Genomic DNA, 56,709 nt, shown 5'->3' with positions numbered 1-56,709 from the left:
CGCTCACCATCACTTACATCATCAATGATGGTGTTTGGACGCAAGAGAAACAAGAAGAAAGCATGATGGATTCCGAGTTTGACCGGCTCGAGCTGCTGCGTGGCCCTATCGTAGAGGGTACCACCTGGAGCCAAGAACAAGTAGATCAGGAGGGGCGACGGCGTGTACTCGACAGTTTAATAGAGGACATTCGCCTAGAACCGCGGCGTGTGGTTGTAGTTGTCTATCGTGAACGCGGCACACCCTACTTCGAGCGGCGCGAATTTACGGAGGGTGTAGGCGTCACTCTGTTTGAAAAGTTGTGGATGAGTCCGCTCGGCAATTTCGAGATCGGGTATACCTTGTTTCAAGGTTTCTAGCATAGGGCGACACTTGTTCCATAAAAAGACTTGTGTAGTTTTAGTTGCTATGTTATAGTACCTAAGTGTGGTGACTCGCCTCGCATTCGGTGTGAATTGCCGCCTCCGGTACTGCGCAAAGTAGTGTTGGAGGCTTTTTGTTGAGTCTGAGAGAAGGTCTTACAGTTGGGCATGCTGAGTCGGGCGTGCTTGCGAAAGCCCTTCGCCCGCGGGATGCACCATAAAGAAATAAACAGGAGAGATGTAAAGTTGTCCAATTTTGTTAATTTATCACTAGGAGCACAGGTTCTGCAGTCCATCGCCGAGATGGGTTTTGAGGAAATGACGCCTATCCAAGCTCAGGTGATTCCTCTTGCCCTAGAGGGCAAGGACGTCATCGGTCAGGCACAAACCGGCACCGGCAAGACCGCTGCTTTCGGCATTCCCTTGGTGGAGCGTCTGCAAACTAATGTCAACTATGTGCAGGCCTTAGTGCTCGCCCCCACGCGAGAATTGGCTATGCAAGTAGCAGAGGAGCTTAACCGTATCGGTCAGGTTAAGGGAATTCGTAGCTTGCCCATTTATGGCGGGCAGGAAATCGATCGGCAGATGCGCGCCATGCGGGCGTATCCCCAAATCATTGTAGCAACCCCAGGGCGACTTCTAGATCACATACGTCGGCGCACCATTAGGCTGCAAAGTGTTAATTTTGTCGTGCTCGATGAGGCGGATGAGATGCTAAACATGGGCTTCATCGAAGATATCGAAAAGATATTAGAGCAAACCCCCGCAGAGCGCCAGACGATGCTGTTCTCTGCCACCATGCCCGAAGCCATCAGAAATTTGGCCACACGCTTTATGAGGAATGCGATGCAGGTTGCGGCTCCCGTGAAGGAGCTAACAGTATCGACCATCGAGCAGTTCTATACTGAGGCTAGAGAGGGACAGAAGTTTGACATTCTCTGCCGTTTGCTCGACACCTCTACCCCAGGTTCATCAATTGTCTTCGGCAGGACTAAACGTCGTGTCGATGAGGTCTCTGAGGCCCTCATTAAGCGCGGGTATGCGGCGATGGGCATTCATGGTGATCTCACGCAATCGAAGCGTGACCTCGTCATGCGTAGGTTTAGAGAGGGCACCATTGATATCTTAGTGGCGACAGATGTTGCCGCTAGGGGACTAGACATTGAAGGCGTGTCGCATATTTACAATTTCGACATTCCCCAAGACCCAGAGAGCTATGTGCACCGTGTGGGACGCACTGGCCGCGCCGGAAGGGCAGGCCAGGCTACCACTTTCGTCACCCCGCGTGAACTTGACTTGCTACGCGTTATTGAGCGCATCATTAATCGCAAGATTAAGCGTCGCCCCAGCCCGAGCTTTAGTGAGGCTCTTGAAGGACAACGCAGATTAAGCATGGAAAAGTTGCTGCAGATTGTTGAGGAGGGCACCATTGAGCACTACACCTCAGCGGCTGAGGTGCTCTTAGAGAGAGCGGACTCAGTGGCCCTAGTCGCCGCAGCGCTAAAGATGATAACCAAGGAGCCGGATGAAACACCGGTAGCCATTACGGAAGAGGCTCCCTTGCGTAGCACGCGTCGCCCTCGCCCGCCACACAACGCACCGCCGCACTCGCGTCCGCGGCAACATCGTGACAACAGAGGTCGTAGAGAACCTTCTTACAGATAGGCTGTCTAGAAAAAGACTACCCTTTAGCGGGTAGTCTTTTTTCTCTCACGAATAACACAGTGTATTTCCTAGCTATGATATAATCGGTGCGGTGATGTAGATGAGAGTTGTTTCTTTGGCCAGTTCAAGCGTGCATGGCAACGCCTACTTGGTCGGTTGGGGAAGCACAAATGTGCTAGTTGACTGTGGCCTGCCCATCCGCCGGCTCGAAAAGAGCTTGCAGGCCCTAAACATTGACCCTCACACGCTAAATGGAATATTTGTCTCCCACGAACATGGGGATCATGTTCGTGCTCTGCAACTTAGAACGCCGTTCCCCACCAAGTACCATGTGCCCAGTTACAGTTCTCACTTGCTGTGGTCGGGGCAGAGCAGTTTTGGGCCTGTGCCTCATGCTCTGTGCCGAGCTATGGAGCATGGAGAGAGCGTCCACGCGGGTGCTTTGACGGTTGCCGCGTTTAAGAAATCCCATGACGCTATCGCGCCCCTAGGTTTTCGCTTAACAGCGCCCGATGGCACCAGTGTAGCTGTAGTCACAGACCTTGGCGAGGTCACGGACGAGGTTGTGCGAGGCGCTTTGGGCTGTGACTACCTCATTTTTGAAAGCAACCATGATCGCGATATGGAGCAGAGCTCCGGACGCCCGTGGTCTCTCATTAGGCGCGTTATGGGCCGGTACGGCCACTTGTCAAATGACGAGGCGGGCGAAGCCTTGACGGCACTTATTACAGAGCGGACTAAGGGCATTATGCTGGCGCATCTCAGTCTAGACTGCAATACACCTGCACGAGCGCTGCAAACAGTCTCCTCGCATTTACGCCGACTGCGGTATGATGGCGTGCTCACTGTGGCCAGCGCCTGGGAAACAACTGTTTTAGTGGATACAATGACAGAGAGCGCAGGTCTAGACTGAGAGCGAGTAATGCTCTACGGCTTCGGCCGGTTTAACTTAGCTAGGCTCGCTGCCATAATGGCCATGCCGGCGCTAATCTGGCTTTCTGAAGTAGCGGCAATGCTAAGCCGCAGATAGTTTTTGTAGTCATAGGGCGCCAGGCTAAATTGTGCGCCGGGAGTAAACGACACTCCCTGGGGGGCGGTTAGCTCTAGTAGGGCGTTAGACTGCGTTGCGGGCGACAACTCCACCCAGCAATTCATACCGCCCTTGAGCGGGCTAAAGTGCGCTTCACCCTGCAGATGCTTTTTTAAAGTTGCATAGAGAGCGACTGCTCTCTCACCATAGATGCGGCGCAGAGATTCCTGGTGCTGTTGCCATTTGCCGCTCTCTAAGTAAAATTGGAGGGCGCGTTGCGTTATCCCCGAACTTCCTAGGTCGACCGCTTGCCTGGCCTTGTTTAGCGCCGCGCTGAGCGCATGAGGCACGACGAGAAAACCAAGGCGTAGCCCAGGCATAAAAAGCTTCGAAAAACTTTTCACGTACAGCACCCTGTCAGGCGCGTCCTGCCACAGTGGGCGCGGGCGAGAAGCAGTGTAGTAAAGCTCAGAGATATGGTCATCTTCGATGATGTAGTAATCGTTCTGTCGTGCAAAGGCAATGAGTGCTTGTCGAGATTCATGACCGTAACTAATTCCGGTCGGATTATGGAAGTTAGGAATGGTATAGATCAGCCTCGGGTTCTGTTTTTGTGCCTGAGCAAGCTCCTTGACGCGCAGGCCTTGATACCCTAAAGGAACACCGATGACACGCGCATTACAGGCCGCGAACACTTGCAGTGCTCCTCCATAACTCGGACATTCCATGAGAACGGTATCCCTCGGGGAGAGCAGTACTTGGGCCAAGAGAAAAATCGCCTGTTGCGCACCCGAGGTAATGTGTACTTGGTCCGGATCAACGTCCATGCCCTGACTTGCTAGGTAGCCGGCGATGGACAGTCGCAGCTTGGGGTAGCCCTGTGCTTCTGGATAGGCAAAGGCCTGACCGCCGTCGCGTTCAAGCACTGCCTGGAAAGCAATTTTGAAGTCGTCGACCGGAAAGTACTCGGGCGAAGGGGTGCCCGAAGTGAAGTCTACTGCGAACTGTTGTGCTGCTCTGGGAAGGGGGCGCTCGGTAGCCTGTGGCGCCCGATAGGTGCCGCTGCCTTTGCGGCTGTACACCATAGCCTCGTCCTCTAAGAGCTTAAGTGCGGACACAACGGTGGAAGGATTAACTTTGTAGACCTCGGCGAGGCTACGCACAGAGGGCAGCTTGCTATGTGGAGGCAGGTTGTGGAACTTATTGCGCAGATGTTCGGCCAGTTTGACATAAAGTGGCTTTAAGATGCTCTGTGGAGGCCTCTTCATGCTTTCTCTCCCCCTTGACAAGCTTTCTACAGTAGTTATAATTGCCTTGACAGTGTGGGCCATACAGTTAGAACTGTATCGGTACACTGAACAATTGTCAAGGAGTGGATTTCGTAATGCGTACCGATTTGAACAAGGGCCTAGCCGAAATGCTTAAAGGCGGCGTGATCATGGATGTAGTAAACGCCGAACAGGCTAGAATTGCCGAGGCAGCTGGTGCCTGTGCCGTTATGGCGCTCGAGCGCGTTCCATCTGATATACGCCGCGATGGCGGAGTAGCTCGCATGAGCGACCCCGAGCTTATTTTAGAGATTAAGCAAGCCGTAACCATCCCCGTCATGGCGAAAGTGCGTATCGGCCACTTCGTCGAGGCACAAATTCTCGAAGCCCTGCGCATTGATTTTATCGATGAGAGCGAAGTGCTTACTCCGGCTGACGATCAGTACCATATTGATAAGCACCGCTTTGAAATCCCCTTTGTGTGCGGCGCACGTAACCTAGGCGAGGCTTTGCGGCGCATAGGCGAAGGCGCAGTGATGATTCGCACTAAGGGCGAGGCAGGCACGGGCAATGTGGTCGAAGCGGTTCGTCATATGCGTACCATGATGTCGGAAATACGCCGCGTGCTGCTCGCTCCTGACGAAGAGCTTATGACTCTCGCCAAAGAGTTTGGCGCCCCCTTTGCCTTGCTGCAAGAAGTTAAGCGCCTAGGCAAGCTCCCTGTCGTTAATTTTGCCGCCGGTGGCCTAGCCACTCCTGCCGACGCTGCACTGATGATGCAGCTAGGTTGCGACGGTGTTTTTGTGGGCTCGGGCATTTTTAAGTCGTCTAATCCCGCTCGTCGCGCTGCCGCCATTGTCGAGGCGACCACACATTTTGCCGACAAAGAAAGGCTGGCGCACATCTCGCGCGGGCTTGGCACGGCGATGAGTGGTCTTGAGATACAGAGTCTAGCGACAACATTTGCGGAGCGCGGCTCTTAATGCGCGTAGGTGTACTAGCCTTGCAGGGTGCTTTTCGCGAGCACCTGAAGGCAGTCCAAACATTAGGACATCAGGCGCGTGAGGTTAGAACAAGTGCAGATCTCAAAGACATCGACGCCCTTATTTTGCCGGGTGGGGAGAGCACAGCCATGGGCAGGATCATCGCCCGCAATGACTTGCTCGAACCGCTGAGGGAGTTTGCCTCACACAAGCCCACGCTCGGGACTTGCGCTGGTGCTATTCTTTTGGCGAAAACCATTGTGAATGAGGGCACGCCTTATCTTGGTCTTCTGGATATCTCCATACAAAGAAATGCCTACGGCTCACAGCTCGACAGTTTCATCGGGCGAGGCGACGTGGGCGAAATCCGCGATTTTCCGCTGGTCTTTATTCGTGCGCCCCTGATCACGGCGTTAGATCCCGCGGTAGAAATTATCGCCGCTATCGGGGATGACATTGTGGGGGTGCGTCACAAGCACCTGTGGGCCTTAACATTTCACCCCGAAATGACGAGTGACACTCGGCTGCATGCTTGGTTCTTGCAGGGAGTATAGACCCCAGAAAACCATATAGTACTGTAAGAGCTAGCCAGTTGATGGGCTGGCTCTTTGTTTTGGTTGGGGTAGTTTGTATAGGTATGCCGAGCCGCTAGTGGGATTCACCATGTATGCGATTATAACGGAATAGAGTAGAGGGGCGATGGGCAACATTATTAAGCCGAAACTATTTTAGGGGGCGCGATATGACTGGTAATGTGGCAGTATTTATTGACTACGAAAATGTCTACTGGAGCACTAAGAATGCCTATGGATTCACCCCAGAAACCGAGAGGTTAGTCGATGGTCTTCGCCAACATGCTATGAGATACGGAGAGGTAGTACTTATGTTGGCCTACGCAGACTTTGACCACGTCGAGTTTAAGGGCCTGCAGACCGAGCTACAACGCCGCTCCGTGGAACCAAGACATGTCTACTCGGTATCCTCAGAGGAAGGAAGACGCAAGAACGCAGCCGACATTGAACTTTCACTAGATGCGCTTGAGATGGTCTACACACGTGGGGATATCGATCTGTACTACATTGTCTGCGGTGATAGGGATATGATTCAAGTAATTAAAAAACTTCGTACCCGGCGCAAAAGAGTGCACATAGTAGGTGTCGAGCGGACCACAAGTCGAGACCTCAAGCAGTTCGCTGATGAATATTGCACCGTCGAGGACATACTGAATATCGAAAAAAGTCGTACCGTGGAGTCGGGGATTATTACCCCAGACGTAGCCTACCTCATTCGCAAAATTGACGGGCTGGAGCGTTCCTGTATGCTCTTTGTGGGGCTAAAGCTTTTGACCAATCGTGTACTAGGCCATTTGGCTGACCCGCAGAGAGTGGTATCGAGGGCTATCGGTGACGGCATCCTTGAAACCTACAAGGTGCCTAACCCCAGCAATGCCGACTTTCCCACCACAGCTTGTCGCCTCAACCGCGAGCACCCCTTCGTTCAGGAGATTTTGCGCGTCGCCGCCAGCTGAATCGCTAGGGACGGTTCTTCCCGCTTCAGGCGGCATCCTGAGGCCTAGCAAGTAACGGCTAGGCCTTTTAGTGTGCTAAAATGTAAGGGAATAAACAAGTAAACGACGGCAAAGGCGTTGAGGAAGAAGTAATGAAAGAAGTAGTAATTTACACGGACGGCGCCTGCTCTGGCAATCCTGGTCCAGGCGGATGGGGCACAGTGCTCCTATATGGCGAGACACGCAAAGAACTTAACGGGGCAGAAGTGCTCACGACTAATCAGCGCATGGAGCTAAAAGCTGCCGTTATGGCTCTGGCCGCTCTAAAGATGCCCTGTGCAGTCACCTTGTACAGCGACAGCGCGTACCTAATTAATGCCTTTGTGCAAAACTGGTTTGCCAAGTGGGAAGTGAACGGTTGGCTTAACAGCAAGAAACAGCCAGTAGAAAACGCGGACTTGTGGCGTGAACTGCGAAGTCTCGCCAAGGAACACCGCGTGACTTGGGTTAAAGTTAAAGGTCATGCGGGAGTGCCGGAGAACGAGCGTTGCGACCAGCTCGCCCGTGCTGCCATAGCAGGTCTGCGTGCCTCTAGCGCCACATAGAGAGAGGAGGACTTCACGTGCTGACCAAGATCGCGCAGAACCTCTATCGGTTGCCAAGGAGCGGCGCTATGCTGGTAGAAGGCCGCGTCTATTTAAGCGATGCCTTGCGTGAGCAACTAGGTGAGGATGATTCTCTGCAGCAATTACGAGACGTAGCCTGTCTGCCTGGGGCTTTTAAGCATGTTGTGGGTCTGCCCGATATGCACAGTGGGTTTGGCATGCCCATTGGCGGCGTATTAGCAACCGATGCCGAGTCTGGGGTGGTGTCAGCCGGAGCTGTCGGCATGGACATTAACTGCGGTGTTAGATTGCTGGCTACTGATATCGAGGCAGCGGAGCTCAGTGCTAAAACTCTGCGGCAGTTGATGCTATCGCTAGAAACACGCATCCCCACTGGCATTGGCAAAAAAAGTCCCCAGGGCGAGCTCCGCGGCAATTTAGCCCGCGAAGTCCTAACCCTAGGTGCGAAGGCAGTAGTTATGCAGGGTTACGGAAACGCTAACGACCTGGCCTTGACAGAGGAAAACGGAACGTTACCTGGGGCCGACCCAAGTTCCCTTACCAAAGCCGCCCAAGAGCGCGTCGGGCAGTTATCAACCCTAGGTGGGGGAAATCATTTTCTCGAGTTCTGTGTCGTGCAAAAAGTGCTAGACAGTGAGGTGGCCAGCAGTTTTTCGCTGCGGCAAGGCACCCTCGCTGTACTAATTCATAGCGGTAGCAGAGGGCTAGGGCACCAAACTTGCACAGATTTTTCTAAGCTTATGCTGCTTGCCGCCCCGCGCTATGGTATTAACTTGCCGAGCAAGGGGCTTGCTGCCGTTCCCATTCAGTCTAGCGAGGGGCAATGCTACCTCAGTGCGATGGCCTGTGCCGTTAATTACGCCTTTGCCAACCGCCAGCTTATGGCTCATGCGGTGCGCGAGGTGCTGCGCGAGGTGCTTAATGTGCCCCCACACGAGGTCCGGCAGGTGTATGACGTCGCCCACAATATCGCCAAATTTGAAGAGCATTTTGGGCAAAAAGTACTCGTTCATCGCAAAGGCGCCACGCGGGCGCTTCCTCCTCAGCATGCGCAGAATCCAGAGCCATACAAACAAAGTGGCCATCCCGCCCTCTTGCCGGGGAGCATGGCCACTGGCTCCTATGTCGTAGTTGGTACACCCCTATTAAGCGAAACATTCTTCTCGGTCAATCATGGGGCGGGTCGGAGTATGTCGCGTAGTCTCGCCCGCAAAAGTATCAGCGAAAGCGAACTATATGGAAGCTTGGGCTCCACACTCGTCAGTGCACGAAACATGCGTAGTATTATCGATGAGGCGCCTGCGGCGTACAAGGACATCGATGCTGTCAGTGCAGTGCTCGCAGATATCGGCATGACCCGGCTAGTAGCACGCCTCAAACCGTTGGCCGTAATTAAAGGTGAAGACGAGGCCTAGCGTGGCTTTCTATCGAGAAAAGAGGCCGCACTAAGACCGGCGACTGCCCCCTCACCTACTGCTTTAGCGAGCTGAAAGGGGCGTCCGGTACAGTCACCGGCGGCGAAAACGCCAGGAATATTCGTGGCCATCTGTCGGTCGACGTCAATAGCTCCTTGCGAGAGGGCTAAGTCAGTGAGTAGTTGCTCCACCGGTGTTACCTCGCGGAAAATAAACACGCCATCTACTTGTAGTTCTCTGTCGCGTAGCGCCAGCTTGGTTAGGTGGTCTTCGCCTAGTATGCCGATAGGCTTGCCGGGCACCACTTCTATGTCGTCATGAATATCCGCAAAAGGTATGTTCTGCGGAATGAAGTAGACCTTGGCCGCAATCGTAGCGAGAAAATTGGCTTCCTCTACTGCCTCACTGGTGTAGCCCACCACCGCAACTACCTTGCCTTTGTAGAGAGGACCATCGCATGTTCCGCAGTAACTTACGCCAAGACCCACAAAGTCGCGTTCTCCAGGTAGGTAGCTTGTTTGTGAGATGCCCGTGGCGAGAATTAAGCTGCGGGCCTCATAGATTTCGCCCTTGGCTGCCAACATAAAACCGGTCCCTGTTGAGACAATGGTATCTACTCTATGGCGGTGGATAGTCAGCCCCATGTCGGTAAAATGTTTTAAGTAGCGTTGCCCTAATTCAGACCCCGAGAGGGGGAGGCCAAGGTAGTTTTCTACCCAAGGCGCGCTCTCAAGTTTTGGGCTACAGACCTCTGCCCCGAAAACTTGCACTTTCTTGCCGCGTATCTTGGCATTTATCGCTGCCGACAGCCCCGCTGGTCCACACCCAATAATGGCAATATCAAAACTCTCCATCTCGAAAAAACCTCGGCTTTCGCAATTTATTACAAAGTGATATCATGAACGCAAGGCTTAACCACATCTAAGATAGAGGATATATTATACCCACAGGGGTAGTCAACAACAAATTTACTGCTACAAAGCATTTTTGGAGGTGTTCATCATGGTGTCCACGACCAACGCCGAAATTCTGGAGAAAGCCATGCCCGACTTGCAAATGCGCTTGCGGCGCATTGAAGGCCAAGCGAGGGGCCTCCAGCGCATGCTAGAGGAACGCAGAAGCTGTGAGGATGTCGTCACCCAAGTGGCCGCTCTTAAGGCCGCTGTAGAACAGGTAGGGCTGACAATGGTGGCCTGTCTCTTGGAAAGTGCCGTGAGACAAGCGGTAGAGCAGGGCGTCAGCACCGATGAGGCAGTGAGCTACGCCAAAAAATACTTAAACCAGTTGTAGTTAGGAACGCGAAGCGGTCTCTATAGCGACATGGTCTTAATAGGGCGCGAGTTTAGGGGCAAGCAAGGATGTTTAAAAGGAGACGGGACCTGTCCGAAAGGACTTAGTCCGTCTCCTTCTTGTTCAATGGGTAAGGGTAAAGTCGTTATGGCAGCAAGCGACCAAAGAGAGCGCGATACTTAATACGGTAGATATCGGTGTTGTCGATAGTTCCACTCACCATGTCAGAGTGTAGGCCAAAGGCGCGCGTTACTATGCTGCCAGAGTGGTCCCAGCGCGATGACCATGCTATGGCAAAAGGAAAGCGGCGGCCATTGCGATCGGGTGCGGACATAAAGGGCGGTGTACCAGTGCCGTCTCTGCCATCAAGCAGTTCGGTGAAGTATATTTCACCGGCGCGGTTACGTAACACTTGTGTAGGTACCACATTGCCTGCGGCGTCAAGAACGGGGTTCCCCAAAATGGAGAGGCCGCTCGCCTCGCTATCAGCTGCAGTGATGACGAGTGTGTTGAGATGACTCTTGGCGAACTCTAAAGCCACGCCAATACCGTCGTCAGCACGCTTGGTCGCTTCTATGGTGCCACGGGCATTAAGAGCGCCATTAGCCAAGTTATCGGTGCCTTCTTCTTCGGCAACCAGGTAGAAGCCCTTGTCTTGATTGCGTGACAGGATTTGAATCGCTGCCGTCATCATCTGGGCAAAGGTAGGAGCATTGGGGTCGAAGTCTGGTAGGCCCTCAGCGCGAAGCTGCTCCTCGGTATATATGTAACGTGGTGAGGCCTCTTCGTTATTGTCGTTGTAAGTATCATGGGCGGCAAAAAGTCCAAGCACGCGCGTGGTATTGACAGGTAGATTTAGCAATTCTTCGCGCGTGTAGATGACGCGGTAGCCTCTGGCGATAGCTTCATTGATGAGGTTCACGCCGTCTGTCCTCCGTCCGCGCACACCATGCCGGCCAGTAACAGTGTTAGGCAGGAACCATACTTCGCCACCACCAAAGATAACATCAATTTGTTGGCCGTCAGGGCGAATGATAAGCTCGCGAGCGATGCCAAGATGGTCGCCGCGGTTGACAACGCTGGCACCCCACACGCCTGAACCAGGTTCAGTTATCGTGCCGGTGTTAATCATGCCCACCGAGAAGCCAGCAATCTTTGCTTCTTCCAAAATGGTGTGGGGTTGACCGGAGCGCGAAATAATCTGCACGTTCTGCTGATCCATACCGAAGGAGCCATCCCACACTTTGACGCCATAAGCATGTGTTACAGCACCGCCATTTGAGGTGCCTACTAACTCGTTCAGCATGTGCCCTTTGTACACCGCCGTAGCCGGAAGCCGGTCCCAGTTTAGCTCGCCATCGGGCCCGGAGTGTAGCATTCTGGCCGCGGCAAAGAAGGACGGCGAGGCGCCATCGGGATGGATGAAAATAACATTGCGGGGGCCATGGTCGGTAAAGATGGAAACAGTGCGAGAGGCGCTGTCCCACCTAGTGCGTAAGCCTAAGCTGCTGAGAAAGCTAAGCGGCACGACTGTGCGGCCGTTCTCTATCCGCGGTGGTGCATCTAGTGCTACAGCGCGATCGTTCACCTGCGCAGTACGATCGTTAATGCGCAGCATGACGTGCACATTGTGGCCGTGGGCCAGAATGGTACTTGTGGCCGACATCCACTCAAGCTTTAATCCCATAGCATCACTGACTGGGCGCCAAGGCACCATGATAATGTCGTTGACAGTAACAAGAGGTGTAGCAGTGACAATGGCTCGTCCATCAAGGACGATGCTCATGGTCGCACCGGGAGTGAGTGCTGCTGTTAGGGGTGAGGTGAGTAAGAGAATGAGCGCGACGACGGTAGCAGTGAGTCCCATTAGAGTTTTACCGATTTTCAATGTGGAATCCCTCCTTGTATAATACTGGGCGGTCGAGAACTGCAAAATAATGATATCACAATTTGCTTAATTATGGCTAATCGAAGTTTTGTGGGCATTAAGCAGACGTTAGGGTTGCGTAATACTAGGCTCGGGCCTTGCTGTCTAGTTTGCCTTTGATGCCTAGCATGACGCGGTAAGGGCCGGGTGTTCCCGGGGGGATAAGCGCTACTCTATCGCCTGCGCAGATAAATTTTTCAGAATTCTCCACCTTGCCATTAACCATTACCGCCTCAACCTCTTGCGCATCTATGCCAAGGTGATGCAGTAGTTCTCTGACGGTTAAGCCTTGGCCTACCTCCAGATACGTAGGAAAAGCGAAGCCCTTTTCATGCATAATATCTTGTAGCGTTGAAAAAAACCTTAGTTCGATGGTTCCCACTTGCAAAACCTCCCCTGCCACAGTGTAGCAAGTATTCTACAAAGAATTGGTAATACCTCCTTAGCCACGCAAATAGACTGACAGTGGGCCAGAGAGCAAAATAATTTGTGCGAAATTTGCGCTATCTGAAGGAAAATATTGCCCGATGTAGAATGTATTTTGGTGACAGAAGCGAGAAATATGGAGGAGGTTAGGTTTAATGCCAAGATTGCTGCGTATTAACATGTCGACGTGTGAGGCTAAATTTGAGGAAGTACCTGAGAAGTATTTGCCGCTAGGAGGGCGTGCGCTGACATCGCAAATGGTCTGCGACGAAGTGCCCCCAGAATGTCATCCCCTGCGCGAGTTTAACAAGCTTGTCATCGCCCCGGGGCTGCTGTCAGGCACCACGGCTCCCTCATCTGGCCGTCTCTCCTTCGGCGGAAAAAGCCCCTTGACAGGGGGCATCAAGGAGGCGAATGCGGGTGGCATCTGTTCGCAGAAAATAGCCAGCCTGGACATTAAGGCTATCGTTGTCGAGGGCATGCCTAAAGGACAGGGCACTTGGCTTGCCAAGGTGTCTCCTGCGGGAGCCGAAATTATCTCGGCCGATGAGTTGGCGGGCAAAGGAACATACGAGCTGACGGCCATACTGCGCGAACGCTACGGCAGCAAGGTCGGCGTCATCTGCAACGGCCCAGCGGGAGAAATGATGCTCTCTGGAGCGGGTGTCGCCAGCAACGATGGCGATGGCAACTCCAGCCGTTATGCCGGGCGGGGAGGCCTGGGTGCTGTGCTCGGTTCTAAGCGCCTCAAAGCGATTGTCATCGATTCGCCAACCACCTATGGCGTACCAGTGCACGATAAAGAGAAGTTCTCATCTGCCGCCAAGAAATTTGCCAAGATACTCCTTGACCACCCGGTTAGCGGTACAGGGCTGCCTAGCTATGGCACCAATGTACTAATGAATGTTATTAGCGAAGCCGGAACTTTACCAGTACGAAATTTTAGCAACAATGGACGCTTTGAGCATGCCAATGAGATTGGCGGGGAGTCGCTCGCTCGCATTGCCAAGGAGAGAAAGGGAGGGCGCGTAGCGCATGCTTGCCACCCTGGCTGTGTTATCCGCTGTTCTAACGCCTACCCGATGCCAGACGGCAGGATTTGTTCGCCGATAGAATATGAGACGGCCTGGGGCTTTGGCGCCAATCTCGAAATCAAAGACCTCGATACCATAGCTGAGCTCAACTACATTTGCAATGATGCCGGGCTCGATACCATCGAAGCTGGCGTGGCCCTAGGTGTGATGATGGAGGCGGGTGTCATACCTTTTGGTGATGGTAAAGCTGCTATTGCCGCCCTCAGTGAGGTAGCGAAGGGTACAGCTGCCGGCCGCATTCTCGGAAACGGTGCCGACTTTACTGGCAAGGCCTACAGCGTGACCCGCGTAGCCACAGTAAAGGGTCAGGGCATTCCAGCTTACGACCCGCGCGCCTGCAAGGGCATGGGCGTCACCTATGCTACTAGTCCCATGGGTGCGGACCATACCGCAGGATACGCTGTGACTGCCAATATCCTCAAGGTGGGTGGCTTTGTCGACCCTCTAAAGGCAGAAGGACAGATAGAGCTCTCGCGCAATTTGCAGGTGGCGACAGCTGCCATCGATGCTTCAGGTCTCTGTCTCTTCGTGGCCTTCCCCGTCTTAGACAATCCCGATGGACTACCTACCATAGTAGAAATGCTAAACGCCCAGTATAATTTGACTCTGACCACAGATGATGTACTCGCCTTAGGTAAGAATATTCTCAAGGGCGAACTAGCCTTTAACGAGGCTGCCGGCTTTACTAAGGCCGCCGATCGTCTGCCAGAATTCTTCTGCAACGAGAAACTCGCGCCACATAACACCGTTTTTGACATCAGTGACGCAGAGCTCGACAGCGTATTTAGGACCTAGAGACTAGGCAGCAGATGTCAGTATGCCTATAGATAAAGTGCGCAGAGAGTAGAGGTGCGAGAGATGCTTATTGAACTGCGAGTCTACACGGGTCTAGAGAGATATCTCGGCACCCGCTACGGAGAGAAAATACCGGTTACAATCGACAGGTCCACGACAATTCGTGATCTTTTGGCTCGCTACAGTATCCCTGCGAGCGAAGTGTCTGCCGCCTTGGTTAATGGCCTCCATAAATCGCTTGATTACTGCCTGCAAGACGGTGACCGGGTATCGCTATTCCCCCCTGTAGGCGGCGGCTAAGGCGAGGAGTGGTAGAGTAATGGTAGACTTATCTCCCCTGCAGGAGAAGCGTTACCACCGGAACATTCAAGTGCCCTGTGTTGGCGTAGAAGGGCAGAAAAAGTTGCTCCGGTCATCAGCGTTGGTGGTGGGTGCGGGAGGGCTTGGCTCTCCCGCTGCCTACTATCTTGTCGCGGCAGGCATCGGGCGGCTGGGGCTTGCCGATGGTGATGTCGTAGATCTGACAAACTTACAGCGTCAGATACTGCACTTTACGCCTGACCTCGGCAGGCCTAAAGTAGAGTCTGCCACGGACAAACTGCGGGCACTGAACCCCGACTGTGAGGTAGTCCCGCATAACTTTGTCGTAACGGCTGAAAACGCCACACAGTTAGTGGCGCAGTATGACCTTGTTATCGATGCCACCGATAATTTTGCCGCGCGGTTCGTCCTTAACAAGGCCTGTCTCGAAACGAGGAGGCCCTTTATCCATGCTGCGGTGCTCTCCATGGCAGGCCGTGTCATGACCATGCTGCCCTATGAGGGGCCTTGCTTGCGCTGTGTATTTCGCGAACCGCCTTCTCTAAGTGCCAAGACTACCTTTGAGCTAGGCGTGTTGGGCGCTATTCCGGGTTTGGCGGCCTGCCTGCAAGCGACCGAGGCCATCAAGTACTTGCTCGGGCAGGGCGAGCTCTTGGTTAACCGTATGCTGATTTTTGACGGTCTGTCTATGACCTTTGAAGCGGCGGAGGCGAGGCGCGACCCCGAGTGTCCGGATTGCGGCACGCCGTAAGGTCGCTTACGCTTGCCGACCTAGTTCAACTAGAGTGCCTCTATCTTGTGCGCTGCAAGGTGGAGGCACTCTAGTTTTTGACGGGCGATTAGTAACGGCGGCGGAGAATTTTTTACCTAAACACCTCGTAGAAATAGACAATGCTTTAGCTATAGACGTATGGCCCCTTGCAGCATATAATGATGATGATTGTCGATATCAAAAGTGTGACATTGTATTAAGAAAGTGTGTCATTTGGGGAGGCAGCAGTGTGAAGATGAGTGAGTTGCGCAAAGGTGATGTAGTTATTGTCAAGAGCATCCAGAACGACTTAGTGCGGGCGCAGGCCATACGCTTTGGCATCGCCGAGGGGGCTCTGGTAAGTGTGGAAGAAGTTTTGCATTCCGGTCCTATCGTGCTGCGGCGCGGTTTAATGCGCTATGCTCTAGGGCGAAACTTGGCCAGGCAGATACAAGTAGAGAAAGTAAAGGGCCAGAAGCATGCCTAAGCACCATCAGCACAGCAAGGGAGCAGCGCGGCGCATTGTTCTAGTGGGCAATCCTAATTCCGGCAAGTCGGTATTTTTTAACGCCCTTACTGGCGTCTATGTCGACGTATCTAACTACCCAGGCACGACTGTCGAGATAACCGAGGCTCGCGTGGGCAACCAAATCTTCATAGACGCCCCGGGTGTCTATGGTATCTCTGCATTTAATGATGAAGAGCGGGTGACGCGCGATGTCGCTATCACTGCCGACGTCATTCTTAATGTCGTCAATGCAGTCTATTTAGAGCGCGACTTGTTTCTCACTCAGCAGTGTATTGACACCGGGATACCGACTGTCGTGGCTGTCAACATGCTAGATGAGGCGGCGGCGCAGGGGCTTAAAGTGGACCTACAGATGCTGTCTCAAATGCTAGGCGTACCGGTGGTGGGTACGGTAGCTGTGGAGAAGAAGGGGTTTCCGCAGTTAATGCAGGCCCTTCTTAAGCCAGAGGTGGGTATAGCTGGCGACTACCTGTCTCAAGAAAAAGTGCACTGGCTCGATAGACTTGGTAGTCAGGCCGAAGTCATGCTGTACTTAGAAGATGATGCGGATATCGCGCTGCGGCATGGGCTCAAGCCGCCTGGCAGCCGTGAAAAGATCTACCTAGCGCGACGGGAAAGAGTTAATGAGTTAGTCACTAAGGTGCTGCGGGAGTCAAACAGCGGGTTAGGTTTCGCGGCCCTGCTCGGGCGACTTATGCTTAAGCCTTGGACGGGGGTGCCTTTACTGCTGGCAACTCTCTATGGGATGTACCATGTGCTAGGAGTCTTTATTGCCGGTACTGTAGTCGGGGTGACCGAGGAAACCATTATGATTGGACTCTACGAGCCTTTTATGCGGGCTGCGGTAGAAAGGCTGTTCCAGGTAGGGACCTGGCCATGGGTGGTCCTCGTCGGAGAATTTGGCATTCTAACCATGACCATTACCTACGTCTTCGGGCTCTTGCTGCCGCTCGTTATTGGTTTCTACTTGCTGCTCGCACTACTTGAAGACACAGGATACTTGCCGCGCATCGCTGTTTTGCTCGACCGCTCGCTAACGGCGATTGGTCTTAACGGTCGCGCCGTCATACCGCTGGTGCTCGGCTTTGGCTGTGTAACCATGGCCAAAATCACGACGCGTCTACTTGGCACGTCGCGAGAGCGCCTTATCGCCATCACACTGCTGGCCATAACAATTCCTTGTTCGGCGCAGCTAGGTGTAGTTGTCGGGCTTATTGCTCCCCTCGGCTGGCCCTATGTAGCCATCTATATGGCGACCATCGTTACAGTATTTATCTTTATAGGTACACTATTGCATAGATTATTGCCCGGGAAATCATCTGACTTACTTATAGATATACCGCCCTTGCGCTGGCCACGCCTAAGTAACATTTTAAAGAAGACTATGAACAAATCTTACATGTTTATTGTCGAAGCTGCACCGCTGTTCGCGCTCGGGGCACTCCTGATAACAGTCTTAGAGCAGACCGGCGCGCTGCTCGCCCTAGAGCAAGTGTTCACGCCGCTAACCGTAGGCTGGCTGCGTCTGCCTAGCGAAGCCGCCACCGCCTTTATTATGGGAGTAGTGCGGCGTGACTTCGGTGCTGCGGGCCTAGCTGATATGTCTTTGACCGCTGCGCAAACTGTGGTCTCCATGATTACGATTACTCTCTTTGTGCCCTGCATCGCTTCTGTTATAGTTATGTTTAAGGAACGTAGCTGGCAAGAGGCTCTCGTGCTTTGGCTCAGCGCTTTTGCGGTCGCCTTTCTTGTTGGTGGCCTGGTAGCTCGGGTGGTGGTCTAAGTGACTCCGCACTGCCCTCGCTGTGGAGCCCCCTGTGTCGAGGGCGCTCTACGATGTGTGCGTTGCTTGTGCTTAGTCGTTACACTTCTGCCCTGCCAGGGTGCTTGTTCTAGTTGCCGGTCTGTACCATCAGAAAAGAAATGCCAAGAAGGGCAGAAGTCTTAGCTGGGGAGGAAAGAGTATGCCGCAATTACGTTTTCACGCGATATCACTTGACTATGTGCAAGCCGTTTCTCAGCCTTTGACGGAGGAGTTATCGGCAATCATAAAGTGCGCGCGGGAGCACTTTGTGCTGGAGTGTGTGGCTTCAACTTATGTGTGGGATGGACAAGAGGTAGAAGGCCATCCCTTTGTCGAGGTGTATTGCTTTGACAGGGGCGAAGAAGCGTATGATCGCATGGCGGAAACCATCACGCGTCACTTGAAAGGTGTAGGCTGCCCGAGTGTTGACGTGACCTTTTTGCTGCTTGAGAGGCGGCGCTACTACGAGGACGGCCTGCATTTTTAGGCCGTCAGCCAGGGTTAACACGGCAATCCGAGAGTAGGAGAGGTGGAGAGTATGGACATTCTCAAAGAAGTTGCTGGTATCGAGGAAGAGATCATTCTGTGGCGCAGGCACCTTCATGCGCATCCGGAACTCGGCTACGAGGAGCATGAAACGGCCGCTTTTGTGTCCGAGAAACTGCGTTCCTTTGGCCTAGAAGTACAAGAAGGCGTCGGGGGCGTTAGTGTAGTCGGGGTGCTGCGCGGCGCAAAGCCCGGGCGTTGTGTGGCTCTGCGAGCCGATATGGACGCCCTGCCCATTCAAGAAGAGACAGAGTTGCCTTTTGCTTCACAGAGCCCTGGCTGCATGCATGCCTGCGGCCATGACGGTCATACTGCGATGCTGCTCGGGGCCGCTCGAGTGCTAGCCGCTAAGCGCAGTGAGCTTTCTGGAGTGGTAAAGTTTTTTTTCCAATCGGCCGAAGAATGTTCACCACGGGGTGGCGCCATCCCGCTCATCGAGGCCGGTGTCATGGAGAACCCGAAGGTGGATTTTGTGTTCGCCTTGCACCTGTGGCCCGAAGTACCGTTTGGCAAAGTCGGCATTAAGGCCGGTCCCCTGATGTCGGCCTCGGACCGAATTCAGGTTAATGTGACCGGGCGAGGTGGGCATGGTGCTGCGCCTCACGCTGCCATAGACTCCGTCGTAGTGGCCAGCCATATTGTGACGGCACTGCAATCCATTGTCAGCCGGCAGATGAATCCCCTTGAGCCGGTAGTGGTGACTATTGGTCGCTTTATAGCGGGGCAGAGGCACAATGTCATAGCACCGACTGCGTATTTAGACGGCACTGTACGCACTCAAAACGAGGCAGTGCGCCATGGCCTACCGCAAAAAATATCGCAATTGGTTGAGAGTATAGCCGCTGGCTTTGGCGCTAGTGCTAGTGTGGAGTATGAATTCGGCTATCCCACTTTGCATAACCATCCTGACGGGGTGAGGATGGTGGTGGAGGCCACTTCGACTGCACTAGGAGAAGAGAGTGTCTTTATGCTCGATCAACCCTCCATGGGTGGCGAGGACTTTGCCTACTTTCTCGACCATGCCGTTGGCGCCATGTTTTGGTTGGGCTGTAAAGGCGTTGACACAGCTCCTTTTCCAGTACACAACTCGCGGTATGATTTTGATGAAAGGGCCTTAGCCCGCGGTGCGGCCGTGATGGTGCAACTAGCAGTAGACGCACTGCGGTAAATGTGCGAATGTGTGTGCTTTATCGCCTTAAATGACAGGAGGAGCAGCTCTAATTAATGGAGCTGCTCCTTTTTTGGCATGCTAGGCAGGAGGTGATAGTAATGGAGAAAACCGGGTCGCGGGTGGGTGGGGTATATCGCGAAGTAGGCAGCTTGCTGGGGGCATTGCTCCTAGGTGGAGTAGGGGCGGTGTGGCTCACGCGAGCTGTAGTCAGGCAAGTGGCAAAGTGGACTTTGACACGTATCATGACTGATGACTATGCCGAGAATATGGCCGAATTCTATTCAGCGAGCAGGCGGATGGGTGTACAGAACATTATGGAGACAAATTTGCGAGCTGAAACCGGTACGGCACTAGCTCGACCCATGGGCTCGCCGCGGGCCATGCCAGATTTTACGGCGCTTATGTTTAACGTAGCACAACTGACAACTCTGCCCACCCCGCGTGAAGTATTCATTGACCTGTCCACGGTTATTGGGCCTCAAGCCGCTCGCCCCCTTAAGCTTAAAAGCCCCATCTTGGTGTCCGCCATGGCCTATGGCGAGGCACTTAGTGCCAAAGTAAAGATAGCTCTGGCGAAAGGGGTCACTCTGGCTGGTGGGGCAATTAATAGCGGCGAAGGGCCCTTCTTGCCCGCCGAGCGCAGAGCTGCGAAACACTACATCATGCAGTATAATCGCGCCTCCTGGGGCAAAGAGCGCGAAGCTCTCAAGCAGGCTGATGCCATTGAGATTCAGATTGGGCAGGGGGCGATGGGTGGTGTGGGGCACTGCATTTCGCCAGGCGAAATTGATGCCCCCCTCTACAAGGCGCTTAAAATTCCACGCGGACAAGCAGCAGTCATCGCAGCACGACAAAAGCACACCGCCTCTCCTGAGGAGTTTGGCGATTTTGTCGATCGCCTGCGGGCCTTGACTTCTGGCGTGCCCATTGGCGCTAAGATTGCTGCGGGCATGGATATTGAGAGCGACATTACCTTCTTGGTCAAAAGCGGAGTTGACTTTATATCGATCGACGGCGCACAAGCTGCCACCAAGGGGTCGGCCCCCATTTTGCAGGACGATTTTGGCCTGCCTACAGTTGTGGCTTTGTGTAGGGCGGTGGGGCAATTAGAGAGGTTGCGAGCGCGTGAGCGGGTTAGTCTCATTGTCGGCGGCGGCCTGTTCACCCCGGGGGATTTTCTCAAAGCCCTAGCCCTTGGTGCTGACGCCGTGTACATAGGCACCGCGGCACTATTCGCGGTCACCCACACGCAGACGCTCAAAGCGCTGCCCTATGAACCACCTACAGAAGTGGTGTGGTACACAGGTCGCTACGCTGCGCAGTTTAACGTAGAAAAGGGCGCTCAACACTTGGCAAACTTTCTTCTGGCCTGTCAAGACGAAATGGCCCAGGGTGTGCAAGCGCTGGGGAAAGTTTCACTTTCGCAAGTCTGTGGGGATGACCTTGCGGGATTGACGCCCCATATCTGTGAAATCACCAACGTGCGACCGGCATGGCTAAGAGAGACGCGCCATCGCTAGTCTCCAAATTACGCCACGGAAGTAGCAGGACTTCGTGGGGTTAAGAGGGAATACTCACTCAAAGGGGGCGTGTGGAGTGAGAAAAAAGGCGAGTCGCGTGCAGCAGATTGCCGACCTAATCATGGAGAGGGGCAGTGTACGAGCGCAGGAATTAGCAGAAGTATTTATGACCAGCAGGCGCACAATTTACAGGGACATCGAGCGCTTAAAAAAACAAGGCTTCCATGTAGAAGCCTTTCCAGGAAGTCAGGGGGGTTTTCGCCGTACAGTAAGGCCGCTATCCGCGGCCCAAGAGTTCACCGTGGAGGAAGCATGCGCCATATTGGTAGCGGCAAGTCTAGCGCGAGACAACCAAACCCTGCCCTCAGCACAGGCACTCGATGATGCCATAGATAAAATTTGGAATAGCCTGTCGCCTACTGCCCGGGAGGAGATGGAGGAGACCCTGCCTAATGTCAGTTGTGCTCAGGAGCGAATTGTCGACCCAGATTATTGCAGCGAATACTTGGATGTCCTGGCTAAAGCAATAGCGCACCAACGAGTCGTCAGCATGACCTACTACTCGCTCTACCGGGACAGCGAAGAACTTCGCGAAATTGACCCTTACCATTTGTATGGTCACAAGGGTGTGTGGTATGTAATCGCCCTGTGCCATCATCGTCAACAAATGCGTGTGTTCCGCTTGGACCGCATTAAGGAATTGACGATGCTAGAAAGACTCTTTGAGCGTCCTACTAGCTTCAATTTGAATAACTACCTGGGACATGCCTGGAGCATGATTAAAGGAGAAAAACACCGCGTCGCAGTGCGTTTTATGCCCCCCCACTCTCGGTTCATTGCCGAGAGCAAGTGGCATCCTAGCCAAAAAATTGAACAGGGCGCAGATGGCAGCATTACTTTTACGGCCGAAGTAGAGGGCCTCGAGGAGTTTGCGCGCTGGGTTTTGGCCTACGGCGAACATGCCGAGGTCTTACATCCTAGCGCTCTGCGGGATAGCATGCGCGAAAGCGCAACGAAGATGCTAAGTTACTACCAGCAATAACCGCTGGTCATACTGCTATGAACTAGTAGAGGTCGCTGCGCTTGTCTCCCTGTACCGGGATTCTACTGCGTGCTGCCATGATGCTTTCCGTCTCAAGGTCAACAACATAGACACCTTCAGTGGTATCCGCCTCTAGCAAGATTTCGCCCCAAGGGTCTACTACTAGAGAATGGCCTCCGAAAGTGTTGTTCTGGTCGCGACCTACACGATTGCAGGCTAAGAGGTAGCACTGGTTTTCTATGGCGCGCGCCCGTACCAGGGTGCGCCAATGTTCGAGGCGGGGCAGCGGCCATTCTGCTACTAGCAAATTAAAGTCGGTCCCCGCATTCCGATAGTGACGAAAGACCTCGGGAAAACGCAGGTCGTAGCATATGGCTAAGCCGACCTGGCCATGGGTGGTTTGCGCGGTGACCAGCCTGTCACCAGGGCTTAAGAAAATGTCCTCCTGCATAAGTCTAAACAAGTGAGTCTTGTCATAGGTGGCCACAACTTGCCCTGTGGGTGAAATGAGGACAAAGGTGTTGTAGATGCCGCCCTCTCTTTGCATGAGAACTGAACCGCCTACATAGGCATTTTTGGCGCAGGCAATTTCGCGCATCACAGTGGTGCAGAGACCCGTGCCGTCTTCTGCCAACTCATGGGCTCGGTCTAAGGCATAGCCGGTGCTCCAGAGCTCGGGCAGTAAAATGAAGCTGCATTCTGCTAGACCTGCCGCCAGTTGTCTAGCTTTTTGGGCATTAGCTTGCAGGTCGCCGAGAGCGATATCCATTTGTATGAGGGCTACTTTTAGTTGCATAGCGATGACCTCCTCCAGGTTTTGTTTGTGGTCTGGTTGCCCTACATGCCCTGCCCGATAGACTGTTGCCGCGGGGCGCGGCGTTTTTTATGGGCAGAGATAACAACCAGCAGGCCAAGCGCCAAAACAAAGGCGAAGGGTAGCCCAAGTATCATAGCTAGGGCTAAATCGAAGCGAGTTGACGCGAAGGCGCTAACTCGCGCATTCTCTAGCCCGATTCCCAGGCGGGTGGGCAGGGAGATGGTATACGACAAAAACTGGTCAAAAAGCCCGAGTAGCGAGCGGTCGGGCATGAGAAAACCTACCAAATGATAGGCCATACCGAGCACCCACCACATGGCTGCCACGCGTACTACCTGCAAAAGACGCCCTTTGCTCTTTTTCTTTTTGCGAACTGGCAGCAAAAAAACTATAGACCACATGACTGCCAAGAGAATCAGTAATAGATAGTTAAAAATAGGGGTACACCATCCCTCGCATAAACTAAAATAAAACAAGTGCTTATGCCAATATCTTAGCACAACTACGCATGGCACTGCTACCAACGCCCGGTTAAGCCCCGGATTGTATTTTTTAGGAGGTATACCGATGGATGTTAAAGAGATAGCCGACCGACTGCGCGAAAACATTGCCAAAGTAATTATAGGCAAAGAGAAGATTGTAGACTTAATACTGATCGCCTTAGCCTGCCAGGGACATGTGCTCATTGAGGATGTGCCAGGCACTGGCAAGACCATGCTCGCCAAAACCTTAAGCCGTTCTCTAGAGCTTGAGTTTAAGCGAGTACAGTTCACCCCCGACCTTTTGCCGTCTGACGTAACAGGTGTAAGCGTATTTAATGAGGCCACATCGCACTTTGAGTTTCGTCCCGGCCCCGCTTTTACTAATGTGCTCCTCGCCGACGAAATCAATAGAGCCACACCGCGTACGCAGGCAGCCTTACTGGAGTGCATGGAGGAGCGCCAAATCACCGTCGATGGCGAAACTCGCATGCTAGGGATGCCCTTCTTGGTGGTGGCAACGCAAAACCATATTGAGCAGGAGGGCACTTTCCCCTTGCCCGAGGCACAACTAGATCGCTTTCTGATGCGGTTGTCGCTTGGTTACCCCACGCTAGAGGAAGAGATGCGTCTCATTAGTCGTTTCGCTGAGACAAATCCGCTCACAACTTTGACACCAGTGGCAAAGGCCTGTGACTTGTCTGTTCTCTGCGCGGGCGCAGAGGCTGTTCATGTCAGCGAGGCGGTGGCGGAATACATCGCTAACATCGTGAGGGCGACCCGTGTACACGAAGACTTACGACTAGGGGCTAGCCCACGTGCCACACTGGCATTGATGCGTAGTGCACGCGCGCGCGCTGCCCTTTTGGGGAGGGCCTTTGCCTTGCCTGACGATGTCAAGGAGTTAGCAAAGCCCGTTCTCTGCCACCGACTTATAGTCAAAAGTCAGGTTCGTCTCCGCGGGCAAACGGCTGAAAGCGTACTCGATGCAATATTGTCGGTTGTTCCTGTTCCAGTTTTGCCTAGCACTGAAGCATGAATGACAGTAAGATGAAGCTGCCCAAGCTAAGTACCATACTCATAGCCATAGGTTTCATTCTTGGGCTAATCTTACGCTCACCCGCGCTCATCATTACTGGCTGTGGTGGCTTTGTTTTGGCGTATTTTCCTCGCCTGTATGCCAAGTGGGGACGACAGGCTTTGCACCATCGCGCCTATTTTTCACAGTCCTATGCTTGGCCGGGGGACAGCGTTAAGCTTACGGTGGAGCTTGAAAACCGCAGTTTCCTGCCCATATCTTTGCTGCAGCTGTGGCATGATGTTTCGCACCACACGCAGGTTGTTGGCGTTCCTCCCGCGGTTGGTGGCGCCCTGCGTCAGCTAGAACACGCTTTTCGCTTGGGCATGTGGCAAAGAGTGCGCCGTCGCTATACCGTCCTGTGCGAACGGCGTGGTGTAGCGAAACTTGGTCCCACCGAAATTAAAGTGACAGGGCCTCTTGGTTACGGAAGCGCATATAGTAAGCGTACTGACGAAACAGAAATTACCATCTATCCACGAGTGCATGCTCTTGACGCCCTGCGTGTCGTTCCATCTACCCTGCTAGGGCCCACTACCTTGCAGAGTTTTATACATGAGGACCCGTTGCGCATTCGAGGAGTGCGCGAATACCGACCGGGAGACCCTCTAAACCGCATTAATTGGAAGGCGACAGCAAGAGCAGCGCGTCACATGGTGCATGTGCATGAACCATCTGCAAGTAGAGAAGTGCTGTTCTTGCTTAATCTTTCGAGTAGCGACGTCGTATGGTTTCGGCAAGACGCCAGAGAAACAGAGTGGGCGATTGAAGTAGTTGCCAGTTTGGGCATGTCTTTACTGGATGGCGCCTGTAGTGTGGGCGTATTAGCCAATGACTACATCACCGATGTACCCAGTAGCGCCGGGGCAGAGCAGAGGCATAGCTTTTTAGCAGCACTCGCCGGCACAACACAATTTGCCATGGTCAGGCCAAGTACCTTTCTGGTCAATGCCCTCGAGAGGCGACATTTTGGGACGACTCTCGTACTGGTCACACCTATGCTGACAGAGGAACTGCTGTCCGCCAAACAACTTTTCGCGCTACGCCGTGTGCCACTACGTGTAGTCTACACCGGAAGCACCCCTTCGGCTCTTTTTGACGATACCTCGATGCTGTGGGTGCAGAAGGAGGAGAGCGAAATTGTACCCTAGAGTGCGCCTTCTACTGGCCCAAGTGCTTGCCGTGGTAGCTCTGTCGATTGTAACGCAGGTGTGGGCAGAGACTCTTTATCGCTTTATGCATAGAGGGGTGCTTCCAGGGCTGCCCTTGTGGAACATTTTAGTAGCTACCCTAATGACGCTGTTTGTGGGTCGGTTTTCTCTTAAGTGGCCGCTTTGGTGGCGCAGGATCACGCTTGTAGTGCTGGCACTAAGTGTGGCTTTGCTGCTGCCCGCGGTAGGACGAGGGCTCCCTGTGAGCGTTTCTCTCTTTTCATTGTTGGTTTTTGCGGCAGCCTACGCAGCCATAGACATCGGTCGACATGATTGGGGTTACAGCGAAGCGAGGGCTTACTTCGCCCAACTTGCTGTAATATTTGCCGTGGCCATACCCTTCGCTCATGCAGCTGGCATGATGGCTATATCTAACGCACTGCTAGGTTTAGCCCTTGCTAGCATGTTAGCGCTCGGCCTAGCCTGGGACCAATATGTCGAGCAAGTGACCAAGCAAAGGCCCATGAGCGGCCGGACGAAGTTTCTGCTTTTAAGCACCGCTCTATTCTTAGCGGCTACTCTCTTGGCCGGGGCAGGAGCTTTTAGCGTTAGGCCCATGCTAGACTACATCGCCTATATCGCCCGCGAGATTTTTTTGGTTTTTCTTGTGCCTTTTGGCTACATGATCTACTTGATACTCATTGTGACACGTGCCCTTGCCGCCTTACTAGCTGGTGACCCGACCGCTAGGGGCGAGGAAAGAATGCCAGAGGGGTTGTTCGAGGCGGTGCGCGACTTAGACACAGGCGTACCGTGGCTCTTACAGGTCTTCAGCATTGTCTTCTTGGTAGCATTAGTCTGGCTGCTACTAAGGCGTATTAGTAGGCCTGCTTCGCCTGTAGTAACTCATCCTCTCGATGAGCATGAGTCTCTGCTGGGGCAGATTTTCTCTCCTAGGGGCACCAGGAAAGCTCGCGCCAAACCAAAACGTAGACTCCCTCTCGAGCCAGAGAATATTTGGCAAATTTTCGCTTACCTTGAATTGTACGGCAAGGCTAAGTCGCGGCCACGTGCCGAGACGGAAACCGTAGCCGAATACGAGGAGGCATTACGCGACATCTTGCCCTCTGCTGAAGTGCGGACGATCACAAGTTCATTTGAGGATGTACGCTATGGTGAGCGCAAGTTGACCTCGGTGCAGTGGCAACATACTTTAGCCGCCTGGAGGAAGCTCAAGGAAAGCACCAAGGCGTAGTCAAGGGCTACTTTGTTAACTCATCCAAGACTTGGTGTGTGGTATAATTATGGCGTCCCCTTTTTCCCAGAGAGGGGGATTAGAAGAGGGTGTTGCAAAACATATGGAGAAGCGCGACAAAGCAAGTATCTCAGAACGCAGGACAAGTGAAGAGGATATGTCTGTGTATAGAGCCGCTGCTAAGCTGCAGCAAGAGCAAGAGGCGAAGCTATTACTATGCCGAAAAGAGAAGGCTTGGGAGATTGCGCGGCAGGCCGCAGCACTCCTCAAGACAAACTTTGGCGCAGAGCGAGTGGCAGTGTTTGGCTCACTCCTTCGTCCAGATTGTTTTACTAGATGGTCCGATGTGGATATTGCGGCTTGGGGTCTCGCCTTGGGGGATACCTTCCGGGCAATAGGTGCGGTGATGGATTTAGGTGAGGACATTGAGGTCAACCTAGTGGACATGAATACCTGTCGTGATGCGCTGAGATTAATCATCGAACAGGAGGGACAGGAGTTATGAGCGAACGTTATATAGTCGTCGCTAGTCGTATTCGTCAAGAGATAGCCGAATTAGAGAGAGTCGTATCCCGTGCTGAACAAGCCATGCTGCTAGCGGAGAAGTGCCAAGAGCACGACTTGTATCTCGATTCGGCAGCACTGAATTTACATGATTTCTATAGTGGACTCGAGCGTATTTTTCGGCACATTGCTACCGATGTAGACCGGAGTCTCTCCCTCGGCTTGGATTGGCACAGGGACTTGCTACGCCAGATGAGTATGGCCCTGCCGCAGATCCGTCCAGAGGTGCTTTCCACCCACACCAGCAATGCGCTGGACGAATATTTGCGGTTTAGGCATGTGGTACGCAATATTTACGCCTTCACGTTTGACGGCGAGAGAATAGCCCGTCTCATTGCGCAAGTGCGCCCGCTTTTTACCGCAGTGCGCATAGAGTTGTTGGCGTTCTCTGAGTTCCTGGAACAGGTACATGCCTCTTATAGCAAGTAGTTGCGTTCTATGAAATGCCTAGCCAACTTTGTCGGAGGAAAGGGAGTGTAAAGGTGAAACTCAACCTGACTTCGCTAACAAACGCTATAGCTTCATTGCAGGCAGGCACTCGTATCGTGAGCGAGGGGGCCTGGTTTTCTGAGCAGTCTGAGGATGTGCAGAACACCATCATAGCTGGAGTTATCCAAAATTTTGAGTTTGCCTACGAACAGAGCATCAAAATGATGCGGCGCAGGCTAGAAATGGATGCCGCTTCGCCAACTGAGGTTGATTTTGCTGACTATCGAGGGTTGCTGCGCACTGCAGCAGAAAAAGGTCTTGTTGCTGATGTTCTGGCTTGGTTTGAGTATCGCAGCATGCGCAACATCACTTCGCACACCTACGACCACGCCAAGGCTATGCTCGTCTACCAAGGCGCACATAAATTCCTTGACGACGCTAAGGCTTTGCTGCAGGAGCTGGTGGCTCGCAATGTCTAGCCCACCCCTTGCTATATCCCCTGACCATTGGGAAATCGTGCGGGCCATAATGGAACTGCACCTGCAGCAGTTTGAGGTTTGGGCCTTTGGCTCACGCGCGAGAGGCCCTGCCAAGCCATACTCCGACCTCGACTTGGCAGTTCTAACTGACAATCCCTTAAGTTTTAGACAGTACGCGCACCTGTGCGACGCTTTTGCCGAGTCAAATCTCCCCTTCAAGGTTGACGTTGTGGACTGGGCGACCACCAGTGAGGCTTTTCGGGCCACAATCGCAGCAGAAAGAGTAGTGGTCAAAGAAAAACCTGTAGCGTAGACTTCGTCAAGAGCATGCTTAATCCCAGACTACTAGCTACTTAATGGCCGCAGCGGACAAAGCGGACTTTTCGTTGTGTCGGATTATCGCCACAAAACCAATCGTGTCCCCTGTAGCGGGAAAAGATAAGCAGTTGATGATATGGCAAAACAATTCAAATATGACGAAAATGTAATATGGATTACCTTGACCTTTGGGGAGGGGGGGGTAAAATAATGGCAACTAGGAAACTATTGCCGAATTTGCGGAGGGGTGGGGACTGTAGGGAGTGGCGCCAGCGGCAGTTGCCTAGATTGAAAGGCGGGTAGATGAATGAAAGGAAAGATTACTCAGTTGTTTTCAGTCGTTGTTGTGACCACTCTTCTGGCGTCTCTTTTGGTGACACCGGTGTTTTAGTGCAGTGGGACCCTCCAAAGCCCTAAGCGCAACACACGATTATGCGTGAATAAAGTAGGCGCTAGCGATGGGTGTCTGTTAGCACAACACGGTTGAAGTCGTTGTCCGCCGTGTCTGAAGTGGGGGGTCATAGGCGGGAGATGCGGGGCGTACTATGGCTTTATGCAATCTGACAGCTGTTGCCGAATGGGCGTCGATTACGTTCTCCGCCACAATTTTCACAATATTTGCTATCCGCGCGATTAATTCAGACCTGAGGAGGAGCCAACACATGAAAAAGATCATCGCATTTGTTCTTGCGCTGGTGTGCACCATTTCTGTAGCTGGGGTTACTCATGGCGCTAGTCCCGCAATCCGCACACATACTACAACCGTTACGCATGCATTCTGGGTAACTTACGACCTTGTGCCTTTCGTTAAGTCAATATCACAGAATTTGCGGTTTGATTTCTTCACAGATTACGCGCATGAAATGTCTATAATCTCACATTATAATGACGGACTTCGGCATAATTTTCGGGGATACCCCTACGCATGGGATATTATGCCCAGCAATTTCCGTTGGTGGAGAAATTCGACACAGATGATCCATGAGTTGTTCGGGTTTATTCATGATTACAGCGTCTTTCATTCGTCATATCACAGTTTTTGGGGTGGGCGCAACACGACACGGATTACGCTTCCTTTAGCAGGCAATGCTTATGATGCCTCAGTCACTTCAACCTACTGGAGCAACTCAACCTTGCCGCGCATGCGTAACTTTACACTTCGCGCAAATGTATGGGATGCATCCATTCCAGTGCATGCTGTCGTAATGGATAACTCAGGAATAGAAGTAGACTTTACTGCTGTTCTGGAAATTGATGTACCGAAGAATTTAGTGGCCGCGCGCATCGGTGACAGAAGCATATCTGCACGTAAGGTCGAAGTGATGTACCGCTTGCTCGCTATCCACGGAGTTGAAACCACGAAACAAGAGATATTAAGCCGGTTGATTGAGACCGAGCTTGATTATCAGGAGGCACTGAGACATGGGCTTGGCGTAAGCAAGGAGGAGGCAACTGGAAAGGCTGCTTTCGCCCGAGCTAACGTTCGCTATGATCACACCACTGCACGAATCATTAACACGATTATCTTCGCCCTCGGGATGACCGAAGATGAATACTGGGCTTTTGTCGCACAGGAATACCAGCGACTTATGAGTGTGACCAATCTCAGGCGTGCTAATCCAAAGACCCCCTGAGACATGTTCAGAAATGACGCATAATTTTAAAGTCCATATGTAGCAAGGGTTAAGGCGGAAAGGGAAAGCAATTTTTCGCACAGAGGGGCTGAACAAACACAAGTCTTCGTGAGACAATAGCGTGGGGGAGCCTAATAGATGGGAGGCCACGCCATTGCTGACGATTGTAGTCAGCGACCACATGTGCTCATGCGACAATAGCCCGCAAGAAATCCCCCCAACGGAGGTAAACAAAATGCGCGACATACAGGTTCCAGTTGCTCTTGTGACAGCACTAATTATGGCGCTAGGAACGTATTTTAGCTACAACATCATTAGCAAGAGTGCTGCAATCATCTCGAGGTACACATTCTTGTTTTTCCTTACCATGCTTCTCACACAGCTAGTGGGGCTAGTGCAACTACTCGTCGTAGATCCGTCGACGATCATAAACGTTAGCGGTTGGCTCATAGTGAGTCAAACCAGCTTTGCCCTAACTCGGTTTGCATATGCCGTCTTGGCTTTCGGCTGTTATGTATCCTTCAGAGACAGCGCTAAGCATTGAGACATTGCTTACAACCCGAGTTCCCGAAATGCATAACGATGAGCAACGCGTAAGACCAAGGAATATCAACGCTCGCCGCAGGTTTTAGCGACACTTTGCCTCGTATGAACCAGAAGGGACGTTGCGCCACGAAAGCTGTAGTCAACGCGACTGCAGCCTTGCTGCACAAAAGATGAAGGAAGGCCCTTCGGAGTCACCATGCAGGTGGAGACTTCAAACCACCCTAAGCTGCTGTGGGCAAAAGCCATGGTGGTGAGCGTTAGGGGGAAAGTCGGGGCAGAGACCCCGGCAGGTGAGTACTACGGAGACGAATGGAATTTCAATCAACACTGAAATTTCCCAAGGAAACTGAACCGCTGGAGAAGTATCGAAATGGTGAGATGTCATCAAAACCGGGGCCTCGTCCCTGCCCCGGGATTAGTCTGGAAGACAACCTGTTAACTGTCCAGAACGGGAATTTCAGTGTTTAATGAAATTCCATAGGTGACCGGTATGCAGGCGGCGTCCAAAAGGGACGGCAGACTGTGCGAGAATGCGTGTTTTAATAGCCTTTACTACTCTTAGAATGCGTGTTTTAGTATCCCTCACTGGCCAACAAGTGCAATCTGGCGACCATTTTTGCATTGCCGGAATAGAGCCGAAAAAGAAGAGCAGCAAGTCTCTTCATTAATTCCTTCTGACCGAGGATATTTTGTACACGTTTTAGGTTGTAGGCGAAGAACAGCAACGCAACTTCGCTCCGCACCTTCTTTATGGTGCGGAGCAGGAAGTAGTAGCCATTCATAGAGCGCTTAATGGTCCCTAAAGGGTGCTCCACGATCATTTGTCGCCGCCTGTAGAGTTCTAAGTTCTCCGCCAAGCGCTTGTCAGTTGCAGTGAAGATCCTCTGGTAATGGCTAATGCTAAGTCGCTTAAAGTCACCGGTAGTGCACTTGGCCCTTTCGGGGCATTGTTCGCAAGCCTTTTTGTTCTGGTATACTCGGCTCTCCTTTGTGCCAGTGCGCTTTAGTACTTGGCCAAGCGGGCAAATGTAGCAATCCTTGCCCTCGACGTAGGTAAACTTATCGGCGTTGTATTCCTTATCTGGGGCTTCCCGGCCTGCTGTGGGCGTGATAAACAGCGTCATTCAGCTAATTTCATTTGTCACGGTAGAGAAGGACGAGGTGCGCCGAGATTGGCAAAGGGTTGTGCGCATCGAGCAAGATCCTCAAAACAGGATTTGGTATTGGGCGGGTCGAACTGCTTATTTTGCGTTTCTGAGTGGTCCAGGGGGTCTGGGGGTTGAAACAGTGGCAGACAATCGGCACTGGGACTTTGATGATGTTCAGGGCCTTATGCAGACTGCTATGAACAACTACAAGCGACATCTCGGGCTACCACACTAGTGGTCAAGAAGAAGATGTAGTGCACAAGGACATAGGGGGTATGTAATTATGGCGGTCCAAGTAGCTAAACCAACCTTGGTACTCCCTGTGAAGCTTATTAAGAGAGAGAATCCACAAGATTATTCGGCGGTGATACAGCAGCTAATCGTGCTAAGTGCTTTGTTGGCGGTGCCTGTAGCCTTTGGCTTGTGGAGAGAAGGACGCCTAATCCAGATGGTAGGGTTCCCCCTGTTCATTCTGGTCAAGGTAACCATAGATCTGTACCTGCCGGGGTATCTGTCTTACGAGCTTAGAGGAGATGGCGTGTATCTATGTTCCGCTTTCCGAAGACGTACTATTGCCTACGCTGACATTGAGCTAGCGACTGTTTATGCTGACATGCCTTCGCTGGGATGGTGGGCATGGTGGGCATATGGTACTTCGGATTATAAGGTGGGCATTTTTCCATTCGGCGAGTTTGGCCTAGTGGATGCGGTAGCAAGTCATGTCGATGAGGCAGTGGTAGTGTTAAAACTTAAAAAAGGGCGTCCGGTTCTCTTCACACCTGAAGATCCAGACCGGGTAGTCAAGATAATTGAGACGCTCCGAAAAGCGTGAGCAAAGAATTATTGCAGGCGTCAGACAGCCCCACCTTGCTCATTAAGAAAAGTTGGGGCAGTGCTAAGTTTGACACTGAATGTCTTCGGGCTGGGGTTAGACTTCGCTCCGCCCCTAGTCGTGTCCATTGCCGGCCTGCTCATAGCTTTCGTGGTGGCGTAATTTTTATCCCTGCGCCCTAGTGCTGCATATGATGATGTGAATATGTGGCAAGGGGGGATACGCGGGTGACTAAGAAAAAAGGGGCTCAGCAAGGACATAAGGAGGTGCCGGTGCAAGACTCACAGGCACCTCCTGTGACTAGCCCGGAGAGCGCTGTGGCGTGGCGAGAGCGGCTCGACAACGAACGCCTCAAGTTTGAGAGGCACTTAGTGGAGGCGCTCGAAAACGAGCGTCAGCGCAGTGAGCGAGAGTGGCGACAGGCGGAACGCTCACGCATTGATGAACAAGAGCGCAAGTTTCTCGAGGCTATCGCCTTTAGGCAGGCCAAGCTAGAGTCAGAGTGGGTACTACAACGCAAGACCGACAGCGAGGGCAAGGCACTAGATTGGTTGCGCGAGAATCAAAGGTTGGTAAGCCAAGAATTGCAGCAAAACATGCAGAAACTGCGGCAAGATATGGAGGCACGCGAAGCGGCATGGCAGGAGCAATCGACCAAGCGCCTTATACAGTTAGAGGGTGAGTGGCGAGATAGGTTTGGGCGAGAGCTGCAAAGACTAGAAGTTGATTGGCGCGAGCAAGAGGTAATACACAGAGAGAGCGCTCGTTTTGCCGAACTAGAGAGAGAGCTCCGCGAGAAGGACAGACTAGCTTCAGGGCAGCAGATGCAGCAGCAGCGCGATGAGTTGCTGGCTCTGCAAAAGGAAGCCCTTAATGGTCACTTGCTGGCCGTAGCTGAGGCGTGGTCGCTAGTGCAAGAGAAGTGGCATCAAGAGTGGCAGCTGATATGTCAGCGAGAGCAGGAGAGATCAGCGCAAGGAGTCTTGCAGTGGCAGAAACAGGTGGAGCATGACCTAGGGGCAGATTTGACGGAGTGGAAAAAACAGCTAGTTGAGCAAGTCGCTAAACAGGGACGCGACTGGCAGCAGGCACAGGACAGAGTGATACACCAGTGGTTGAATGCCAATTTGACGGGCTGGAATGAGCATGTGGCCGATATTTTTAAGCACTGGCTAACCAAGGAAGAGGAACATATCGCGCGGCAAATTGCCCCGCTCGTAGAAAAGGCCCTCCGTTCGTGGCAGGGGCGGTGGCATGAGCTTGAAGAGCAGATGAAAGGGCAGAATGAGGGGCGACTAAACGAGCTCGCTCGCCAGATCAGAGAAGACCATAAATCGTCACGCACAGAGCTCCTAGCCGAGCTGAGTGGGCAAGTTATGACTCTAGGCAACGAATACAATCAGAAGACGAGGGCGGACCTACTGGCGTGGGAGGAGACCTCCCTAAACAAGCTTAAGTCTGCCTGCGCGGAATATGTCACCGATCAGAGAGCAGACTTATTGAGACAACACCAAGCAGAGATTGAGCTCCTCGGGCAGGATTTTCGGCTTGACTTGGGCAGACTATTTGAGAGCGCCTCGCTTGCCCTGAGTGCAAAATTTGAGGCCGAGGCCGAAAATCTGAGTGATGTCTATCGTGAGATGTTTCGTGCCGAACAAGAGGGCCTGCGTCTAGAGAGCGTCGAACAGCTGGCTGCGCGCCTCACTCTCACCTCGTCCTCGTGGCAGGAAGATACGGCTAGGCTGCTCCAAAATCTCGAAGGCAAATTTTCACAGACCATTGCCGGTGCCTTACATCAGCTTGAAGCCGAAGTCGTGACCAAGCAAGAGCATGCTTACCAGGCGCTAGTAGAGCGGCAGAGCAAAGCACAAGAAGCGCTAGCGGCGAATCTCTACCATGAGTTTAGAGCGCGCTTTGAGTCTTCAGTTGTGGGATGGAACTCCCAGATGGAAACTCACTTCTCTACTTGGCGCGCGGTCTGGGACGAAGAGCGGGCAGAGATGAATCGGCAGGCGGCACTATTCCGCGAGGAACTAAAGAGCACAACGACAGAAACCATGCGCGGGCACGAAACGCAGATAGTCTCAGAAATCAATATCAAAGTGCAGGATGTGTACGCGCGATGGCTGGGGGCGATAGAGGCCAAACTAGGAGAGGTAGAGCAACTGCTGCAGAGTGCCATTAGTCGCCGTGCGGCTGAAATGGTGGCAGAGATAGAGCGTGCATACCTAGTTAGATTAGATGCGCTCAAGGCCGAGGCACATCTTGATTATCGCGGACGGCTAGGGAAGCTTGCCGATGAGCTAACCGCGAGGCATAAGCAGGAGCTCGCCGCCTTGCTAGAAGGCCGCAATGAGGCGCTAAAGGAACATGTTGCGGCGGAAATAAGTAGAGCGCTCCGGCAAGACGAGCAAAAGAGTCCGGCGCCAGACAAGGTATTTGTCAATAATCGCCAAAATAGTAGGCGCGGCAGGTAGTAGGGCGGGGCGATGGTTGTTCTGGGGACGGCAGTTTGCTACAATCAGGATGAATACTAGAAGGAGGCGGAATGAGTAACGTGATAGGCGACAAATACACCAGTCTACGCTTTGACGTAGAAAAAGAAACAGCAGTGCGAGCCGATTTGCTAGAGGTCATGGACTACCAGTATCCCGGCCAAGAGGTTGATGTGGAGTACTATACTGAGGAATTCACATCGGTATGTCCGTGGACTGGTCTGCCTGACTTTGGCGGTATCTACATCAGCTACGTGCCTGACAAGAAGCTCATCGAGTTAAAAAGCCTCAAGTACTACCTGTTAACCTACCGCAACGTCGGTGTCTTACAAGAGCATGTTGTGGTGCAGATCCTAAATGATTTGGTAGCGGCCTGTCAACCGCTCTCGATGGAAGTAGAAGGGGATTTCGCCCTGCGTGGTGGTATGGGCACGCGGGTTAAGGCCGCCTACGTCAGGGAGTAGGGGATGAGGCGCAAACTGCCTTTTGTACTGGGTGCCTTTCTCGCCGTTGCCGTCTTTTTGGCCTTTTTGTCTATGGCCATAATCGAGGTAAGTTTTGACAGGCAGTTCTACGCCGCACAATACACCGCCCTAGGTGTTCCAGAAGATCTTAGGGTTGATTTGCCGACGCTCATGAGTTACACCGAGGTCTTACTCGACTACTTACGGGGCGAGGTGCCTAGCCCAAACGTAGTGGCAACAGTGCGGGGACGTAATGGGTTGCTTTACGGCGAGCGAGAAGTAAAACATTTGCGAGACGTGCGCTATCTTTTCGCTCTGACTTTTTTAGTGCGCAATATCAGCATCGTCGCCCTGTTGCTCCTGTTAACGGCCTTACTTTGGACGCGCAACTTTAATAGAGGAGTCAGGGGCTACTTCTGTGGGTCAGCCGTAATTTCTTGCCTGCTCCTCATTTTGGGCCTTTTGGCGGCGGTAGATTTCACGCATTACTTCACTCTATTCCACTTACTCACCTTCGACAACGATTTGTGGTTACTCAACCCCGCCACAGAGTACTTGATTCGCATGGTGCCGGAGCCATTCTTTATGGCCGCGGCCCTTAGGATTGTGCTCCTGACGGTAGGTAAATTTGCCTTAGCGGGTGTAGCCGCGTTAGTGGGGGTTTCTCTTTACGCACATGCTGTTAAAAGAAACGGTTGACAGGTCTGTTAAGCGCTTTTGTAGTTGATTGCGGGTCTCGCTATCACATTCCATTACCAAGGTGATGAGCCCATTTTCTCCACATGGGTCTGGAATGCCGAAGCGACCTAGGATGCACTGCCCAAAGTCTGAGATTACGCGCTGCACAAGGGGAGCATGATCGGGCCTGTTGTCTACCAGTATGCCGACAATGCTTAGTTCTTTTTCCATAATCAAAGCCTCGCTTTCACCAAATGTCTCTTCATTTTGCCCACCCTAGGTGTAGATATGCAGCATCAACAAATGACCCCCTCACCGCTCGGCACGGTGGGGGGATCATGCTTGATTGGTCTTAGTATGAGTCTACAGTAGAAGCAGAGATATTGCCGTCATGGTGACAACTACGGCAATTAGCGGCCAAATGTATTCACGGTAGAGAGGCATTATTTTGCACTTAAAGTGCGATAGCGTAACGACTTGGCAGAGATGTAGCGGAGAAGCAAAGTAGCCAACTAATGAGGAGGAATAGGCGGCAATGGCGCCAAAAAGCACTAAATCGGTCTTCTGCATAATCGGGAGCAAGAGAGGCATCGTTAGGGCGATGGCGGAAGTATTAGACGAGGACAAAAAGCCAACCAAGAAGGGCACCACGATAAAGAGGGCCTGTGGCGGCAACCCGGCTTGGAGGAGTTGCTCGATGAGAGGTGGTAGAGCGGTCACCTGCCCTGTAACCGCCTTAAAAATAATAATACTGGCGCCCGAGGCGATAATCGGAAAGTTTAGGCTGCGGTAAAGTAGCCTTGGCAGCATCGCGAGGGTAACATCGCCTATAGCGAGGGCTAGCCCTAGGCCCAGCAGGAGAGCCAGCGGAAAGGAGAGATTAAAGGCCACAGTCAAAGTAAGGCTCGCCCAGAGGGGGGAGGTATACTTTATAAGATCAATGAAATCCTGTCGGGTGGGCAAACGCTTCGTTGTATTGCGATCCTTTACTTTGTGGAGGTAGCTAAAGTAACCTGCGACTAAAACGGCGACTGTGAGTGGTAGTTGCCACAGGACTAGGGTCGACAGAGCAACATCCGTGATGCTGGTGATGAGGATGAAAGCTGGCATAAGGGGATAGACAAAGTACCAGCCATGGCGAAACAATAAATTGATGGCAGAAAGTCTTTCTGGTGGAAGATCGAGCTGTGCCCCCAATTCTCCTACTGTGGGGGCTGACAAGATCGCGCCGCCGGTCACTAGGAGCGAGCCAATTATGGAGGGAACGAAAATAATAGTCAGTTTGGTGCTCTGCAGAACAACCTGTAGTAGTTCCACCATCTTGGCGAGTAGGCCTAGTTCCTGCATCACACTACCTAGCATGCTGATTAGTGCTAGCGCCATCATTAAATCTATGGCCATAGGCATAAGTAAGGCCTCAGCCGAGACCTGCAGCAAGGAGAGGGGAGCCTGCCCGGTGGTAAGTCCTACGAGAAGTGCGCCGACAAGTAAGGCTAGGTACAAGTGCACCTTGCGTTGCACGAGGTAGATGATGACGACAAATGAGAAGGCTACACCGGCTATGGCCATAGGGCTCTCCTTTCAACCTCGCAAAGTCCATGCGTTTAAGTAGTTACGGTTAATTATACACCAGCGATTGGCACAAGACAGCGAAAATATTAAGCGTACCATAAGATTTTTGTCAGTAATCTTACGAAAGAGGTACAAAGTTGACACGCTGTGGCTTGGCATTCTACACTGAGTCAAGATGCTTGATGGAGTGGTACGAAATGCCCGTTTTACAAGTAAGTAATATCACGAAATACTATGGCGACAATATTGTCTTAGACGGTGTGGGCTTTGCGCTGCACGCTAAGGAAAAAGTAGCACTCTTAGGCGCGAATGGTTGTGGTAAAACTACACTGCTCAAAGTTGTCGCCGGGCGCTTGACGCCTGATGATGGCCAGGTTAGCGTAGTTTCTGGAGGCAAGGCGCATTACTTGGAGCAAGAGCCTGAGTTCACGCCTCGTTTGTCGCTGTACCACGCCGTAAGCCAGGTCTTTGCGCCTGTAATCGACTTAGAAAAAGAGCTACGCAGCCTAGAAGAGCAAATGGCGGGGGCCGAAGATGTAGCAAAGCTCTTGCAACGTTACAGCTTGCTAACCGAAAGGTTCGAGGCCTTAGGTGGCTATGGCCTAGAGAGTGCCATCAAGAAGGTGCTTATGGGCCTTGGCTTCTCAGAGGGAGATCTTGCCGCCCCCATCGAATATTTGAGCGGCGGACAACGAGTAAGAGCAGCTTTAGCTAAGGCCTTGCTTGAGGAGCCGGTGCTTTTGCTCTTAGACGAGCCCACTAATCACCTTGATTTGGCGGCGGTAGAATGGCTAGAGGGGTTCTTGCCTACCTACAAGGGCGCCGTGCTAATCGTTTCGCATGACCGTCATTTTCTCGATAAAGTGGTGACGCGTTGTTTAGAGCTTGAGAACCACAAGCTGACCGAGTATCCTGGTAACTTCAGCAAGTATCGGGCCTTGAAGGCAGAACGCTTGGCTCTGCAGGGCACGGCCTACGAGCGCGAGCAGGCAGAAATGTTACGCATGAAAGACTTTGTTAATCGCTACCGTGCTGGCTCGCGCGCCACCTTGTCGAAGAGCTGGGCCAAAAGACTCGAGCGCCGGGAGAAAAGTGCTACTGCCAAGCCGCAGAGCAAAGAGCACCTTACTCTCACTGTCGCCGAACGTCGTCGCAGCGGGCGGGACGTGCTCACAGTCTGCGACCTGCAGGTAGGTTTCGCGGGCAACATGCTCTTTGCTCCGTTCTCGGCGACTATCAAGCGTGGCGAGCGCATTGCCCTGCTTGGCCCGAACGGTTGTGGCAAGACCTCTCTCCTCTGTGCTTTGCTCGGCGACTTACCCCATCATGGCTTGGTGCGGTGGGGGGTTGGTGTCGAAATTGGCTACTTTGATCAGCGTCTAGCGCTCCTTAGCCCGCGGGGAATGGTGCTAGCCGAGGTTATGAACGTCGGTGGCACCATGTCAGAATGGGAGGCCCGCTCCTACCTCGCGCAATTCTTGTTTCGCGGGGAGCAGGTGTTTGCCTGCCTGTCGACGCTTTCAGGTGGGGAGCGCACTCGTCTTAGTCTCGCTAAGCTGCTGCTTCTCGGGCGAAATGTGCTGCTCCTTGACGAACCTACCAACCATCTCGATATAGAGAGTCGCGAGGTGCTTGAAAAGGCCCTGCTTAGTTACACAGGTACAATTTTCTTTGTCTCGCACGACCGTTACTTTCTTGACAAGGTTGCCACCCGCCTGTGGCGGTTTGGGAGCGACAAGAATATAATTGACCACCGGCAAAACTACAGCAATTGGCGTCAGACACAGTTTTTCTCCCCGCCTATGCCCATGGCTAAGGGACCGTCTAAGAAGATGCTAGAGGTAAAGAAGACCTCTCTCGATGTTTCCGTTATAGAGCGGGAGATAATTCGCCTCGAACTTGAAAAACAAGCCCAGGAAGAGTACATGGCCAGCATGGATTTTTTAAAGCTCAAGGATGGCAAGAAGGGAATGGTAGACCGTTACATGCGGCTTTGCTCTCGTCTAGAAGAGCTTCTGGCAACATGGGAACGGGCGGTACAAGACAAATAAGATGTGTCTAACCGGACCCTCATGAGCATACCTATACAAGGGGTGAGTGGGGTGCAGAAACTATGGTCGATAGTCGCGCTGCTTTCTGTTATAGGGATGTTTACTATCGCTTTGCCACGTCTTTCGCCTGCTAGTCCTTACACCGGTGAGGGTCTTTTTTCTTTGGCTTGGCTAGTGCTCGCTGGGGGCGTCCTCATTTCGCACGGTCTAGAATTGCGCAAGCGGCGTGGGCACAAAAAAAGGGTGGCCACTGTTTCCTTGCGGCCACCCAAAACCATAGGTCAAGTACAGCAAAACGAAAGACAGCAGCGAACTCGCTCTAACGCATAAAGACATGGTTGCCGATGCGCAAGATGACGGGACGAGTTGCCATCCAAGTGTGAGGGGCTTTTTGTGGATTGTAGAAGAACACTGCGCCTTGGGAGGGGTCCTGCCCCGCGAGGGCAGCATCTACGGCTCGGTATGCCGCTTCTCCAGCTGGCTTGTAAATCCAACGATTCAACACTGGCTCAAACTGGAAAGGTTGATAGAGCACTTGTTGAATCGTGTCAGGAAATCGCGCGTCGTCTACACGGTTTAGTACAACCGCAGCCACTGCCACTTTGCCGAGAAATGATTCGCCTTGAGCCTCGGCATGTACAAGTCTAGCCAGGGTGCTGCGCTCCTCTCTGGTGATCGCGAGGCGACTCCTAGAAGGTGTAGTTACCGCGCTAGTAGAAGCTCCAGGGATAATTATACGGCGACCAGCTACAAGGAAATCGCTCTCTAGCTTATTGGCCGCCTTGAGTTCCGCTACGGTTGTGCCCTTGCGCCGCGCAATGCTAGTGAGGGTGTCACCCCGCACCACAGTGTAAATTGCTCTGTGGGCCAAGAGACTAGCGGTTGTGCGTGGGCCAACAATGCCGATGGTGGGTAAGCCCACGGTGCGCTGAAACGCAACTACCGCTTGTTCTGTGCGTGGCCCAAAGATGCCATCTTGCTGACCTGGTGAGAAGCCGTTCTGGGCAAGGATGCGCTGCACCTCACGCACATCCTGACCGCGTGAGCCGAGGCTAAGCGATCGGGAGCCGAGGGTGGCCGCGCTGACAGTTCCGCTTAGCAAGAAGGCGGTCGTCACTAGTACACCCAAGATAGAAACTAACTGGCGCTTAATCATGATGTTCATCCTCTCTCGTTGTCATTAGCCTCCGAGGTTAGTTGTCGGGTTCGGGAAGAAAGGCAGACCCTACTAGCGTTAGCTAGATTCACCCCAAAAGTATATCCCCCGTACTGGTAAGTACATACCAGATTCGGCTATGGTTAGTATACACAGGGGGAGTATTATTGTCAACTTGGGGTATGGCGAGGCTACAAGGGAAACAGCTCTCTAGTGGCGAACTTAAATTACTAGAACACAGTGTTTTCACTAGGAGGTTCCCGACATGGATTTTGTGCACTTGCATTTACATACTGAATACAGCCTGCTGGACGGATTCGCTAAGATTGATAACTTAATCAAACATGTTAAGTCCCTCGGGCAGAAGTCCGTAGCTATCACAGACCATGGCAACATGCATGGAGTAATCGATTTTTATCGCGCGGCAAAAAAAGAGGGTATCAAGCCGATTATTGGATGCGAGGTCTATGTCGCTACGCGCACACGTTTAGACCGCGAATCGAAAATCGATGCTGATAATTATCACTTGGTGCTTTTGGCCATGAATGACCTAGGGTATAAGAACCTTATAAGCATGGTCAGTGCAAGCTACTTAGATGGGTTCTACTATCGTCCCCGCGTGGACTGGGAGCTCCTAGAAGCGCACTCTGACGGGCTCATCGCCCTAAGTGCCTGCCTAGGCGGCGAAATACCGCAGCGCATGATGCGTAATGATCACAGCGGGGCGCGTGAAGTGGCGTGCCGCCTGGCGCGCATTTTTCCGGAGCGGTTCTACTTGGAGATGCAAGACCATGGCTTGCCGGAGCAGCGGCCAATAAATATGGCCCTTGTCACCCTAGCACAAGAGTTGTCGCTGCCTCTCGTGCTCACTAATGATGTGCATTATGTTTCCCCTAGCGATCACGCAGCACATGATGTGCTTCTTTGCGTACAAATGGCCAAGGCGATTAATGACCCTAACCGGATGCGTTTTGTGCCACAATTTCATGCTACTTCGGCAGAAGAACTCATGGCGCGCCTGTCCTACTTGCCGTCCGCGGTTGTAGAGGAGGCTGTAGCCAGTACGGTACGCATTGCTGACAGCTGTAATGTAGATTTTCGTTTCGATCAAGTACACTTGCCTCAGTACGAGATTCCCGAGGGCTACACCGAGTTGTCATACCTCGAGAAATTGTGTCATGACAAGGTACACTGGCGTTACCCTAACCCTAGCCAAGAAGTGCAGCAGCGCCTAGTCTACGAGCTTGAGATCCTCGGTAAAGCGGGCTATGCCGGCTACATGCTCATCGTGCAGGACTTTACAAGCTTTGCGCGGCAGCAAGGAATCCCTGTAGGACCCGGTCGTGGCTCGGCCGTTGGTTCTATAGTAGCCTACATTCTCGGTATCACCGACCTCGACCCCCTGCCTTATGATCTCTTGTTCGAGCGGTTTTTGCATCTTGAGCGCATCAGCATGCCTGATATTGATATTGATTTTTGCTACGAGCGTCGCGACGAAGTAATTAAGTACGTCACGGACAAGTATGGGCACGATAACGTCTGCCAAATTGTGACCTTTGGTACCCTCGGGGCGCGTGCGGCCGTGCGAGATGTGGCGCGGGCGCTGTCCATACCGCTGCCCGAGGTCGATCGCATCGCCAAGTTAGTGCCTGAGGAGCTAAACATTACCCTGAAAGACGCTCTCGATAAGTCTGCGGACTTACTGGCACTCTACAATACAGACCACCGCATTAAAGAACTCTTAGACCTCGCGCAAGCTCTTGAAGGCGTGCCGCGGCACCTTTCGGTCCATGCCGCAGGGGTGGTTATTGCTCCTGCTAGGCTCAATACTTTGATTCCTCTTGCTAAATCTGGGCAGGCAGTTATAACGCAGTTTGATATGGACACAGTGCAAGATTTAGGGTTGCTTAAGATGGACTTTCTCGGTCTGCGTACTCTCACTGTTATCCGCTACTGCCTAGCCAATGTCAAAGATAATACGGGGCTGGCTATAGATTTTGCAGAGCTCGGGTATGAAGATGCCGACACCTATGCCATGATCGCCCGCGGTGATACCCTAGGGGTGTTTCAGCTTGAAGGCGGAGGAATGCGCAACTTCTTCGCCAAACTGCGCCCCACCTGCTTTGAGGACATTGTGGCGGGCATCTCACTATTTCGCCCAGGCCCCATGGAACAAATCCCCCGTTACCTAGCAGGGAGAGAGTCCCCGGAGGACATTGAGTACGCGGATTCTCGCTTAGAGCCGATCCTCAAGGTGACCTATGGCTGCCTTGTCTACCAAGAGCAGGTGCAACGTATTTTTCGTGAGCTTGCGGGCTACTCTCTAGGACGAGCAGATCTAGTGCGTCGGGCTATGGCGAAGAAAAAACCCGAAGTTATGGCGCTAGAGCGCGAGTACTTTTTGCACGGAATAGTCGACGAGGCTAGCGGCACAAAAATGGTCCCCGGAGCATTGGCTCTCGGGTTATCGAAGCAGGTAGCCAACAGCATTTTTGATTTGATGGCTGAATTTGCAAAATACGCCTTCAATAAATCTCATGGCGCAGGTTATGCGGTACTGGCCTACCAGACAGCCTACCTTAAGTGTCACTACCCGCGCGAGTTCTTGGCTGCCTTGCTTACCTCGGTGGCTGGCAACACCGATAAATTGCAGCTGTACCTTGAAGAATGCAGGCGACGGAGTATTCCTGTCTTACCACCAGACATTAATGAGAGTGAGTCTAATTTTGTCGTTAAAGGGGAGGCCATTCGTTTTGGCTTGGCCGCCATCAAGAACGTGGGGGGGAAAGTCATCGAACCTATTGTCAGAAAGCGACAGGAGGGGAAGTACGGCAGTCTTTATGACTTCTTGCTGCGGGTTAACGACGGAGTAATGAATCGGCGTACGGTCGAGCACTTAATTCGCGCTGGAGCTATGGCTTCGCTAGGACTTAACCGCCGTCAGCTTCTTGACATTATGGAAGAATGCTTTGACAAGGTGGCTCAAGAAAAGCGACAGCGTGAAACAGGGCAAATCTCTCTCTTTGATGTCTTTGGAGAGGCCGAAGCCAGTAAAGCTGCCATCAAAATTCCTGATCTCACTGATTTTAGTGTGAGTGAAATTCTCGAAATGGAAAAGGATTTGCTGGGTTTCTATGTCTCTGGTCACCCTCTCGATCAGTACACAGCCGTCCTGCGCAAACACGGCAAGCATTCCATCGGTCTACTCGGCGAATGCGAAGACAAGGCCGAGGTTACTATCGCCGGTATGATTGCTGAAGTCAGGGTTATTGTTACCAAGGCGGGTCGGCGCATGGCCTTTGCGCAAGTGGAAGACTTTGGCGGCACCATAGAAGTAGTATTCTTTCCTCAGATTTTCGAAAAACAAGGAGAGCAGCTGATCGCCGGGCGCGCCGCGATGCTGCGTGGAGCCATTACTCGGCGCGAGGAGCGCGTTTCTCTGGCGGTGAACGAAGTTACCCTGCTCGGGCTGGGGGAATGCGAAAATGACACCGATCGGCAACCAGAGAGAATATCACTGCGCCTAGATAAGCAGGATAAGTCGCACCTAGAAGAATTGCGAAACCTATTACAGCGCACGCCTGGTCCTGTCCCTGTCTACTTGCTTATGCCTGAAGCCTCGATTAGAGTGGATCAAAGTCTGTATGTAGCCTTTGGTCCCTACCTTAAGGCAGAGTTAGAAAGTAAGCTTGGAGCGTCAAATGTAGAGATATTATGGAGGTGCACATGAAAGACATTGTTATTCGCAAGTTGTCTGAGCGAGGTGTGGAGTTAGTAGACATTGCGGCCATCGTGAGCGAGTTGCAGAAGCCCTACCATCCTGGCCTTACGCCTGAAGTCTCTTTAAGCACCGTACTGGCGGTGCTAGACAAGCGTGAAGTTCAGCATACTATTCTTGTCGGTATAGCTCTGGATACCATGGCCGAACAGGGCTTTTTAGAGGATCCGCTTTGCGCCATAGTAAGTGAAGACGAGCCGCTCTTTGGCGTAGATGAGATTCTCGCCCTTGGTATCACGAATGTCTATGGCACCATTGGGCTGACGAACTTCGGGTATCTAGACAAAGTCAAGCCAGGTATTTTGCGTCTACTCAACAATCACCCGACACAGGTGCACACATTTTTGGATGACCTGGTAGCAGGGGTCGCTGCCGCAGCGTCGGCGCGCATAGCACACAATATATTTAAGTAGGCATGTTCTTAGTGATAGGAGAGGGATTTAAGTGATGAAAATTGGGGTGCTCACGAGTGGCGGCGATGCGCCAGGCATGAATGCCGCCATTAGGGCCGTAGTACGGAAGGGCCTCAGTGAAGGGTTGACAGTGTTTGGTATACGTCGTGGTTATGCAGGCCTAGTAGCGGGTGACATAGCTCGGCTAGATGCTGGGTCGGTGGCCGATACTATTCATCGCGGGGGTACAATTTTGCGCACCGCGCGTTCGCCCGAGTTTATGACGAGCGCGGGTTTTCAGAGCGCACTAGCTGTACTGCGCGACAAACAAATTGAGGGGCTTGTTGTCATTGGGGGCGATGGCTCACTACAAGGAGCGCAGAAACTGTATGAGCACGGCGTCCTAACGGTAGGCATACCAGGGACGATAGATAATGACATTCCGGGGACAGAGGAGTGTCTGGGCTTCGACACGGCGGTAAATACGGCTGTAGAGGCCATGGATCGCATTCGCGATACCGCGACCTCTCATGAAAGGACCTTCGTCGTGGAGGTAATGGGCCGTAACTCCGGGCAGCTGGCAGTAGCGGCAGGTATCGCCGCTGGCGCGGAATCAATACTGGTGCCGGAAGTGCCTCTGCCCCTAGAAGAAATTTGCGCGAGGCTTAAGCGTGGTCAAGAGAGGGGCAAACTCTACAGTATTATCGTGGTCGCTGAAGGCGTGGGGTCGGGCGTGGCCATTGGTGAATATGTGGCGAATTGTTCGGGCCTAGATACGAGGGTCACCGTTTTGGGCCATGTGCAACGCGGCGGCACCCCTAGTGCCCGCGATCGCATGTTGGCCAGTCGCATGGGTGCCTTGGCTGTGGAATTAATTAAGGACAAACGCGGCGGTCTGATGGTGGGTGTAAGAGCGGGTGCAGTTGTGCCCATGTCCATAACGGAAGCCCTCCAAAGCGGCCCTAATTTTAAGCACGACTTGTACAAACTCGCCGCGATTCTCGCTCAGTAGGAGGACTATATGGAGTATCGTACACTTGGGTTGACAGGCCTCACAGTGTCAAGACTAGGTTTAGGGGGCATACCAATTCAGCGTGCCACACAAGAAGTTGCCGCTGAGATGATTGCCGTTTGTCACGACCTAGGGATTAATTTTATAGACACAGCTAGAGGTTATCGCGATAGTGAAGAAAAATTAGGCAAGGCTTTGCAGTCGAGAAGAAGTTCTTTCTACTTGGCCTCAAAATCTGCACGACGCGATGCCGAAGGTTTTAGGCAGGACTTAGAGCTTAGCCTTAAACTGCTGCAAACAGACTATATTGATATCTATCAATTACATATGGTCAGTGCGTTTGATGTCTGGGAGCAAGTGCAGGCTAAGGACGGAGCGCTATCCGCACTTCTCGCCGCCCGGGAACAAGGCTTAGTGCGATTCATTGGTGTTACCAGTCATAATAATGACGTTCTCGAAGTAATAATTAAGAGTAATCTCTTCGATACAGCGCAGTTTCCCTTAAATGTGGTCGAGTCGCAGTTTGTAGGCTCATTGACCTTGTCTCGAGAGCTAAAGATGGGCACTATAGCTATGAAACCGCTCGCGGGTGGTGCTCTGCAACGAGCCGATCTGGCTTTGCGCTACCTTCTGCCAAGTGACATCGACACGCTTATACCCGGCATGGATACGGTGGAACAGCTACACGCGAACTACAGGGCTCTAGAGTTGGGCGCTTTATCGCCACAGGAGTTGACTGAGCTAGAAGCCGATGCCAAGTCTCTCGGAGAAGACTTTTGCCGGCGGTGTGAATACTGCCTGCCCTGTCCACAGGGCATTCGTATTCCTACACTATTCATTCTCGAAGGTTACACCAGTCGCTATGGGTTGCAGGAATGGGCACGCGAGCGGTACGCAGGGATGCCTGTCCATGCCGATGATTGCACCGAATGCGGCCTCTGCGAGCAGCGCTGTCCGTATGGGCTCAGCATACGACGCAAGCTCAAAACGACGGCAGAGGTTTTTCGACAGACTTAAGGGAGGTATGGCTTTGTCCAAAAGTATTGCTATCGTCGGTGCCACGGGTGTAGTGGGCCAAACTCTGCTTAAAGTCTTGGCAGAACGCAATTTTCCGCTACGTGAGGTAAGTCTTTTGGCCTCAGGTCGCTCGGCTGGCAAACAGTATCAGTTTCAGGGGGAGCAGCTGACCGTAAGAGAGGCCCGGGCGGAGGCCTTCGCTGGGGTGGATATCGCCTTTTTCTGTGCTTCGGGCGAGGTGGCAAGGGCGCTCGCGCCAGCTGCGGTAGCCCATGGGGCCGTTGTCATTGACAATAGTTCGGCGTTTCGCCTTGATGACGATGTGCCGCTCATCGTGCCCGAGATAAATGCCGCAGCAATTAGTGGTCATCGCGGTATTATAGCTAACCCGAATTGTTCGACCATTATTATGGCCGTCGCCCTAAAACCACTCTACGATGCGGTAGGCTTGAAGCGCGTCGTAGTATCGACATACCAAGCGGTGTCTGGGGCAGGCATTGAAGCGGTGGAAGAACTTAAAGAACAGGTACTAGCTTTTACAGAGGGCAGAAGTGTGGCGGCCAAGATTTTACCTACGGCTGCCGCCAAGAAGCATTACCAAGTAGCCTTTAATGTCATACCCCAAGTTGATTTGTTTGCGGATCACGGCTACACCAAGGAAGAGTGGAAAATGGTCCATGAAACGCAGAAGATTTTTGGTAACGAGACGATCGCCATTACGGTGACCACAGTCCGCGTGCCTGTCATGTGGTGTCACTCTCTTTCGATCAATGTAGAGACACATCGTCCCCTGTCTGTGCCGCAGGCGAGGGAGTTACTAGGCAGGTCTCCCGGTGTGGTACTCCTCGACGATGTCGATAATCAAGTCTACCCCATGCCAATCGATTTTCCGGATAGGGATGACGTTTTTGTGGGTCGTTTGCGACAAGATTTTAGTCTGCCGAATGCCTTCAATTTGTGGGCAGTGGGCAATCAACTTAGGAAAGGTGCGGCATCAAATGCTGTACAAATTGCCGAGATTCTCAAATGAAAATTGACTAGGTATATGGCGTGCGAAGCGTGGTCATACTAGTAGCAATAACTCTCAAGGAGGGAAGTAAGATGAACATAGTTTGGTTCGAAAAGACCCCAAAAGGTAGAGGAAATGCTGCTATTGATAAGGCCTACAAGATTACTTTTACAGACAAACCTAAAGGCGTACGGTGCAATGTCGCGCTCACTCGTAAGCTGGCTGAGTTAGGTGCAGACTACGTTTTCATGGGCGTGCGTCAAGAGTCCTTTGTCGTAAAGCCCCTAGCCACGGGTGGTACGGGCTTCAAGCTTATCACTAACAAAAGTAGCGCTCAAGTGTGCGCGGCATCGATTGGCGAGTGGGCGGTTAAAAACCTCTTAATTAAGAAAAGGGTCAAAGGGCATTGGGACGAAAGCAATGGGGTGTTTGCCTTTGACTTAGCCTCTGCCATGCCCGACAGCGTTATGGACGAGGCAGTAGCCCTAGTTGATTAAAGGATTTGAGCCTTCACCCCCGAATACTAACTCGGGGGTGATATCTTTGTCAAAAAGTAAGTGGAGCCAAGCCATACAGGCAGGTAAGGGTATTAAGATGCCGCGTACCCTTCCTACTGTGCAACCTATTTACCAGACTTCTGTTTTTAGCTTTAGCTCTTTAGAAGAGGTCGACCAAGCCTTTAGTGGCGCAGAGGGTACTTATATCTATTCGCGCTATGGTAATCCTACTGTGCAGGCCCTAGAGCAGGCCCTAGCTGCTTTAGAAAGTGGTAGCGACTGTATTGTCACTTCCTCAGGGATGGCAGCTACTACCGCCACGTTGCTGTCACTTTGCAGTGCGGGCGATCATATCATAGCTGCCGAGGATCTCTACGGGGGCACACAATCCCTACTAGAACGAGAGCTGTCTCGGTTCGGGATTTCGACCACCTTTATCGATGCAACTTTGCCCGCTAAGGTTGAAGCAGGCATTCGCCCTAACACGAAAGCCATTTTTGTCGAAACTATTTCTAACCCCCTTATGCGACTGGTAGATTTCTCGCAGTTGGCCATGCTTAAGCGGGCCTACAAACTGAAACTTGTCGTAGACAACACCTTTGCCTCGCCGATGCTGTGCCGGCCGCTTGAACAGGGGGCTGACTTAGTGGTGGAAAGTTTGACCAAGTATATCAATGGACACTCGGATGTCACTCTGGGGGCGGTAGTGGGCAGTGCGGATGACATAGAGAGAGTTAAACCGCTACATATTCAGTTTGGGGCCACGGCAAGTCCCTTTGATGCCTGGCTTGTCATGCGGAGCATGGGGACTTTGCCCCTGCGCATGCGGCAACATACGCAAAATGCCCACATTTTGGCCGATCTTTTGACGGGCCTACCGCGTGTGCTGCGCGTGCACTACCCGGGCCTGCTCGGTCACCCCCAGCATGCCCTGGCCGAAAAGCAGCTCTCTGGTTTTGGGGGGATGCTCAGCTTCGTGGTGGAAGGCGGCAGCTATGGTGCGGAGCAGTTGGTCAAGGCCCTCTCCATGGTAGATTTTGTGCCGAGTTTAGCCGGCGTGGCCACGACCATTTCTCACCCTGCCAAGACAAGCCATCGTGGGCTCACTTCCTTGGCTAGGGCTAGGCTCGGCATCGACGAGGGAATGCTTCGCGTTTCGGTTGGGCTAGAGGACTCAGCAGACATTTGTGCTGATTTCGCTCAGGCTTTGCGTCACAACGCATAGTCCTTGCCAGTCGTAATAAGCTAATGGTAGTTCTTAAGCTGCAAAAAAACCAATGAGGTGATGACTTGAAGATACTGTCTCTAATAGGGATACTTCTCTTGCTGTTCATGACTACCCCGACGCAGGCACAGACGCCTGTAGAGCCCCCGCTCGATCCGGCCATGGAAGAGCCTGCAGTAGAGTTTGCTCGGGCGAGGGTCTTACTATTGGAAGAACTCCCCGAAGAAGGTGGCGTCGATGAATTCGGCTTTCCCCTGCGTAGCTTTAGGGCTGAATTAGAGCTCGTTAGTGGGCGGTTTCGCGGTCAAGTTGTGGAGATCACCCATGTTTTGACTGGCACGCCTGCCTATGACATCGTGATCGAAGAGGGCGATAGGGTGCTGGTCGGCGTGGAAACTGTGGAGGGCGAGCTGCAGGAAGTCGTCATCGCAGACTACGAAAGAGATCGTTCGCTCTACGCCTTAACTCTGCTCTTTGCAGGTATGCTGGTAGGTTTAGGTGGCAAAAAGGGTCTTAAAAGTCTCTTGTCTCTAATCGTGATCGGGATATTAATCCTCTACGTATTTGTGCCTTTTCTCCTGCGGGGCGCGAGCCCCATCGTACTTTCCGTCGCTGTTTCGGCCATGGCAACTATATTTACTATTCTCCTTGTGGGGGGAGTAAACCGTAAGAGCGCTGCCGCCATCTTGGGTACTTTGGGCGGTGTGTCCGTCGCCGGTGCCTTAGCCATCGTTGTTGGTGGGGCCACGCATGCCTCTGGCTTGTCTGGTCAAGAAGCGCAGATGCTAATGTTTATACCGCAAGGCATTAGCTTTGATTTTCGCGCCTTGTTAATGGCTAGCATCATTATCGGTGCCTTAGGCGCGGTCATGGATATTGGCATGTCTATTTCTTCAGCGATGACAGAAATTCGCCGTGCCGACCCTACCCTGTCGCGGCGTGCGTTGTTTTGGTCGGGCATGAATGTAGGGCGCGATGTAATGGGCACCATGGCCAACACCCTGATACTCGCCTATACTGGTGGGTCGCTAGCACTGCTCTTGCTCGTTACGGCCTACGAAGTGCCCTTCGTGAGGCTTATCAACATGGACTCTATAGCCAGTGAAGTTTTGCGTGCCCTAGCAGGCAGCGTCGGCCTGGTTGCCGCCATTCCCGTCACGGCGCTGGCCGCAGCGTGGTTGATGCGTCCTACGGCCCACCACAGGCCCTAAGTAAAAGTGAAAAGTGGCTGTCCCTTAAGAAAAGGGGCAGCCACTTTTATATGTCGAGGACAAGGCCTGTGCTCGCCAGAATAATCTCTCCGGCAAACTGCGCCTCTGCCTCCGCTAGGAGCAGATCTAATCTTGCTGCGGGGTGAAAATGTGTTAGAACAAGTCGTTTTACGCCTGCCATCTGTGCTAAACGACCGGCATCACGGGCACTAAGATGCAAGGCCACATTGGTCCCCTTGTTCTGCTCCAGAAAACTCGCCTCGGCCAGCAAGGTGTCTGCTCCCCGACAGAAGTCTATCAAGTCATCATGCCAAGCCGTGTCGCCGGTGTAGACCATGGAGCGGTCGTCTACCGTAGCCTTAATTGCCAGGGCAGGGTAGGGGTGCAGTGTGCCGGCAAAGTCAAATTTCATCTCACTGATGCTAAGAGACGAGTCTTGTTGAATCGTGGAGATGCTCAATGTATCTAAGAACGGTAGTGAAGCGCGTTCCAAATCAGGTTTGCTAGGCGCATAGACGGCTAGGGGGGTTGCCTTGCCCGCGCGCATACTTAGAAAGCGGGCATAGCGTAACACTAGTAGGTCGCAAAAGTGATCGGCATGTAGGTGGCTAAGAATAACCGCCGACAGCTCGCCATTCGTTAAGTCGCATACGCGACCTAGCTGGCTGACGACACCGCTACCACAGTCAAGCAGCACCTTAGTAGATTCAGTCTCTAGCAAGTAGCCGGGCCCCGCCCCGTCTGCGGGAGGATAGGGAGAGTAGCAGCCAAGCACACGAAGTTTCATGAGAGGGCGAGTTGCCAATTGCCGACTTCAGCCACTAGCCGGTAGTTGGTCAGGTCAAAGTGAATGGGCGACACCGAGACATGGCCTGCGGCTACAGCCCAAACATCGGTATGGGGGGTGAGGTCGTCTACCACATTATTGCACATCCAAAAATAGTCGCGGCCCAAGGGGTCTTGCCTCTTGTCAAAGGTGTTACTGTACCTGCGCCGACCAAGGTTGGTGACAAATACTTGGGAGGGAGTGTTTTTGGGCCAGTTGACGTTGAGCAATGTATCTGGGGGTAGGTCGCGATTGTGCCAGGTTTTGGCCAAGTAACAGGCAAATTCCGCAGCCGGTTCGTAGTGGGTATTGCGCAGGTCATCTAGAGATATGGCGATGGCGGGCAACCCGAGCATCGCCGCTTCTATAGCGGCCGACACTGTGCCCGAGTAAAGTACATCTGTGCCTAAATTGGCCCCCCTGTTGATGCCGGAAACAACGATGTCAGGTCGTAAGACAAGCTCTGCTTCAAGGGCTAACTTGACGCAATCGGCCGGGGTGCCGTCGACGGCAAAAGCTTGGTCGGCAAAGTCTAGCGCGAGATGACGCGCCCGTAGAGGGCGATGCACGGTTATGGCATGCCCAGTCGCGCTGCGCTCCCTATCTGGCGCCACCACAGAAACTGTGCCAAGTTGGCGGAGGGCGGAGGCCAGAGCTCTAATGCCAGGGGCATGAATGCCATCGTCATTGGTCACCAAGATATGCAAGCGTAATCAACTGCCTCTCTGTTCTATCTCTGTAAAGCGCGTCATCTGTGTAGTGGCAGATAAAAGTTAGAGTGTAGGCCTCTCGATATAGGTACTAAACCATAATTGAAACACGATTATGGCCCACAATCTTCTGCTGTTGTCTTTTTTTCCGCTAACATGCTCCGCAAGTAGTGCGAGGGCGTACTCCTTGTTTATGTACTGTGCCGCAGAGCTGTTGCTAAGCAGTCGGCGCACATCCTCGAGCCACTCGTTCTTCATCCATTCGCGAGTTGGAACAGGAAAGCCTCGTTTGGGTCGGTAAGCAACCTCCTGTGGCAGCCAGTCGGTGGCAGCGCGTCGCAAGACGTACTTAGTCATGTTTTCGGCAATCTTGTAGTGGGGGGGAATGGTGGCCGCAAATTCTACTACATGGTGATCGAGAAATGGCACGCGCAGCTCAAGTGAATGCGCCATGGTCATGCGATCGGCCTTGACCAAGATATCGCCCGAAAGCCAAGTGTTAAAATCAAGATACTGCATCTGCGAAATTTCGTCCAGATGAGCGCTCTCGGCAAAATAGGGTGCAGTCACCGCCGTAGGTAGGAAGCGGTGGGAACGAAAGGGTAGGAGCTTATCCTTTTGCTCTTCGGTGAAAATCAAGGCATTTCCAAAATAACGCTCTGCTAGGGGCGTCGTGGCGCGGCGGACATAATCTTTGCCCTTAGTGCCCTCCGGCAGGAAATGGGCCCCTTTGGCCAGCAGGGCTTGTAGTGTTTTGGGAACAAAACCAAACTTGCGCACTTCCGCCGGCTCGCGGTAAATGCCATAGCCTCCAAAGACCTCATCCGCGCCCTCACCACTTAGTACCACCGTGATATCGCGGCTGGCCCTTTCGGCCACAAAGTAGAGGGCGCAGGCAGCAGGATCGGCAACAGGCTCGTCCATGTGCCAGATAATGCTAGGTAGTGCCTGCCAAAATTCTTTGGCGTCTACCTTGACTTCGTTGTGCGAAGTTCCCAGCACTTCGGCCGTGCGGCGCGCCTCGGAAAGCTCATCGTACTTAGACTCATTGTAGCCCACAGAATATGTAGATAGGTTCTCTTGACGCTTGAGCAGGGCCACGATCACGCTAGAATCAACTCCGCCCGAGAGGAAGGCCCCTCGCGGTACGTCGCTCATCATGTGCATCCGCACCGCCTCACTTAGGATGTGTTGCGTGCCCTCGACAAAGTAGTCTAAGGGTTTATCTGCGGGCTTAAATTCTAAATGCCAGTAGCGTTTAAGCTCGAGGTGGCCATCCGTAAAGCTAAAGTAGTGTGACGGCGGCAAGCGGTAAATGCCCTCAAACAGGGTAGCAGGGTCGGGTACAAACTGAAAAGTAAAGTAGTGCTGCAAGCTCTGTTCATTGACCTTGGCCGTTATGCTGGGGTGGGTAAGAATCGCCTTGGCTTCGGAACCGTAGATCAAGCGTTGCCCCTGTAGCGCATAGTAAAACGGCTTGATGCCAAAGCGGTCTCTCGCTCCGTGCAGGGTGTTGGTCTTGGTGTCCCACAGCACAAAGGCAAACATGCCACGCAACTTAGCAGTACATTCCATGCCAAGCTCTTCATAGAGGTGAATAATTACCTCGCTATCAGTCAGCGTAGCAAAGCGGTGGCCGCGTTCAATTAGCCAAGTGCGTAGTTCAAGATAGTTGTAGATTTCGCCGTTAAAAGTCATCCACACGGTCTCGTCTTCATTGGCCATGGGCTGGTGTCCTGCAGCGAGGTCTATGATGCTCAATCTGCGAAAGCCGAGGGCTACATCGTCATCAACAAAACAACCGCTATCATTTGGGCCGCGATGTGTAATACACGACGTCATAGCGTTTAGGAGAGCAACCTTTTCTTCTCGGCTAACTGCCTTGTCTATGAAACCAACTATGCCACACATTAAAGCATCCTCCTTAGCACTTTACCCAGTATAGATTTCTCCTGGACTAGTCTACCCACAAAATGTGGCGATCTGTCTATGCTCGATTGGTAGGTGCCACTTCTCTATGGCGGGGGTCGTCGAGAGCCCCTCTCTGCAGGTAAAAGACCGCCACAATGACGGTAAGAACCCCGAGCCATTGTAGGGGACGGAGTTCTTCACCGAGCAACAGCGCCGCGATAAATACCCCACTTAAAGGTTCTAGAGCGCTGGCGATTGAGGCCTTGGCTGCGCCAATAGCCTTGACACCTACAATGTAGAGAAGGATGGCGAGGACTGAGGAAACGAGACCAATGAACAGCCCGATCAGCCACATAGCAGCAGTTAAGCTGCCATCAAACATGTACAACGGTGGATTGAGAACGATTAAGAAGAGAGCGCAGTAAGTGATAGAATATGTAGTAACCACCAAGGCGTTTAGCTGACGTGTAGATTTTTGCCCGAGCAGAGTAAAGGCACTGTAAGCGAACGCTGCGAACGCCACCCAAGCAAAGCCGACCATTCCGGTGCTAAAGTTTGTGCTGCCATCTTGAGACACGAGGGCAGTTCCTAGCACCGCGAGCAGGGCAGCGATCAAGACCGAGCGCCCCAGGCGTTCTTTCCAGAGCAGGCTCGCAAAGATGATAGTTACAAGTGGATGGACGTAAAAAACTATGCTCACCAGGCCAGCCGGCAAGTGCCGTAAAGCCAAGAAGAATCCTAATGAGGTTCCGGCGTAGGCCACACCCTGAGCTATGAGGTACGGCTGAAGCTGAGGTGTCACAGCATACTTGCCTAGGCCCACGACCAGGGCGACAGCCCACATCATGAGCGCAGCCAATGTAAAGCGCACGGTAAGGAGAGTGAGGGGGGTGTAGCCCAAGGCAAAGCCAAACTTGCCTAGGGAGCCCAAGAAACCAAAGCAGAGAGAAGAGACCGCTATAGCCGCGTAGCCAAGCTTAGGCGTCATCTTTCTCCCCCTCTCGCAATCTTTGTCCATCATAGCATATTTGGGCGCGCTTGATTAGCACCGGTGTCACTTTTCGTCGTCTGATAGGGTGCTACCTATGAACTGCATTGTTGTATACTAGGCTTAGTCTAGAACAAAACCTAGAGGAGGTTGTTGATGAGGATTAGAGTATTAGGCGAAAGTGATATCGACCTGTATTTTGCGGTAAGGCTACGCGGGCTTAAGACCAACCCTGAGGCGTATGGCTCGACTTATGAGCGAGAAGTGCAATTCACGCCTGACGAAAAAGCATCACGGATTAGGGCTACAGACAACAAATTCGTTCTCGGTGCTTTTAACAATGTCGATAGTTTAATTGGCATCGTGACTTTCGTTCGTAATGAAGGCAGCAAAGACAGGCACAAGGGTAATGTTTTCGGGATGTATGTAGTACCAGAGAGTCGAGGACAAGGTGTAGGGAAGGCTCTGGTAAGGGAACTATTAGAAAATGCTGGGCAACTTCCAGGTCTAGAACAATTACACCTAGCAGTTGTAGCGGACAACGCCCCCGCCAAAGCGCTGTACCTGTCGTTAGGCTTTAAGACCTATGGCGTAGAGCCTAACGCCCTCTTACATGAAGGCCGGTATTATGACGAGGAACTGATGGTGTATAAATGCTAGTTCACCGTTTAACTGTAGTCCCCTATGACCCCCTGTGGAGGGTAGCATATGCCACAGAGGCGGAGCAAATCAGACATATCCTACGAGAATTGCTGGTGGAAGTTCATCATATCGGGAGCACCGCTGTAGATGGCCTTTGTGCCAAGCCGGTAATTGATATCATGCCTGTAGTGACAAATATCACCTCCGTGGATCAGCGCAACCTGGAATTTGAGGCTATCGGTTACGAGTGCATGGGGGAGTTTGGTATACCCG

57 protein-coding genes (1 of these 57 only partly in view) are annotated in these 56,709 nt (G+C 52.6%); 43 read left to right on the top strand and 14 right to left on the bottom strand.

Annotated elements, in window-relative coordinates:
• The 3 genes from KGZ92_10115 to KGZ92_10105 form a co-directional block, all read left to right on the top strand.
• Positions 1–359, top strand: the 3' portion of a protein-coding gene (locus tag KGZ92_10115; GenBank protein ID MBS3889619.1) for a hypothetical protein. The gene continues 268 nt to the left of window position 1, outside the view; the window shows 359 of its 627 coding nt (coding positions 269–627); its start codon lies off the left edge, out of view; it ends in the stop codon at positions 357–359.
• A gap of 213 nt (positions 360–572) precedes the next feature.
• Positions 573–2,027, top strand: a complete 1,455-nt coding sequence (locus KGZ92_10110; protein ID MBS3889618.1) for a DEAD/DEAH box helicase — start codon at positions 573–575, stop codon at positions 2,025–2,027.
• 100 nt (positions 2,028–2,127) lie between these two features.
• Positions 2,128–2,940 (top strand): MBL fold metallo-hydrolase, encoded by an 813-nt coding sequence (locus KGZ92_10105; GenBank protein ID MBS3889617.1) that lies wholly within the window; start codon positions 2,128–2,130, stop codon positions 2,938–2,940.
• A 14-nt stretch (positions 2,941–2,954) separates the two neighbouring features.
• On the opposite strand, the gene KGZ92_10100 is transcribed toward KGZ92_10105, so the two are convergent.
• Positions 2,955–4,325, bottom strand: coding sequence for a PLP-dependent aminotransferase family protein (locus tag KGZ92_10100; protein MBS3889616.1), 1,371 nt, complete (start codon positions 4,323–4,325; stop codon positions 2,955–2,957).
• A 116-nt stretch (positions 4,326–4,441) separates the two neighbouring features.
• Between KGZ92_10100 and pdxS the strand changes: the two genes are divergently transcribed.
• The 5 genes from pdxS (at position 4,442) to KGZ92_10075 (ending at position 8,856) form a co-directional block, all read left to right on the top strand.
• A complete protein-coding gene (pdxS, locus tag KGZ92_10095; protein MBS3889615.1) occupies positions 4,442–5,308 on the top strand; it encodes a pyridoxal 5'-phosphate synthase lyase subunit PdxS in 867 nt (288 codons plus the stop codon).
• Positions 5,308–5,862, top strand: a complete 555-nt coding sequence (gene pdxT / locus KGZ92_10090; protein MBS3889614.1) for a pyridoxal 5'-phosphate synthase glutaminase subunit PdxT — start codon at positions 5,308–5,310, stop codon at positions 5,860–5,862. Before pdxS ends, pdxT begins: the two co-directional genes overlap by 1 nt.
• Positions 5,863–6,050: 188 nt before the next feature.
• Positions 6,051–6,836 (top strand): NYN domain-containing protein, encoded by a 786-nt coding sequence (locus tag KGZ92_10085; protein MBS3889613.1) that lies wholly within the window; start codon positions 6,051–6,053, stop codon positions 6,834–6,836.
• A 131-nt stretch (positions 6,837–6,967) separates the two neighbouring features.
• Entirely contained in the window at positions 6,968–7,420 is a 453-nt protein-coding gene (rnhA, locus tag KGZ92_10080; protein ID MBS3889612.1) for a ribonuclease HI, read from the top strand.
• Positions 7,421–7,488: 68 nt separating this feature from the next.
• A complete protein-coding gene (locus KGZ92_10075) occupies positions 7,489–8,856 on the top strand; it encodes an RtcB family protein (protein MBS3889611.1) in 1,368 nt (455 codons plus the stop codon).
• Here KGZ92_10075 and KGZ92_10070 read toward each other — a convergent pair.
• Positions 8,853–9,710 (bottom strand): FAD-dependent oxidoreductase, encoded by an 858-nt coding sequence (locus KGZ92_10070; protein ID MBS3889610.1) that lies wholly within the window; start codon positions 9,708–9,710, stop codon positions 8,853–8,855. The two genes, KGZ92_10075 and KGZ92_10070, sit on opposite strands and share 4 nt — an antisense overlap.
• Positions 9,711–9,858: 148 nt before the next feature.
• Between KGZ92_10070 and KGZ92_10065 the strand changes: the two genes are divergently transcribed.
• The gene (locus KGZ92_10065; GenBank protein MBS3889609.1) at positions 9,859–10,146 is read left to right on the top strand and encodes a metal-sensitive transcriptional regulator; all 288 of its coding nucleotides are present in this window, start codon (positions 9,859–9,861) and stop codon (positions 10,144–10,146) included.
• A 145-nt stretch (positions 10,147–10,291) separates the two neighbouring features.
• On the opposite strand, the gene KGZ92_10060 is transcribed toward KGZ92_10065, so the two are convergent.
• Entirely contained in the window at positions 10,292–12,034 is a 1,743-nt protein-coding gene (locus tag KGZ92_10060; protein MBS3889608.1) for an alkaline phosphatase, read from the bottom strand.
• A 124-nt stretch (positions 12,035–12,158) separates the two neighbouring features.
• The gene (locus tag KGZ92_10055) at positions 12,159–12,455 is read right to left on the bottom strand and encodes a MoaD/ThiS family protein (protein MBS3889607.1); all 297 of its coding nucleotides are present in this window, start codon (positions 12,453–12,455) and stop codon (positions 12,159–12,161) included.
• Between the two features lie 199 nt (positions 12,456–12,654).
• On the opposite strand from KGZ92_10055, the gene KGZ92_10050 reads away from it, so the two are divergent.
• The 9 genes from KGZ92_10050 to KGZ92_10010 all read left to right on the top strand — a co-directional run bounded on the left by KGZ92_10050 (position 12,655) and on the right by KGZ92_10010 (position 22,072).
• Entirely contained in the window at positions 12,655–14,388 is a 1,734-nt protein-coding gene (locus tag KGZ92_10050) for an aldehyde ferredoxin oxidoreductase (protein MBS3889606.1), read from the top strand.
• A 63-nt stretch (positions 14,389–14,451) separates the two neighbouring features.
• Complete coding sequence (locus KGZ92_10045; GenBank protein ID MBS3889605.1) at positions 14,452–14,688, top strand: MoaD/ThiS family protein; 237 nt, start codon at positions 14,452–14,454, stop codon at positions 14,686–14,688.
• A gap of 19 nt (positions 14,689–14,707) precedes the next feature.
• Positions 14,708–15,460 (top strand): HesA/MoeB/ThiF family protein, encoded by a 753-nt coding sequence (locus KGZ92_10040; protein ID MBS3889604.1) that lies wholly within the window; start codon positions 14,708–14,710, stop codon positions 15,458–15,460.
• Between the two features lie 256 nt (positions 15,461–15,716).
• Positions 15,717–15,947 carry a ferrous iron transport protein A gene (locus tag KGZ92_10035; GenBank protein MBS3889603.1) on the top strand — a complete coding sequence of 77 codons (231 nt, stop codon included), beginning with the start codon at positions 15,717–15,719 and terminating at the stop codon, positions 15,945–15,947.
• The gene (feoB, locus tag KGZ92_10030) at positions 15,940–17,772 is read left to right on the top strand and encodes a ferrous iron transport protein B (GenBank protein MBS3889602.1); all 1,833 of its coding nucleotides are present in this window, start codon (positions 15,940–15,942) and stop codon (positions 17,770–17,772) included. Before KGZ92_10035 ends, feoB begins: the two co-directional genes overlap by 8 nt.
• Positions 17,773–17,953: 181 nt before the next feature.
• The gene (locus KGZ92_10025) at positions 17,954–18,280 is read left to right on the top strand and encodes a DUF1904 family protein (protein ID MBS3889601.1); all 327 of its coding nucleotides are present in this window, start codon (positions 17,954–17,956) and stop codon (positions 18,278–18,280) included.
• 51 nt (positions 18,281–18,331) lie between these two features.
• Complete coding sequence (locus KGZ92_10020) at positions 18,332–19,507, top strand: amidohydrolase (GenBank protein ID MBS3889600.1); 1,176 nt, start codon at positions 18,332–18,334, stop codon at positions 19,505–19,507.
• 101 nt (positions 19,508–19,608) lie between these two features.
• Positions 19,609–21,030: an FMN-binding glutamate synthase family protein gene (locus tag KGZ92_10015; protein MBS3889599.1), complete on the top strand. Its 1,422-nt coding sequence runs from the start codon at positions 19,609–19,611 to the stop codon at positions 21,028–21,030.
• Between the two features lie 76 nt (positions 21,031–21,106).
• Positions 21,107–22,072 (top strand): transcriptional regulator, encoded by a 966-nt coding sequence (locus KGZ92_10010; protein ID MBS3889598.1) that lies wholly within the window; start codon positions 21,107–21,109, stop codon positions 22,070–22,072.
• A gap of 22 nt (positions 22,073–22,094) precedes the next feature.
• Here the strand turns inward: KGZ92_10010 and KGZ92_10005 are convergent, their stop codons facing one another.
• Together KGZ92_10005 and KGZ92_10000 are read right to left on the bottom strand one after the other, a co-directional pair.
• Positions 22,095–22,868, bottom strand: a complete 774-nt coding sequence (locus KGZ92_10005; protein ID MBS3889597.1) for a carbon-nitrogen family hydrolase — start codon at positions 22,866–22,868, stop codon at positions 22,095–22,097.
• 41 nt (positions 22,869–22,909) lie between these two features.
• Positions 22,910–23,290 carry a hypothetical protein gene (locus KGZ92_10000; GenBank protein ID MBS3889596.1) on the bottom strand — a complete coding sequence of 127 codons (381 nt, stop codon included), beginning with the start codon at positions 23,288–23,290 and terminating at the stop codon, positions 22,910–22,912.
• A 166-nt stretch (positions 23,291–23,456) separates the two neighbouring features.
• On the opposite strand from KGZ92_10000, the gene KGZ92_09995 reads away from it, so the two are divergent.
• From KGZ92_09995 to KGZ92_09955, 9 genes are all read left to right on the top strand, one after another.
• Positions 23,457–24,407 carry a MoxR family ATPase gene (locus tag KGZ92_09995; protein ID MBS3889595.1) on the top strand — a complete coding sequence of 317 codons (951 nt, stop codon included), beginning with the start codon at positions 23,457–23,459 and terminating at the stop codon, positions 24,405–24,407.
• Complete coding sequence (locus tag KGZ92_09990) at positions 24,404–25,597, top strand: DUF58 domain-containing protein (GenBank protein MBS3889594.1); 1,194 nt, start codon at positions 24,404–24,406, stop codon at positions 25,595–25,597. Before KGZ92_09995 ends, KGZ92_09990 begins: the two co-directional genes overlap by 4 nt.
• A complete protein-coding gene (locus tag KGZ92_09985) occupies positions 25,587–26,852 on the top strand; it encodes a DUF4129 domain-containing protein (GenBank protein MBS3889593.1) in 1,266 nt (421 codons plus the stop codon). Before KGZ92_09990 ends, KGZ92_09985 begins: the two co-directional genes overlap by 11 nt.
• A gap of 103 nt (positions 26,853–26,955) precedes the next feature.
• On the top strand, positions 26,956–27,357 hold the full coding sequence (locus tag KGZ92_09980) for a nucleotidyltransferase domain-containing protein (GenBank protein ID MBS3889592.1): 402 nt from the start codon (positions 26,956–26,958) through the stop codon (positions 27,355–27,357).
• On the top strand, positions 27,354–27,845 hold the full coding sequence (locus KGZ92_09975) for a hypothetical protein (GenBank protein ID MBS3889591.1): 492 nt from the start codon (positions 27,354–27,356) through the stop codon (positions 27,843–27,845). Before KGZ92_09980 ends, KGZ92_09975 begins: the two co-directional genes overlap by 4 nt.
• A 14-nt stretch (positions 27,846–27,859) precedes the next feature.
• A complete protein-coding gene (locus KGZ92_09970; protein MBS3889590.1) occupies positions 27,860–28,324 on the top strand; it encodes a nucleotidyltransferase substrate binding protein in 465 nt (154 codons plus the stop codon).
• The gene (locus tag KGZ92_09965) at positions 28,317–28,637 is read left to right on the top strand and encodes a nucleotidyltransferase domain-containing protein (protein ID MBS3889589.1); all 321 of its coding nucleotides are present in this window, start codon (positions 28,317–28,319) and stop codon (positions 28,635–28,637) included. Before KGZ92_09970 ends, KGZ92_09965 begins: the two co-directional genes overlap by 8 nt.
• Positions 28,638–29,304: 667 nt before the next feature.
• Positions 29,305–30,276, top strand: coding sequence for a hypothetical protein (locus tag KGZ92_09960; GenBank protein ID MBS3889588.1), 972 nt, complete (start codon positions 29,305–29,307; stop codon positions 30,274–30,276).
• A gap of 154 nt (positions 30,277–30,430) precedes the next feature.
• Entirely contained in the window at positions 30,431–30,820 is a 390-nt protein-coding gene (locus KGZ92_09955) for a hypothetical protein (GenBank protein ID MBS3889587.1), read from the top strand.
• 574 nt (positions 30,821–31,394) lie between these two features.
• Here the strand turns inward: KGZ92_09955 and KGZ92_09950 are convergent.
• The gene (locus tag KGZ92_09950) at positions 31,395–31,946 is read right to left on the bottom strand and encodes a transposase (GenBank protein MBS3889586.1); all 552 of its coding nucleotides are present in this window, start codon (positions 31,944–31,946) and stop codon (positions 31,395–31,397) included.
• Between the two features lie 307 nt (positions 31,947–32,253).
• Here KGZ92_09950 and KGZ92_09945 point away from each other — a divergent pair, with 307 nt between their 5' ends.
• The 4 genes from KGZ92_09945 to KGZ92_09930 all read left to right on the top strand — a co-directional run bounded on the left by KGZ92_09945 (position 32,254) and on the right by KGZ92_09930 (position 36,460).
• Entirely contained in the window at positions 32,254–32,802 is a 549-nt protein-coding gene (locus KGZ92_09945) for a hypothetical protein (GenBank protein MBS3889585.1), read from the top strand.
• 227 nt (positions 32,803–33,029) lie between these two features.
• Positions 33,030–35,279 carry a hypothetical protein gene (locus KGZ92_09940; GenBank protein MBS3889584.1) on the top strand — a complete coding sequence of 750 codons (2,250 nt, stop codon included), beginning with the start codon at positions 33,030–33,032 and terminating at the stop codon, positions 35,277–35,279.
• A gap of 71 nt (positions 35,280–35,350) precedes the next feature.
• Positions 35,351–35,761 carry an NADPH-dependent 7-cyano-7-deazaguanine reductase QueF gene (gene queF / locus KGZ92_09935; GenBank protein MBS3889583.1) on the top strand — a complete coding sequence of 137 codons (411 nt, stop codon included), beginning with the start codon at positions 35,351–35,353 and terminating at the stop codon, positions 35,759–35,761.
• A gap of 3 nt (positions 35,762–35,764) precedes the next feature.
• On the top strand, positions 35,765–36,460 hold the full coding sequence (locus KGZ92_09930) for a TIGR01906 family membrane protein (GenBank protein ID MBS3889582.1): 696 nt from the start codon (positions 35,765–35,767) through the stop codon (positions 36,458–36,460).
• Here KGZ92_09930 and KGZ92_09925 read toward each other — a convergent pair.
• Together KGZ92_09925 and KGZ92_09920 are read right to left on the bottom strand one after the other, a co-directional pair.
• A complete protein-coding gene (locus tag KGZ92_09925; GenBank protein ID MBS3889581.1) occupies positions 36,413–36,670 on the bottom strand; it encodes a hypothetical protein in 258 nt (85 codons plus the stop codon). The genes KGZ92_09930 and KGZ92_09925 overlap by 48 nt on opposite strands.
• Before the next feature lie 132 nt (positions 36,671–36,802).
• A complete protein-coding gene (locus KGZ92_09920; GenBank protein ID MBS3889580.1) occupies positions 36,803–38,008 on the bottom strand; it encodes a DUF401 family protein in 1,206 nt (401 codons plus the stop codon).
• 200 nt (positions 38,009–38,208) lie between these two features.
• Here KGZ92_09920 and KGZ92_09915 point away from each other — a divergent pair, with 200 nt between their 5' ends.
• On the top strand, positions 38,209–40,062 hold the full coding sequence (locus tag KGZ92_09915) for an ABC-F family ATP-binding cassette domain-containing protein (GenBank protein ID MBS3889579.1): 1,854 nt from the start codon (positions 38,209–38,211) through the stop codon (positions 40,060–40,062).
• 51 nt (positions 40,063–40,113) lie between these two features.
• A complete protein-coding gene (locus KGZ92_09910) occupies positions 40,114–40,392 on the top strand; it encodes a hypothetical protein (protein ID MBS3889578.1) in 279 nt (92 codons plus the stop codon).
• On the opposite strand, the gene KGZ92_09905 is transcribed toward KGZ92_09910, so the two are convergent.
• Positions 40,382–41,218 (bottom strand): cell wall hydrolase, encoded by an 837-nt coding sequence (locus KGZ92_09905; protein MBS3889577.1) that lies wholly within the window; start codon positions 41,216–41,218, stop codon positions 40,382–40,384. The two genes, KGZ92_09910 and KGZ92_09905, sit on opposite strands and share 11 nt — an antisense overlap.
• Before the next feature lie 265 nt (positions 41,219–41,483).
• On the opposite strand from KGZ92_09905, the gene KGZ92_09900 reads away from it, so the two are divergent.
• The 8 genes from KGZ92_09900 (at position 41,484) to KGZ92_09865 (ending at position 51,359) form a co-directional block, all read left to right on the top strand.
• Complete coding sequence (locus KGZ92_09900) at positions 41,484–44,948, top strand: DNA polymerase III subunit alpha (GenBank protein MBS3889576.1); 3,465 nt, start codon at positions 41,484–41,486, stop codon at positions 44,946–44,948.
• Entirely contained in the window at positions 44,945–45,409 is a 465-nt protein-coding gene (locus tag KGZ92_09895; GenBank protein MBS3889575.1) for a phosphatidylglycerophosphatase A, read from the top strand. Before KGZ92_09900 ends, KGZ92_09895 begins: the two co-directional genes overlap by 4 nt.
• Before the next feature lie 31 nt (positions 45,410–45,440).
• On the top strand, positions 45,441–46,400 hold the full coding sequence (pfkA, locus tag KGZ92_09890) for a 6-phosphofructokinase (protein MBS3889574.1): 960 nt from the start codon (positions 45,441–45,443) through the stop codon (positions 46,398–46,400).
• A 9-nt stretch (positions 46,401–46,409) separates the two neighbouring features.
• Positions 46,410–47,417 carry an aldo/keto reductase gene (locus KGZ92_09885; GenBank protein ID MBS3889573.1) on the top strand — a complete coding sequence of 336 codons (1,008 nt, stop codon included), beginning with the start codon at positions 46,410–46,412 and terminating at the stop codon, positions 47,415–47,417.
• 13 nt (positions 47,418–47,430) lie between these two features.
• Positions 47,431–48,447: an aspartate-semialdehyde dehydrogenase gene (locus KGZ92_09880; GenBank protein MBS3889572.1), complete on the top strand. Its 1,017-nt coding sequence runs from the start codon at positions 47,431–47,433 to the stop codon at positions 48,445–48,447.
• A gap of 71 nt (positions 48,448–48,518) precedes the next feature.
• Positions 48,519–48,923, top strand: coding sequence for a hypothetical protein (locus KGZ92_09875; GenBank protein ID MBS3889571.1), 405 nt, complete (start codon positions 48,519–48,521; stop codon positions 48,921–48,923).
• A gap of 46 nt (positions 48,924–48,969) precedes the next feature.
• On the top strand, positions 48,970–50,148 hold the full coding sequence (locus KGZ92_09870) for an aminotransferase class I/II-fold pyridoxal phosphate-dependent enzyme (GenBank protein ID MBS3889570.1): 1,179 nt from the start codon (positions 48,970–48,972) through the stop codon (positions 50,146–50,148).
• A gap of 65 nt (positions 50,149–50,213) precedes the next feature.
• Positions 50,214–51,359, top strand: coding sequence for a YibE/F family protein (locus KGZ92_09865; GenBank protein MBS3889569.1), 1,146 nt, complete (start codon positions 50,214–50,216; stop codon positions 51,357–51,359).
• A gap of 46 nt (positions 51,360–51,405) precedes the next feature.
• Here KGZ92_09865 and KGZ92_09860 read toward each other — a convergent pair whose 3' ends face one another.
• The 4 genes from KGZ92_09860 to KGZ92_09845 all read right to left on the bottom strand — a co-directional run bounded on the left by KGZ92_09860 (position 51,406) and on the right by KGZ92_09845 (position 55,794).
• Complete coding sequence (locus KGZ92_09860) at positions 51,406–52,164, bottom strand: MBL fold metallo-hydrolase (GenBank protein MBS3889568.1); 759 nt, start codon at positions 52,162–52,164, stop codon at positions 51,406–51,408.
• The gene (gene surE / locus KGZ92_09855; GenBank protein ID MBS3889567.1) at positions 52,143–52,892 is read right to left on the bottom strand and encodes a 5'/3'-nucleotidase SurE; all 750 of its coding nucleotides are present in this window, start codon (positions 52,890–52,892) and stop codon (positions 52,143–52,145) included. The genes KGZ92_09860 and surE overlap by 22 nt, the downstream gene beginning before the upstream one ends.
• Positions 52,893–52,958: 66 nt before the next feature.
• Positions 52,959–54,806 carry an asparagine synthase (glutamine-hydrolyzing) gene (gene asnB / locus KGZ92_09850; protein MBS3889566.1) on the bottom strand — a complete coding sequence of 616 codons (1,848 nt, stop codon included), beginning with the start codon at positions 54,804–54,806 and terminating at the stop codon, positions 52,959–52,961.
• A 76-nt stretch (positions 54,807–54,882) separates the two neighbouring features.
• Complete coding sequence (locus tag KGZ92_09845) at positions 54,883–55,794, bottom strand: DMT family transporter (GenBank protein MBS3889565.1); 912 nt, start codon at positions 55,792–55,794, stop codon at positions 54,883–54,885.
• Positions 55,795–55,950: 156 nt separating this feature from the next.
• Between KGZ92_09845 and KGZ92_09840 the strand changes: the two genes are divergently transcribed.
• Positions 55,951–56,454 (top strand): GNAT family N-acetyltransferase, encoded by a 504-nt coding sequence (locus tag KGZ92_09840; GenBank protein MBS3889564.1) that lies wholly within the window; start codon positions 55,951–55,953, stop codon positions 56,452–56,454.
• The coding region (locus tag KGZ92_09835; protein ID MBS3889563.1) for a GrpB family protein at positions 56,448–56,709 on the top strand (262 nt) is incomplete at its 3' end. The genes KGZ92_09840 and KGZ92_09835, both read left to right, overlap by 7 nt.

The organism is Bacillota bacterium (genome assembly GCA_018333655.1).
Classification (GTDB): Bacteria; Bacillota; UBA994; order UBA994; family UBA994; genus BS524.
Note: the sequence above shows the minus strand (reverse complement) of the source record. Positions and strands in the feature narration are given on the sequence as shown.

Excerpts from the sequence above, each read along its gene's own strand:
- KGZ92_10085 (MBS3889613.1), top strand. The coding sequence starts at position 6,051 with ATGACTGGTAATGTGGCAGTATTTATTGACTACGAAAATGTCTACTGG.
- KGZ92_10025 (MBS3889601.1), top strand. The coding sequence starts at position 17,954 with ATGCCGCAATTACGTTTTCACGCGATATCACTTGACTATGTGCAAGCC.
- KGZ92_09915 (MBS3889579.1), top strand. The coding sequence starts at position 38,209 with ATGCCCGTTTTACAAGTAAGTAATATCACGAAATACTATGGCGACAAT.
- pdxS (MBS3889615.1), top strand. The coding sequence starts at position 4,442 with ATGCGTACCGATTTGAACAAGGGCCTAGCCGAAATGCTTAAAGGCGGC.
- KGZ92_10005 (MBS3889597.1), bottom strand. The coding sequence starts at position 22,868 with ATGCAACTAAAAGTAGCCCTCATACAAATGGATATCGCTCTCGGCGAC.
- KGZ92_09900 (MBS3889576.1), top strand. The coding sequence starts at position 41,484 with ATGGATTTTGTGCACTTGCATTTACATACTGAATACAGCCTGCTGGAC.
- KGZ92_09930 (MBS3889582.1), top strand. The coding sequence starts at position 35,765 with ATGAGGCGCAAACTGCCTTTTGTACTGGGTGCCTTTCTCGCCGTTGCC.
- KGZ92_09840 (MBS3889564.1), top strand. The coding sequence starts at position 55,951 with ATGAGGATTAGAGTATTAGGCGAAAGTGATATCGACCTGTATTTTGCG.
- KGZ92_10040 (MBS3889604.1), top strand. The coding sequence starts at position 14,708 with ATGGTAGACTTATCTCCCCTGCAGGAGAAGCGTTACCACCGGAACATT.
- KGZ92_09925 (MBS3889581.1), bottom strand. The coding sequence starts at position 36,670 with ATGGAAAAAGAACTAAGCATTGTCGGCATACTGGTAGACAACAGGCCC.
- KGZ92_10105 (MBS3889617.1), top strand. The coding sequence starts at position 2,128 with ATGAGAGTTGTTTCTTTGGCCAGTTCAAGCGTGCATGGCAACGCCTAC.
- KGZ92_09990 (MBS3889594.1), top strand. The coding sequence starts at position 24,404 with ATGAATGACAGTAAGATGAAGCTGCCCAAGCTAAGTACCATACTCATA.
- queF (MBS3889583.1), top strand. The coding sequence starts at position 35,351 with ATGAGTAACGTGATAGGCGACAAATACACCAGTCTACGCTTTGACGTA.
- KGZ92_09845 (MBS3889565.1), bottom strand. The coding sequence starts at position 55,794 with ATGACGCCTAAGCTTGGCTACGCGGCTATAGCGGTCTCTTCTCTCTGC.
- rnhA (MBS3889612.1), top strand. The coding sequence starts at position 6,968 with ATGAAAGAAGTAGTAATTTACACGGACGGCGCCTGCTCTGGCAATCCT.
- feoB (MBS3889602.1), top strand. The coding sequence starts at position 15,940 with ATGCCTAAGCACCATCAGCACAGCAAGGGAGCAGCGCGGCGCATTGTT.
- KGZ92_09965 (MBS3889589.1), top strand. The coding sequence starts at position 28,317 with ATGTCTAGCCCACCCCTTGCTATATCCCCTGACCATTGGGAAATCGTG.
- pdxT (MBS3889614.1), top strand. The coding sequence starts at position 5,308 with ATGCGCGTAGGTGTACTAGCCTTGCAGGGTGCTTTTCGCGAGCACCTG.
- KGZ92_09950 (MBS3889586.1), bottom strand. The coding sequence starts at position 31,946 with ATGACGCTGTTTATCACGCCCACAGCAGGCCGGGAAGCCCCAGATAAG.
- KGZ92_10070 (MBS3889610.1), bottom strand. The coding sequence starts at position 9,710 with ATGGAGAGTTTTGATATTGCCATTATTGGGTGTGGACCAGCGGGGCTG.
- KGZ92_10075 (MBS3889611.1), top strand. The coding sequence starts at position 7,489 with ATGCTGGTAGAAGGCCGCGTCTATTTAAGCGATGCCTTGCGTGAGCAA.
- KGZ92_09905 (MBS3889577.1), bottom strand. The coding sequence starts at position 41,218 with ATGATTAAGCGCCAGTTAGTTTCTATCTTGGGTGTACTAGTGACGACC.
- KGZ92_09885 (MBS3889573.1), top strand. The coding sequence starts at position 46,410 with ATGGAGTATCGTACACTTGGGTTGACAGGCCTCACAGTGTCAAGACTA.
- KGZ92_10065 (MBS3889609.1), top strand. The coding sequence starts at position 9,859 with ATGGTGTCCACGACCAACGCCGAAATTCTGGAGAAAGCCATGCCCGAC.
- KGZ92_09980 (MBS3889592.1), top strand. The coding sequence starts at position 26,956 with ATGGAGAAGCGCGACAAAGCAAGTATCTCAGAACGCAGGACAAGTGAA.
- KGZ92_10110 (MBS3889618.1), top strand. The coding sequence starts at position 573 with ATGCACCATAAAGAAATAAACAGGAGAGATGTAAAGTTGTCCAATTTT.
- KGZ92_10035 (MBS3889603.1), top strand. The coding sequence starts at position 15,717 with ATGAGTGAGTTGCGCAAAGGTGATGTAGTTATTGTCAAGAGCATCCAG.
- KGZ92_09970 (MBS3889590.1), top strand. The coding sequence starts at position 27,860 with ATGCCTAGCCAACTTTGTCGGAGGAAAGGGAGTGTAAAGGTGAAACTC.
- asnB (MBS3889566.1), bottom strand. The coding sequence starts at position 54,806 with ATGTGTGGCATAGTTGGTTTCATAGACAAGGCAGTTAGCCGAGAAGAA.
- KGZ92_10045 (MBS3889605.1), top strand. The coding sequence starts at position 14,452 with ATGCTTATTGAACTGCGAGTCTACACGGGTCTAGAGAGATATCTCGGC.
- KGZ92_10020 (MBS3889600.1), top strand. The coding sequence starts at position 18,332 with ATGGACATTCTCAAAGAAGTTGCTGGTATCGAGGAAGAGATCATTCTG.
- KGZ92_09995 (MBS3889595.1), top strand. The coding sequence starts at position 23,457 with ATGGATGTTAAAGAGATAGCCGACCGACTGCGCGAAAACATTGCCAAA.
- KGZ92_09945 (MBS3889585.1), top strand. The coding sequence starts at position 32,254 with ATGGCGGTCCAAGTAGCTAAACCAACCTTGGTACTCCCTGTGAAGCTT.
- KGZ92_09920 (MBS3889580.1), bottom strand. The coding sequence starts at position 38,008 with ATGGCCATAGCCGGTGTAGCCTTCTCATTTGTCGTCATCATCTACCTC.
- KGZ92_09895 (MBS3889575.1), top strand. The coding sequence starts at position 44,945 with ATGAAAGACATTGTTATTCGCAAGTTGTCTGAGCGAGGTGTGGAGTTA.
- KGZ92_10050 (MBS3889606.1), top strand. The coding sequence starts at position 12,655 with ATGCCAAGATTGCTGCGTATTAACATGTCGACGTGTGAGGCTAAATTT.
- KGZ92_10100 (MBS3889616.1), bottom strand. The coding sequence starts at position 4,325 with ATGAAGAGGCCTCCACAGAGCATCTTAAAGCCACTTTATGTCAAACTG.
- KGZ92_10015 (MBS3889599.1), top strand. The coding sequence starts at position 19,609 with ATGGAGAAAACCGGGTCGCGGGTGGGTGGGGTATATCGCGAAGTAGGC.
- KGZ92_09975 (MBS3889591.1), top strand. The coding sequence starts at position 27,354 with ATGAGCGAACGTTATATAGTCGTCGCTAGTCGTATTCGTCAAGAGATA.
- KGZ92_09875 (MBS3889571.1), top strand. The coding sequence starts at position 48,519 with ATGAACATAGTTTGGTTCGAAAAGACCCCAAAAGGTAGAGGAAATGCT.
- KGZ92_09960 (MBS3889588.1), top strand. The coding sequence starts at position 29,305 with ATGAAAAAGATCATCGCATTTGTTCTTGCGCTGGTGTGCACCATTTCT.
- KGZ92_10000 (MBS3889596.1), bottom strand. The coding sequence starts at position 23,290 with ATGTGGTCTATAGTTTTTTTGCTGCCAGTTCGCAAAAAGAAAAAGAGC.